This is a genomic window from Variovorax sp. CCNWLW186, from assembly GCF_037203865.1.
Classification (GTDB): domain Bacteria; phylum Pseudomonadota; class Gammaproteobacteria; order Burkholderiales; family Burkholderiaceae_C; genus Variovorax.
Map to the genome: position 1 here is coordinate 54,760 of NZ_JBBCBO010000014.1, position 54,715 is coordinate 109,474.

The 54,715-nt window shown below is 63.5% G+C and carries 56 protein-coding genes and 1 tRNA gene (1 of these 57 cut by a window edge); 28 read left to right on the plus strand and 29 right to left on the minus strand.

The window, feature by feature from the left end; all coding sequences use genetic code 11:
- Window positions 1–91: 91 nt before the first annotated feature.
- On the plus strand, window positions 92–592 hold the full coding sequence (locus tag V9K97_RS17555; protein WP_337319583.1) for a pyridoxamine 5'-phosphate oxidase family protein: 501 nt from the start codon (window positions 92–94) through the stop codon (window positions 590–592).
- Here the strand turns inward: V9K97_RS17555 and V9K97_RS17560 are convergent.
- From V9K97_RS17560 to V9K97_RS17570, 3 genes are all read right to left on the minus strand, one after another.
- Complete coding sequence (locus tag V9K97_RS17560; protein ID WP_337319585.1) at window positions 537–1,187, minus strand: sensor histidine kinase; 651 nt, start codon at window positions 1,185–1,187, stop codon at window positions 537–539. The two genes, V9K97_RS17555 and V9K97_RS17560, sit on opposite strands and share 56 nt — an antisense overlap.
- Window positions 1,188–1,199: 12 nt before the next feature.
- The gene (locus V9K97_RS17565; protein ID WP_337319587.1) at window positions 1,200–1,505 is read right to left on the minus strand and encodes a hypothetical protein; all 306 of its coding nucleotides are present in this window, start codon (window positions 1,503–1,505) and stop codon (window positions 1,200–1,202) included.
- Window positions 1,506–1,594: 89 nt separating this feature from the next.
- Window positions 1,595–2,752, minus strand: a complete 1,158-nt coding sequence (locus tag V9K97_RS17570; protein WP_337319589.1) for a porin — start codon at window positions 2,750–2,752, stop codon at window positions 1,595–1,597.
- Between the two features lie 202 nt (window positions 2,753–2,954).
- Between V9K97_RS17570 and V9K97_RS17575 the strand changes: the two genes are divergently transcribed.
- From V9K97_RS17575 to V9K97_RS17585, 3 genes are all read left to right on the plus strand, one after another.
- Window positions 2,955–3,632: a nuclease-related domain-containing protein gene (locus V9K97_RS17575; protein ID WP_337319591.1), complete on the plus strand. Its 678-nt coding sequence runs from the start codon at window positions 2,955–2,957 to the stop codon at window positions 3,630–3,632.
- Window positions 3,633–3,706: 74 nt separating this feature from the next.
- Entirely contained in the window at window positions 3,707–6,121 is a 2,415-nt protein-coding gene (gene bamA / locus V9K97_RS17580) for an outer membrane protein assembly factor BamA (RefSeq protein ID WP_337319593.1), read from the plus strand.
- A gap of 16 nt (window positions 6,122–6,137) precedes the next feature.
- On the plus strand, window positions 6,138–6,818 hold the full coding sequence (locus V9K97_RS17585; protein ID WP_337319595.1) for a response regulator: 681 nt from the start codon (window positions 6,138–6,140) through the stop codon (window positions 6,816–6,818).
- On the opposite strand, the gene V9K97_RS17590 is transcribed toward V9K97_RS17585, so the two are convergent.
- Window positions 6,779–7,036 (minus strand): hypothetical protein, encoded by a 258-nt coding sequence (locus V9K97_RS17590; protein ID WP_337319597.1) that lies wholly within the window; start codon window positions 7,034–7,036, stop codon window positions 6,779–6,781. The two genes, V9K97_RS17585 and V9K97_RS17590, sit on opposite strands and share 40 nt — an antisense overlap.
- Before the next feature lie 144 nt (window positions 7,037–7,180).
- On the opposite strand from V9K97_RS17590, the gene V9K97_RS17595 reads away from it, so the two are divergent.
- From V9K97_RS17595 to V9K97_RS17615, 5 genes are all read left to right on the plus strand, one after another.
- Window positions 7,181–8,755 (plus strand): ATP-binding protein, encoded by a 1,575-nt coding sequence (locus V9K97_RS17595; RefSeq protein ID WP_337319599.1) that lies wholly within the window; start codon window positions 7,181–7,183, stop codon window positions 8,753–8,755.
- Window positions 8,752–9,444, plus strand: a complete 693-nt coding sequence (locus tag V9K97_RS17600) for a response regulator (protein ID WP_337319601.1) — start codon at window positions 8,752–8,754, stop codon at window positions 9,442–9,444. The genes V9K97_RS17595 and V9K97_RS17600 overlap by 4 nt, the downstream gene beginning before the upstream one ends.
- Before the next feature lie 114 nt (window positions 9,445–9,558).
- Complete coding sequence (locus tag V9K97_RS17605; RefSeq protein WP_126747000.1) at window positions 9,559–10,005, plus strand: universal stress protein; 447 nt, start codon at window positions 9,559–9,561, stop codon at window positions 10,003–10,005.
- Between the two features lie 129 nt (window positions 10,006–10,134).
- Window positions 10,135–10,380, plus strand: coding sequence for a GlsB/YeaQ/YmgE family stress response membrane protein (locus V9K97_RS17610; protein ID WP_126747001.1), 246 nt, complete (start codon window positions 10,135–10,137; stop codon window positions 10,378–10,380).
- Between the two features lie 9 nt (window positions 10,381–10,389).
- Window positions 10,390–12,396: an AsmA family protein gene (locus V9K97_RS17615; protein ID WP_337319604.1), complete on the plus strand. Its 2,007-nt coding sequence runs from the start codon at window positions 10,390–10,392 to the stop codon at window positions 12,394–12,396.
- A 33-nt stretch (window positions 12,397–12,429) separates the two neighbouring features.
- Here the strand turns inward: V9K97_RS17615 and V9K97_RS17620 are convergent, their stop codons facing one another.
- Entirely contained in the window at window positions 12,430–12,687 is a 258-nt protein-coding gene (locus V9K97_RS17620; protein WP_337319606.1) for a hypothetical protein, read from the minus strand.
- A gap of 268 nt (window positions 12,688–12,955) precedes the next feature.
- On the opposite strand from V9K97_RS17620, the gene V9K97_RS17625 reads away from it, so the two are divergent.
- Entirely contained in the window at window positions 12,956–13,237 is a 282-nt protein-coding gene (locus V9K97_RS17625; protein ID WP_337319608.1) for an HU family DNA-binding protein, read from the plus strand.
- A 110-nt stretch (window positions 13,238–13,347) separates the two neighbouring features.
- On the opposite strand, the gene V9K97_RS17630 is transcribed toward V9K97_RS17625, so the two are convergent.
- The 5 genes from V9K97_RS17630 to V9K97_RS17650 all read right to left on the minus strand — a co-directional run bounded on the left by V9K97_RS17630 (window position 13,348) and on the right by V9K97_RS17650 (window position 20,611).
- Window positions 13,348–13,878 (minus strand): L,D-transpeptidase, encoded by a 531-nt coding sequence (locus V9K97_RS17630; RefSeq protein ID WP_337319610.1) that lies wholly within the window; start codon window positions 13,876–13,878, stop codon window positions 13,348–13,350.
- Window positions 13,879–14,076: 198 nt separating this feature from the next.
- Entirely contained in the window at window positions 14,077–14,436 is a 360-nt protein-coding gene (locus V9K97_RS17635; protein ID WP_258502177.1) for a hypothetical protein, read from the minus strand.
- 171 nt (window positions 14,437–14,607) lie between these two features.
- Window positions 14,608–18,006, minus strand: a complete 3,399-nt coding sequence (locus V9K97_RS17640) for an efflux transporter outer membrane subunit (protein WP_337319612.1) — start codon at window positions 18,004–18,006, stop codon at window positions 14,608–14,610.
- Window positions 17,994–19,313, minus strand: coding sequence for a hypothetical protein (locus V9K97_RS17645; RefSeq protein WP_337319614.1), 1,320 nt, complete (start codon window positions 19,311–19,313; stop codon window positions 17,994–17,996). The genes V9K97_RS17640 and V9K97_RS17645 overlap by 13 nt, the downstream gene beginning before the upstream one ends.
- A 41-nt stretch (window positions 19,314–19,354) precedes the next feature.
- Window positions 19,355–20,611: an HlyD family efflux transporter periplasmic adaptor subunit gene (locus tag V9K97_RS17650; RefSeq protein WP_337319616.1), complete on the minus strand. Its 1,257-nt coding sequence runs from the start codon at window positions 20,609–20,611 to the stop codon at window positions 19,355–19,357.
- A gap of 843 nt (window positions 20,612–21,454) precedes the next feature.
- On the opposite strand from V9K97_RS17650, the gene V9K97_RS17655 reads away from it, so the two are divergent.
- Complete coding sequence (locus V9K97_RS17655; RefSeq protein ID WP_337319618.1) at window positions 21,455–21,859, plus strand: hypothetical protein; 405 nt, start codon at window positions 21,455–21,457, stop codon at window positions 21,857–21,859.
- Window positions 21,860–21,889: 30 nt separating this feature from the next.
- On the opposite strand, the gene V9K97_RS17660 is transcribed toward V9K97_RS17655, so the two are convergent.
- From V9K97_RS17660 to V9K97_RS17680, 5 genes are all read right to left on the minus strand, one after another.
- Window positions 21,890–22,651 (minus strand): enoyl-CoA hydratase, encoded by a 762-nt coding sequence (locus V9K97_RS17660; RefSeq protein WP_337319620.1) that lies wholly within the window; start codon window positions 22,649–22,651, stop codon window positions 21,890–21,892.
- Window positions 22,648–23,829 carry a CaiB/BaiF CoA transferase family protein gene (locus V9K97_RS17665; RefSeq protein WP_337319622.1) on the minus strand — a complete coding sequence of 394 codons (1,182 nt, stop codon included), beginning with the start codon at window positions 23,827–23,829 and terminating at the stop codon, window positions 22,648–22,650. Before V9K97_RS17665 ends, V9K97_RS17660 begins: the two co-directional genes overlap by 4 nt.
- 4 nt (window positions 23,830–23,833) lie before the next feature.
- A complete protein-coding gene (locus V9K97_RS17670) occupies window positions 23,834–24,808 on the minus strand; it encodes a Bug family tripartite tricarboxylate transporter substrate binding protein (RefSeq protein WP_337319709.1) in 975 nt (324 codons plus the stop codon).
- Window positions 24,809–24,943: 135 nt separating this feature from the next.
- Window positions 24,944–25,837: a LysR family transcriptional regulator gene (locus tag V9K97_RS17675; RefSeq protein ID WP_337319624.1), complete on the minus strand. Its 894-nt coding sequence runs from the start codon at window positions 25,835–25,837 to the stop codon at window positions 24,944–24,946.
- Window positions 25,838–26,266: 429 nt separating this feature from the next.
- Window positions 26,267–26,614, minus strand: coding sequence for a DUF2958 domain-containing protein (locus V9K97_RS17680; RefSeq protein WP_337319626.1), 348 nt, complete (start codon window positions 26,612–26,614; stop codon window positions 26,267–26,269).
- 131 nt (window positions 26,615–26,745) lie between these two features.
- On the opposite strand from V9K97_RS17680, the gene V9K97_RS17685 reads away from it, so the two are divergent.
- The 4 genes from V9K97_RS17685 to V9K97_RS17700 all read left to right on the plus strand — a co-directional run bounded on the left by V9K97_RS17685 (window position 26,746) and on the right by V9K97_RS17700 (window position 29,348).
- Complete coding sequence (locus V9K97_RS17685) at window positions 26,746–27,120, plus strand: helix-turn-helix domain-containing protein (protein ID WP_337319628.1); 375 nt, start codon at window positions 26,746–26,748, stop codon at window positions 27,118–27,120.
- 294 nt (window positions 27,121–27,414) lie between these two features.
- Window positions 27,415–27,765 (plus strand): helix-turn-helix domain-containing protein, encoded by a 351-nt coding sequence (locus tag V9K97_RS17690; protein ID WP_337319629.1) that lies wholly within the window; start codon window positions 27,415–27,417, stop codon window positions 27,763–27,765.
- Window positions 27,766–27,768: 3 nt separating this feature from the next.
- Window positions 27,769–28,290 (plus strand): ImmA/IrrE family metallo-endopeptidase, encoded by a 522-nt coding sequence (locus V9K97_RS17695; RefSeq protein WP_337319631.1) that lies wholly within the window; start codon window positions 27,769–27,771, stop codon window positions 28,288–28,290.
- Window positions 28,291–29,030: 740 nt separating this feature from the next.
- Window positions 29,031–29,348 carry a hypothetical protein gene (locus tag V9K97_RS17700; protein ID WP_337319633.1) on the plus strand — a complete coding sequence of 106 codons (318 nt, stop codon included), beginning with the start codon at window positions 29,031–29,033 and terminating at the stop codon, window positions 29,346–29,348.
- 343 nt (window positions 29,349–29,691) lie between these two features.
- On the opposite strand, the gene V9K97_RS17705 is transcribed toward V9K97_RS17700, so the two are convergent.
- On the minus strand, window positions 29,692–30,060 hold the full coding sequence (locus V9K97_RS17705) for a DUF2513 domain-containing protein (RefSeq protein ID WP_337319635.1): 369 nt from the start codon (window positions 30,058–30,060) through the stop codon (window positions 29,692–29,694).
- A gap of 24 nt (window positions 30,061–30,084) precedes the next feature.
- Here V9K97_RS17705 and V9K97_RS17710 point away from each other — a divergent pair, with 24 nt between their 5' ends.
- On the plus strand, window positions 30,085–30,348 hold the full coding sequence (locus V9K97_RS17710) for a hypothetical protein (RefSeq protein ID WP_337319637.1): 264 nt from the start codon (window positions 30,085–30,087) through the stop codon (window positions 30,346–30,348).
- 642 nt (window positions 30,349–30,990) lie between these two features.
- Complete coding sequence (locus V9K97_RS17715; RefSeq protein ID WP_337319639.1) at window positions 30,991–31,575, plus strand: hypothetical protein; 585 nt, start codon at window positions 30,991–30,993, stop codon at window positions 31,573–31,575.
- A gap of 911 nt (window positions 31,576–32,486) precedes the next feature.
- Here V9K97_RS17715 and V9K97_RS17720 read toward each other — a convergent pair.
- From V9K97_RS17720 to V9K97_RS17730, 3 genes are all read right to left on the minus strand, one after another.
- The gene (locus V9K97_RS17720) at window positions 32,487–33,653 is read right to left on the minus strand and encodes a hypothetical protein (RefSeq protein ID WP_337319641.1); all 1,167 of its coding nucleotides are present in this window, start codon (window positions 33,651–33,653) and stop codon (window positions 32,487–32,489) included.
- Window positions 33,650–37,414, minus strand: coding sequence for a hypothetical protein (locus V9K97_RS17725; RefSeq protein WP_337319643.1), 3,765 nt, complete (start codon window positions 37,412–37,414; stop codon window positions 33,650–33,652). The genes V9K97_RS17720 and V9K97_RS17725 overlap by 4 nt, the downstream gene beginning before the upstream one ends.
- 429 nt (window positions 37,415–37,843) lie before the next feature.
- Window positions 37,844–38,152, minus strand: a complete 309-nt coding sequence (locus V9K97_RS17730) for a hypothetical protein (RefSeq protein WP_337319645.1) — start codon at window positions 38,150–38,152, stop codon at window positions 37,844–37,846.
- 374 nt (window positions 38,153–38,526) lie between these two features.
- Here V9K97_RS17730 and V9K97_RS17735 point away from each other — a divergent pair, with 374 nt between their 5' ends.
- The 3 genes from V9K97_RS17735 (at window position 38,527) to V9K97_RS17745 (ending at window position 41,499) form a co-directional block, all read left to right on the plus strand.
- Window positions 38,527–39,705, plus strand: a complete 1,179-nt coding sequence (locus tag V9K97_RS17735; RefSeq protein ID WP_337319647.1) for a tyrosine-type recombinase/integrase — start codon at window positions 38,527–38,529, stop codon at window positions 39,703–39,705.
- A gap of 134 nt (window positions 39,706–39,839) precedes the next feature.
- On the plus strand, window positions 39,840–40,613 hold the full coding sequence (locus tag V9K97_RS17740; protein ID WP_337319649.1) for a hypothetical protein: 774 nt from the start codon (window positions 39,840–39,842) through the stop codon (window positions 40,611–40,613).
- A 40-nt stretch (window positions 40,614–40,653) separates the two neighbouring features.
- Complete coding sequence (locus tag V9K97_RS17745; protein WP_337319651.1) at window positions 40,654–41,499, plus strand: hypothetical protein; 846 nt, start codon at window positions 40,654–40,656, stop codon at window positions 41,497–41,499.
- A gap of 78 nt (window positions 41,500–41,577) precedes the next feature.
- On the opposite strand, the gene V9K97_RS17750 is transcribed toward V9K97_RS17745, so the two are convergent.
- A complete protein-coding gene (locus tag V9K97_RS17750; protein ID WP_337319653.1) occupies window positions 41,578–42,369 on the minus strand; it encodes a hypothetical protein in 792 nt (263 codons plus the stop codon).
- A 179-nt stretch (window positions 42,370–42,548) separates the two neighbouring features.
- Here V9K97_RS17750 and V9K97_RS17755 point away from each other — a divergent pair, with 179 nt between their 5' ends.
- The 6 genes from V9K97_RS17755 to V9K97_RS17780 all read left to right on the plus strand — a co-directional run bounded on the left by V9K97_RS17755 (window position 42,549) and on the right by V9K97_RS17780 (window position 47,030).
- Window positions 42,549–43,187, plus strand: coding sequence for a hypothetical protein (locus tag V9K97_RS17755; RefSeq protein ID WP_337319655.1), 639 nt, complete (start codon window positions 42,549–42,551; stop codon window positions 43,185–43,187).
- A 740-nt stretch (window positions 43,188–43,927) separates the two neighbouring features.
- Window positions 43,928–44,146, plus strand: coding sequence for a helix-turn-helix transcriptional regulator (locus V9K97_RS17760; RefSeq protein WP_337319657.1), 219 nt, complete (start codon window positions 43,928–43,930; stop codon window positions 44,144–44,146).
- Window positions 44,143–44,733 (plus strand): hypothetical protein, encoded by a 591-nt coding sequence (locus tag V9K97_RS17765; protein WP_337319659.1) that lies wholly within the window; start codon window positions 44,143–44,145, stop codon window positions 44,731–44,733. Before V9K97_RS17760 ends, V9K97_RS17765 begins: the two co-directional genes overlap by 4 nt.
- On the plus strand, window positions 44,730–45,884 hold the full coding sequence (locus V9K97_RS17770) for an AAA family ATPase (RefSeq protein ID WP_337319662.1): 1,155 nt from the start codon (window positions 44,730–44,732) through the stop codon (window positions 45,882–45,884). Before V9K97_RS17765 ends, V9K97_RS17770 begins: the two co-directional genes overlap by 4 nt.
- A 167-nt stretch (window positions 45,885–46,051) precedes the next feature.
- A complete protein-coding gene (locus tag V9K97_RS17775; protein ID WP_337319663.1) occupies window positions 46,052–46,357 on the plus strand; it encodes a hypothetical protein in 306 nt (101 codons plus the stop codon).
- Window positions 46,358–46,586: 229 nt separating this feature from the next.
- Window positions 46,587–47,030, plus strand: coding sequence for a DUF4124 domain-containing protein (locus tag V9K97_RS17780; protein ID WP_337319665.1), 444 nt, complete (start codon window positions 46,587–46,589; stop codon window positions 47,028–47,030).
- Between the two features lie 193 nt (window positions 47,031–47,223).
- On the opposite strand, the gene V9K97_RS17785 is transcribed toward V9K97_RS17780, so the two are convergent.
- Together V9K97_RS17785 and V9K97_RS17790 are read right to left on the minus strand one after the other, a co-directional pair.
- Complete coding sequence (locus V9K97_RS17785; protein ID WP_337319667.1) at window positions 47,224–47,724, minus strand: DUF1643 domain-containing protein; 501 nt, start codon at window positions 47,722–47,724, stop codon at window positions 47,224–47,226.
- A gap of 15 nt (window positions 47,725–47,739) precedes the next feature.
- On the minus strand, window positions 47,740–48,642 hold the full coding sequence (locus tag V9K97_RS17790; RefSeq protein ID WP_337319668.1) for a lysozyme inhibitor LprI family protein: 903 nt from the start codon (window positions 48,640–48,642) through the stop codon (window positions 47,740–47,742).
- Window positions 48,643–48,724: 82 nt separating this feature from the next.
- On the opposite strand from V9K97_RS17790, the gene V9K97_RS17795 reads away from it, so the two are divergent.
- Complete coding sequence (locus V9K97_RS17795; protein WP_337319669.1) at window positions 48,725–48,955, plus strand: helix-turn-helix domain-containing protein; 231 nt, start codon at window positions 48,725–48,727, stop codon at window positions 48,953–48,955.
- Between the two features lie 93 nt (window positions 48,956–49,048).
- Window positions 49,049–50,083: a ParA family protein gene (locus V9K97_RS17800; protein ID WP_337319670.1), complete on the plus strand. Its 1,035-nt coding sequence runs from the start codon at window positions 49,049–49,051 to the stop codon at window positions 50,081–50,083.
- 50 nt (window positions 50,084–50,133) lie between these two features.
- On the opposite strand, the gene V9K97_RS17805 is transcribed toward V9K97_RS17800, so the two are convergent.
- The 7 genes from V9K97_RS17805 to V9K97_RS17835 all read right to left on the minus strand — a co-directional run.
- On the minus strand, window positions 50,134–50,436 hold the full coding sequence (locus V9K97_RS17805) for a hypothetical protein (RefSeq protein WP_337319671.1): 303 nt from the start codon (window positions 50,434–50,436) through the stop codon (window positions 50,134–50,136).
- 368 nt (window positions 50,437–50,804) lie between these two features.
- A tRNA-Ser gene (locus V9K97_RS17810) sits at window positions 50,805–50,892 on the minus strand.
- Window positions 50,893–50,924: 32 nt separating this feature from the next.
- Complete coding sequence (gene hemW / locus V9K97_RS17815) at window positions 50,925–52,184, minus strand: radical SAM family heme chaperone HemW (RefSeq protein ID WP_258502196.1); 1,260 nt, start codon at window positions 52,182–52,184, stop codon at window positions 50,925–50,927.
- A 21-nt stretch (window positions 52,185–52,205) separates the two neighbouring features.
- Window positions 52,206–52,805, minus strand: a complete 600-nt coding sequence (locus tag V9K97_RS17820) for a non-canonical purine NTP pyrophosphatase (protein WP_281151236.1) — start codon at window positions 52,803–52,805, stop codon at window positions 52,206–52,208.
- 12 nt (window positions 52,806–52,817) lie between these two features.
- The gene (gene rph, locus V9K97_RS17825) at window positions 52,818–53,549 is read right to left on the minus strand and encodes a ribonuclease PH (RefSeq protein WP_337319672.1); all 732 of its coding nucleotides are present in this window, start codon (window positions 53,547–53,549) and stop codon (window positions 52,818–52,820) included.
- A gap of 63 nt (window positions 53,550–53,612) precedes the next feature.
- Entirely contained in the window at window positions 53,613–54,518 is a 906-nt protein-coding gene (locus V9K97_RS17830) for a PP2C family protein-serine/threonine phosphatase (protein ID WP_337319674.1), read from the minus strand.
- Window positions 54,515–54,715, minus strand: partial view of a serine/threonine protein kinase gene (locus V9K97_RS17835; protein WP_126747017.1) — the final stretch only. Its footprint extends 807 nt past the window's final position; 201 of the gene's 1,008 nt are visible here — the last part of the coding sequence; its start codon lies beyond the right edge, outside the window; it ends in the stop codon at window positions 54,515–54,517. Before V9K97_RS17835 ends, V9K97_RS17830 begins: the two co-directional genes overlap by 4 nt.

Consider the following 54,715-nt stretch of genomic DNA (forward strand, 5'->3'; position numbering starts at 1 on the left):
CTCATGGCGCCGGCTTTCGGCCGCCTACGGTGGTGCTTTCTATTTTCGAACCACGCGAACCCGCGAACGAACAACGGAGAGCAACCAAGCCATGACCACCACCGACGAACACGCCAAGCTCTGGGACCTGATCAAGGACACCCGCTACGGCATGCTGACCCATCGCCACGCTGACGGCCAGCTGCACAGCCACCCGCTCACCACGCAGAGCAAGAACATCGAAGAAGGCTCGACGCTCTACTTCTTCGTGCCCAAGAATGGCGACATTGCGCGCCATGTGGCAAGCGACCCCAGCGTGAACATTGCCTACGCCAACACCGACGCCGACAGCTATGTGTCCGTGACCGGCCGCGCCACGCTGCGGGAAGACCAGGCCAAGAAGGAAGCTCTTTTCAACCCCGCGGCCAAGGCTTGGTTTCCCGGCGGTGCGACCGATCCGAACCTGGCATTGCTTGCAGTCGAAATCATCGGCGCCGAATACTGGGACGTGAAGGAAAGCAAGATGGTGCAGTTGCTGAAGATGGCCAAGGCGGCCATCACCGGCGATCAGCCGCCGTCGCTGGGCGAACACAAGAAGCTGGATCTCGGCTGAACAGCGGCAAGCGCAGCGTCAGGCCCAAGGCGCCCCCTGGATGCGGCGCCGCATAAAGACGGCCGCCGTGGCGGCTTGCTATGCGTTCGCACATTCGTGCGCTCGCCTGTACGGCCGCCTGCGTCGTATCGAGAAAGCGTGCCAGGGGCGGGCTCGGCTCGGCAGCGTCGACATCCCGCCAGTGGACGACGGCATGGCCGCTTTCCACACGCGCCGACACCTGCAGCGTTGCGCCCGGCGACATCACGTCGACCGCATAGCGGGCCACCTTGGAGAGCAGTTCTTCCAGTTCGGCCTCGATGCCGAACACCGGCACCACGTCTTGCGGAACGCGTATGTCGATGCGGATGGATCGCTCCGGCGCACTTCCGCAATTCGTGGAATGCTGCAATGAAGCGATGAGCGGCCGGAGATCCTGAGCGCGGCTCTCGCTTGTTTTTTGCCGCGCCTCCCGCTTTGCCTGGGCCGCCATCTCACGCGCCTGAGCGCCGGCCTTCATGTTGGAGACCAGCAGGGAAGCGATGAAGGCAAGCACCGCGGTCAATCCGATTGCGATGGCGACGGCAATGGCCAGGCCCAGATGGCTGGAATACATGTGAACGCGCCTTCAACGGCCCGGCGAAGGCCGGAGTTCCAGCACGCCGCCGGCGCCCCGCTCGCAACTGCCCGACAGCGCATCCGCATGCCGTCCGGGCACCACTGGGCGCCCACCCTCGGCCTGCCCTTCGCACACGTTCCAGCCGGCCATGGGCACGCCATGCGCTCCCGGCGGCAGCGGCGCCTCGCCGCGAAAACCCGGATAGGCGCCCCTGCCCGGCGGAGGTCCGAAGGGTGGAGGCGGCGGCAGCATGACGCAACCCGAAAGGCCGGCAACGGCGAGCACACCCGCCAGATGATGGATTCTTCTGATCATTTGATAACTCACGAACAGTCGGTGGAACGGCCGCGTGCGGCGGGGCGGCAAACCGCAACCTCGCCCCACGCGGTTCCGGGGCCTTCGCGTCAGAAGGCGTGGCGAATGCCGAAGTCGTAGCCGGTAGAGGAACGCGGCAGCCCCGTGTAGCCGACGCCGGCGCTGCCGTAACCGGTGGTGCTCGCGGAACTCAGGCTTCCGGTATAGGCCGCGTCGTTGCGGTTGTTCACGCGCGCAACGGTCGCGTACAGGGCCGTACGCTTCGAGAGGTTGTGCACATAGCCGATGGCCAGCTTCTGCGCGCGCGGATCTTCACCGGTGATTCCGGCAGCGCCTTCGTTGTAGCGCACCATGGAGTAAGACGCGCGGATTAGGCCCGCACCCACCGGCATGCTCGCGCCGATCAGGTAGCCGTTGTAGCTGTCGCGGCTGTTGCCGGCTGCGAGCTCGAACTTGTTCTTCACGTTCGAGAGTTCGCCGAACAGCTTGACCGGGCCGAAGTCGTAAGAAGCGCCGAGGTTGATGGTTTGCACCTTGCGGGTCAACGTGGTGGTGTCGGCCGCGACGTTCTCGCCCATCGCCAAAGCCACGTCGAGCGGCCCGTTGGCATAGCCGAACCGGCTTCCGACGTAGCGGCCTGCGCTGCTGCTGGACGCGGCCGTCAGGTCGGTGGCGCTGGTCTTGGTGTTCTCGTTCAGGCTGTATTGCACCTGCCCATAAAAGCCGCCAAGGTTGGGCGGAAGGAAGTAGCCCACCATGTTGCTCGCGCGCACATAGTTGGCGTTGTTCAGGCCGGTGCTTCCGTTCACCGTGCTGATCACGTTGGTGCCCGAACCGTTGGTGCCGAACGGATCGAAGACCGTGTCGTTCCAGAAGGTGGCGGTGTAGTCGCGGCCCAGCCGCAGTTCACCAAAGCCGCCCGAGAGGCTCACGGTGGAACGGCGGTTGAAGGTGGAAACGCCGCTGGCACCGTCGTCGTTGGTGATCGGCGCTTCGAGCCAGAAGCTCGCTGCCAGGCCGCCGCCCAGGTCTTCCGTGCCGCGGAAGCCGAGGCGGCTGGAGTTGTAGCCGGAGTTGGCGAGACTCCACTTGCTCTGCTTCGAGCTCAAGCCCGTGGTCGCGTCGCGCGAGGTGGCCGACTGGTAGGTCACGCCGGCATCGATGACGCCGAACAACGTGACGGACGATTGGGCAGAGGCCAGGCCGGTAACGGCCAGCGCGGCGATTGCCGTGAGGGATTTCTTCATTCAGGTTTCTCCGGTTTTCAGCAGCTCTTCATCGAGCAGCTGGACGGATGGTCCCGTTCAAATTTGGAGGAATCTGGTCGGTACGCCCTGCCCGGCACCCGACTGTTGTTTGTGCGCACGCCCAAGCCCTTCGACCGCGCAAGGCCTCGTACCAGAAATCTCCCAAATGGCACGCGATGCTCGGCAACCGAAGGAGCCCGATATGACCACTGCATTGCAGAACACCATCGCAGCCTCGCTGGGTGTGCAGCAGCTCGCCAGCGCATTCAGCCCGGCCTTTTCGCACCTGCGCATATTGCGCAACCTGATCATTCCCATGCCCGAGGGAAGCCCGGTTCGCACCGCCAAGATCGACGCGGTGCTGGTGTGCGAAACCGGCGTCTACCTGTTCGAGATCAAGGCCTGGCGCAACGCCTTTGTCTACCGCAAGAAATCGGACCAGGCGCCGCCGCGCTGGTTTCTGCGCCTGCAGGGCTGCACCAGGGCGCGCGAAGTGAAAGACCCCGCATGGCAGGGCGGCCGCAAGACGACGCAGCTGCGAAGCCTCTTGAGCGACGACCTGCGCCTGCAGTACTTCGTGCTGTTGCCCTGCGAGGGCGTCGAGCTCGAAGGCGTGATGCCGGCCGCGGTGATTACCCAGCAAGACCTGCCTTACATCGCGCGCCTGGTGCGCAACAACGGTCGCACCGCGCGCACCTACCCGTTGCTCGATGCCGACGCCATCGACCGCACCGCGCAGCGGCTGCTCGACATACAGGGAGGCCTTTCGATGGAAGACCACATGCATAACTGCCGCGAAAGGAGCGAGCAGGTTTCGGTGCGCTGGAATGCGGGCAGCGCCAGCGCGGCAATCCTCGCGAACGGCATCGGACTTCAGTAAACACTACGCACGGCGGCCCATGCGGGATGAAGGGTGTCCCAGATTTCTCCGACTTTGGTGCAGACCATGCGGCGATGAATCCATTCAAGCCTGCTGCGGCTCGCGCTGCGCTGTTTACCGCACTGTTCACTTCATTGGCCTGCGCCACCGCCTGGGCTGCCGATCCGTTCACCGTGAAGGACATCCGGCTCGAGGGCCTGCAACGCGTCGAGCCGGGAACGGTCTTCTCCACGCTCGGCATCAGGACCGGCGACACCTACAGCGACGACCGCGGCAGCGCGGCCATCCGATCGCTGTTCGAGCTTGGCCTTTTCAAGGACGTGCGCATCGACGTGACCGGCAGCGTGCTGGTGGTGATCGTCGAAGAGCGCCCTTCCATTGCCGACGTGGACTTCGTCGGCACCAAGGAGTTCGAAAAGGCGGCACTCCAGAAGGCGCTGCGGGAGGTGGGCCTGGCCGAAGGACGGCCCTACGACAAGGCATTGGCCGATCGCGCGGAACAGGAACTCAAGCGCCAGTACATCAGCCGCAGCCTGTACAACGCGCAGGTCATCACCACCGTGACGCCGCTCGAACGCAACCGCGTGAACCTGACCTTCACGGTCACAGAGGGGGAGCCCGCGCGCATCAAGCAAGTGCACGTGGCGGGCAACCAGGCCTTCAGCGAAGGCACCCTGCTCGACCTGTTCGACCAGGACAGCGGAGGCTGGCTGAGCTGGTACACCAAGTCGGACCAGTATTCACGCAGCAAGCTCAACGGCGACCTGGAAACGCTGCGCTCCTTCTACATCACTCGGGGCTATCTCGAGTTCCGCATCGACTCCACGCAGGTGGCGATCTCGCCGGACCGAGAGTCGATCACGCTCACGGTCAACATCACCGAGGGCAAGAAGTTCGGGGTGGCCGGCATCAGGCTCGAAGGCAACTACCTGGGTCGGGAGGTCGAGTTCAAGTCGCTCGTCACCATTCGCCCGGGCCAGCCCTACAACGGTGAAGACGTGGCGGCCACCACCAAGGCCTTTACCGACTATTTCGGCACCTTCGGCTATGCCTTTGCACGCGTCAAGGCCGAGCCGGAGATAGACCGCGACAACAACCGCGTGGTGATGGTGCTGCGCGCCGAGCCTTCGCGGCGTGCGTATGTGCGACGCCTGAACATCGGAGGCAATGCGCGCACGCGCGACGAGGTCATTCGCCGCGAGTTCCGCCAGTACGAGGGCGCCTGGTACGACGGCAACAAGATCAAGCTCTCGCGCGACCGCGTGGACCGCCTGGGATTTTTCACCGAAGTGAACATCGAAACCACCGAGGTACCGGGATCGCCCGACCTGGTCGACCTGACAGTGAACGTGACCGAGAAGCCGACCGGTTCACTGCAGCTGGGCGCGGGCTATTCGTCGACCGACAAGGTGTCGCTGAGCTTCGGCATCACGCAGGAAAACGTGTTCGGCTCGGGCAACTACCTGGGGCTGCAGGTCAACACGAGTTCGTACAACCGCACCGTCTCGCTGACCGCCACCGCCCCGTACTTCACGGCGAGCGGCATCTCGCGCACCTTCAATGTGTTTCACAACACCACCCGTCCCTACTACGAGGCGGACGGCAACTACAAGCTTGCGAGCGACGGCGGCTCGGTGCGCTTCGGGCTGCCGCTGGGCGAACTGGACACGGTGTACCTCGGCATCGGCGTGGAGCGCTACAGCTTCACACCGGGGTCGAACGGCGCCTACACGCTGGTCGATGGTTCCTATGTGTACACCGGCACGCCGCAGGCTTACCTCGACTACTTTCAATGCACGGGCACCGCGCCCAGCGTGGTGTGCGCATCGAAGAACATGGTGGGTATTCCCGCCACCATCGGCTGGGGACGCGACGACCGCGACAGCGCGCTCGTTCCGACTCGGGGTCGCCTGCAAAGCGCCAACCTCGAGATGGGTGTGGGCAGCGAGCTGCGGTACCTGAAGACCACCTACCAGTACCAACAGTACTTTCCGCTCTCCAAGCAATACACGCTCGCCATCAACGGCCAGCTCGGCTATGCCAGGGCGCTGGGCGGCACGGCGTATCCGATTTTCAAGAACTTCTATGCGGGCGGGCTCGGCTCCATTCGCGGGTTCGAGCAGAACTCGCTGGGGCCGACCGATGCGGTCACGGGCGGCGCACTCGGCGGCACGCGCAAGGCCATTTTCAACATGGAGTTCAGCACGCCGTTTCCGGGCGCCGGTAACGACAAGTCGCTTCGGCTCTACACCTTTCTTGATGCCGGCAACGTGTTCGCGGAGCGCACCGCGAGCATGACCGACGCCCAATGGAAGGCCCAGAACCGGTTGCGCGCATCCGCGGGCCTGGGCATCAGCTGGATCTCTCCGCTCGGCCCGCTGCGGCTGGCCTATGCGGTGCCGCTCAAGTACCAGAAGGCGGACGAAGCCAACGGCATTGCGGCCGACCGCACGCAGCGCTTCCAGTTCCAGATCGGCACTTCGTTCTGAACCGGAGCACCATTCCATGAGCCGGATCCTGCTGGTGGAAAAAGGCCGCGATATGGCGGCCATGCTGCTGGAGGGCCTGCAGCGCGCGGGCCACCAGGTCGAACACATTGGCGACGCTGCGCAGGCGGTCGACCGCATCCTCACTTCGCCGCCGGCGCTCACACTGCTCGACACCGCGCTGCCGCGCTACGACGGGCTGCGGGTGCTCGAAAAAGTGCGCCCGCACAGCGATCATCCCATCATCGTGCTGACGGCCCGCACCCGCGAGGCCGACCGGCTGCGCGGACTCGACCTGGGAGCCGACGACTACGTATGCAAGCCCTTCTCGCCGCGCGAGGTGGTGGCGCGGGTGAACATGGTCTTGCGCCGGCATGCGCAGCGCCATCGCACCGCGATGCCCTCGCCTTCGGTGGCGTTTGGCGACCTGTCCGGCGGCGTGAGGATCGAGGGCCGCCCGCTGGCGCTCACCGGCCGCGAACTGCGGCTGCTGCAGACGCTTTCGCGCGAACCGGGGCGCGTGTTCGCACGCTCTACGCTGCTGGAAGCCGCATTTCCGGAAGCGCTCGACGTGAACGAACGCGCGGTCGACGGGCACATCAAGAACCTGCGCAAGAAGCTCGCCGCCGTGTCGCCCTCGCACGACTGGATACGCTCGATCTACGGCGTCGGCTTTGCCTTCGAGGAACGCCCGGGCTGAGATGCCGCGCAGGCCGAAGGCGCTGGCCGCGCGGAGCCACTGCCGGCGGCCATGATCGGCGCCAGGGTGGAAAGACTCGAATTTGCCGCGCCGTCCTTGCCGGCCGCCACGCATCCGCCGCTCGCCGCCAGCAGTGCACCGGCCACCAGCCCGCAGAAGACCAGAATGCCCGCGAGGTGCTGCGTGTACATGGGCGTGAACGGGTTCATGCCCCGCATGGTGCGTTTTGATTCGGGAGAAATGTTGGAGAAGCGCTTCTCCCAATTTCCTCCTCGATTCGCGGTCACGATTGCCGGCTTGCCTATGCCGCCCCTTGCTTCCGAACGCATGCCGGAGAATGCGCCCATGCACCCCATGAGCCCATGCCGCGCCTGACCCTTTCCAGAAAGATCTTCCTTGCGCTTGCCGCGCTGCTGATCGTGTTGCTGCTCAGCTTTGCGGGTCTTTCCATCGTTGCGCTGCAGCGCGGCCTGGGCTCCTACGTGGCCGAGATCGAGATCCGGCGGATGGACTGGCTCTCGCAGCTCCTGCTGAAGCACTATGCAGCCAACGGCGACTGGAAGAAGCTGCGCGACAACGAAGACGCCTGGCACCGCCTGCAGATGGGCCGGCTCGCCGCCGTGCTCGATGGCGCCAACAACGCCGACGAAAGAAAGCTGCCGCCCTGGTACGAGAACCGGCCGCCGGGTGGCAACGGCGCCGAGGGCGGCTTGCGCCCGCCTCCTCCGCCCTCGCCTTCCCCGCAGCTCGAGCTGCTGCCCAGGCGCTTTTCGCCGATGCCGCCGCCCTGGTTCTTTCCGGACCCGCGCGAGGCCGCCGATTCCATCTACCAGCGCCTGGCGGTGGTAGATGCGCAAGGCGCGCACGTGGTCGGGGCGAAGGTCGACCAGGAAAACGCCGCGCGCCTGCCCATCCGGCACGGCCGGTCGGTCGTCGGCTACCTGGTGCTCGCACCGCTGCAGGGCCTGGAGAGCGAGGCGGACCGCGCCTTTCTTGCACGCCAGTCCGGCGTGATTGCCCTTACCGGGCTGTGCGGGCTGGTATTTGCCCTGCTGCTGTCGTGGCTCCTGGCGCGCCGCTGGTTCCGGCCCATCGACGAACTCACGCAGGCGGCGCAATACGTTGCGCGCGGCAGGCTGTCCACACGCGTGGCCGTGCATGGCTCGGACGAGCTCGCGCTGCTCGGCAAGACCTTCAACGACATGGCGCAGCGCTTGGACACCGTTGAAGCCTCCAGGCGTGCGTGGCTGGCCGACGCGGCGCATGAACTTCGCACGCCGCTGGCCGCCATGCGCGCGGAAATCGAGGCTGTGCAAGACGGCGTGCGCACCTTCGACGAACGCACCGCGCTGCGGCTGCACCGCCAGGTGATACGGCTTGGCCAGCTGGTGGACGACCTGCGCAGCAGCATGCGCGAGCCGCAGGGCGCGCTGCTCTCGACGGCGGTGTTTCCGCTTGCACTGCTGAAAGACGCGCTCGACCACACGCGCGACCGCTTCGCCACGCGCGGAATTGCCGTGGACCGCAGTGCGATCGACCTGGTTTCGGCCTGGGCACAGCCGATCATCGACGGCGATGCGCACCGGCTGCACCAGGTCTTCATGAACCTGCTCGAAAACACGCTCGCCTACACCGACCCCGGCGGCCAACTGCGCGTCGGCGTCTCGGTCGATGGCGGCTGGTCGGGCAACTCGCTGACCCTGCATTTCGACGACAGCGCGCCGGGTGTTCCCGAATCGGAAATGCCGCGGCTGTTCGACCGGCTGTTCCGCGGGGAATCGTCGCGCAACCGCGAACTTGGCGGCTCGGGCCTCGGGCTCTCGATCTGCCGCGCGGCCATCGAGGCGCATGGCGGCACGATCGACGCCGACGCTTCAGAGCTGGGAGGACTGCGCGTGACCATCAAGCTGCCGCTTTCGAAGGGGGTATCGCCATGACCCGCATCGTCATCGTCGAGGACGAGCTGGACATTGCATCGGTGGTGCAGGACTACCTGCGCCATGCAGGCTACGAAACCGAGCACTTCGCCGATGGCCAGAGCGCGCTCGACCACATCGTTGCAACGCCGCCCGACCTGACGCTGCTCGACATCATGCTGCCGCGGCTCGACGGCATCGAGGTGCTGCGCCGCGCGCGCGAACGCACCAGCCACCCCATCATCATGCTCACCGCGCGCATCGAAGAAGTCGACCGCCTGCTCGGCCTGGAGCTTGGCGCGGACGACTATGTGTGCAAGCCCTTTTCGCCGCGCGAACTGGTCGCGCGGGTGCGCGCCGTGCTGCGCCGCACCGCACCGCCCGGCGAGCGCAGCCAGGCCCGCCAGGGCGCGCCCGGCCTGCTGCTGGACGACGTGCACTGGCGCGCCTCGCTCGAGGGAACGCCGCTCAATCTCACACGCCGCGAGTTCGGGCTGCTGCAGGTGCTGTCGCGGCATCCGGGACGCATCTTCTCGCGCGCGCGGCTGCTCGAACTGGCCTATGACGACACCATGGACGTGACCGAACGCGCCATCGACAGCCACGTGAAGAACCTGCGCCGCAAGCTGGGCGCCGTGACGCCTTCGCATGACTGGATCCGCTCGGTCTACGGCGTGGGTTTTGCGTGGGAAGCGCCATCCCAGGGCTGAGCCGGCGCTTGCGATTAGAGGCAACCGCCCAGCTCCCTGGCTTGCAGGCCCTCGTGCCGGGTACTAGACTGGACTGTGAAGGCACCCGCAGTGCCGGGGGCCAAGGAGCAGGCCATGTACAAGCGCATCCTCGTCGCAACCGATGGCTCTTCACTCTCCGACAAAGCGGTCGATGCCGCCATCGACCTGGCCTTGCTGGCGCGGGCCGAACTGGTGAGCGTGACCGTTACGCACCTGCTGCCCTATGGCTACTTCGAAGGTTCGATGGTGATGAATCAGCGCGAAATCGAAGCCTCGCAGGAACAGGTGGACAACGACGCCCAGCGCCTCGTCGATACCGTGCGGACCACCGCGGCGGCCAAGGGCGTTCGCAGCGCGCAAGCCATTGTGATCAAGTCCAACCAGGTGGCCGAGGCCATCATCTCGACGGCCAAGAACCAGCAATGCGACCTGATCGTGATGGCCTCGCACGGCCGGCGCAGCCTTGCGCGCCTGCTGATGGGCAGCGAAACTCTGCATGTGCTGACGCATTCGCACATTCCGGTGCTTGTGCTGCGATAGAGGCGATTGCGATTTTTCGGCAACAAAGCACAAGTTCACAGTTCGACTTGATCGTTTCCGGGCCATTGCCTGCACCGCTGCTACCCTTGCCGCTCCAAGGCCAATCCTGGCCGATCAAGGGAGTAGGTAATGAGTCTTTTGTGGTTTCTGGTTGTGGGCCTGGTCGCCGGCTGGCTGGCCGGCATTCTGGTCAAGGGTGGCGGCTTCGGCTTGGTGGGCGATCTCATCGTGGGTGTGATCGGTGCTTTTCTTGGAGGCTTTTTGTTCAGCACGTTCGGCGTGTCGATGGGTGGCGGCCTTGTCGGCAGCCTGATCGTTGCCACCGTCGGTGCCGTGGTGCTCCTGTTCATCGTTCGCCTGATCAAGCGCGCATAGCGTTTTCTATTGAAATCAAAAATCCCACGCGTTGCCGCCTGGACCCTGCTTCTCCTTCTGGGCCTGGCGGCCATTGGCATCGCACTTGTCCTGAGCCTTGACTGGAATCGTGCGCGGCCATGGATCAACCAACGCGTGAGCGAAGCGACCGGGCGCCCGTTTGCCATACGCGGCGACCTGATCTTGCAGTGGAACAACCCCGAGACTGAAACAGGCTGGCGCCGCTGGGTGCCCTGGCCGAGGCTGAGCGCGCACGACATCACCCTGGGCAATGCAGACTGGAGCAAGACCGGCCCGCACCTGGCAGAAATCAAGCAGCTGACTTTCTCGCTGAACCCGCTCTCGCTGCTGGATCACACGATCCGCATCCCCACGCTGGAACTCGCGGGCCCCGTTCTTTCGCTGGAACGCACCGCGGACGGCAAGAACAACTGGACGCTGGCCTCCGACAACACGGCGCCATCGGCCTGGAAGCTCGACCTGCAGCGGCTGGTGCTGAACCACGGCACCGTGAAACTTGCCGATGCGCAGGCAAAGCTCAATCTCAAGATCGATGTCGAAAGCCTGCCGCGCGAAACCGCTGAAGGCTACGGCATCGGCTGGAAACTCGGCGGCACGTTTCGCCAGACTCCGCTGCACGGCAGCGGCCGGGCTGGCGCGGTGCTTTCGCTGCAGCAGGACAAGAAGCCCTACCCGCTGCAGGCAGGCGTGCAGATCGGCACCACGCGCATCGACATCGCAGGCACTTTGACCAAGCCCGATGCGCTCGCGGCGCTGGACCTGCGGCTGAAGCTTTCGGGCGCGAGCATGGCGCACCTGTACCCGATCACCGGCATTACCCTGCCCAACACGCCGCCCTTCAGCACCGAAGGCCACCTGGTCGGCAAACTCGACAAGGCCGGTGGACGATGGCTGTACGAACATTTCAAGGGCAGCGTGGGTGAAAGCGACATTGGCGGCACGCTCGAATACATCTCGCAGCAGCCGCGGCCTTTGCTGCGCGGGCAGGTGCAATCCAACCAGTTGCGGCTCGAAGACCTGGCACCGCTGATCGGCGCGGACTCCAACGCCAGCAAAGCCAAGCGGGGTGCCGCCGCCGTCCAGCCGACGGACAAGGTGCTGCCGGTGGAAAAGTTCGACACGGCAAGCTGGGGCAGCATCGACGCAGACGTGAAATTTGCCGGCCGCAAGATCATCCACGCCAAGGACCTGCCCATCGACAGCCTGGTGGCGGATTTGCATCTGAAAGACAGCGTGCTGTCGCTCACGCCGCTGAGCTTTGGCGTGGCGGGCGGCACCCTGGCCGCCACCGTCAAGCTCGACGGCAGGCAAAACCCGATTCGCGCGGAAGTGCGGTTTTCGGCGCGCCGCCTGAAGATCAAGGAGCTTTTTCCAACGCTGAACACCATGCAGGCCAGCCTGGGTGAAGTCGGCGGCGATGCGGCATTGTCCGCGGTCGGCAACTCGGTTGCGAGCTTGCTGGGCACGTCGAACGGAGAAGTGAAGGCGCTGGTCAGCAAGGGCACCATGAGCAAGTTCCTGCTCGAAGCCATGGGGCTGAACATCGGCAACGTGGTGGCAACCCAGATCTTCGGCGACAAGCAGGTTCAGCTGAACTGCCTGGCAAGCGACTTCAAGGTCACGCAGGGCGTGATGCAAACGCGATCGTTTGTGCTGGACACCGATGAATCGATCATCAATGTGACAGGGCAAATCAACTTGTCCAGCGAGCAGCTGGCATTGGAGATCCAGCCGCGGAACAAGGCGCTGCGCGTGCTCTCGCTGCGCTCGCCGCTCTATGTGAAAGGCACGTTCAAGAACCCGGATGTCGGCGTCGACAAGGGGGCGGTTGCGCTCAAGCTGGGTGCCGCAATTGCGCTGGGTGCCGTGGCTCCCGCCGCTGCATTGCTGCCGCTGCTGAACGTGGGGGCCGAGGAGTTTGCAGGCTGTGCGCCGCTGGAGGCCGCTGCAACGAAGAAGCCGCAGGCACCCTCTGCAAAGGCCCCGTCGCGCTGACAGCGCGAGAACGCGTTGGCAGCTCGTGTCTCGTTATTTCTGCGTATTGGCGCGTGCTGCGTGCGCCGCCCGGCACGCCTCCGTTGCGCGATACGAAGCCAATGCAAAGCAGCGCGCCTCTGCCTCGCGCGCCAGCGCCTCCAGCGAGCGGCGCTCTTCGGCCGCATCCACCTGAAATTCGACGAGCCACTTCATGATCATTGCCATGACGATGAGCAGGCCGACGAGGGCGGCCATCAATGTGCCGCGCCAGTTGCGGATGCGCAGGACCGAAGATTCCGAGTTATTCATTGCTGTGGGTGTGCAAGCCGGCAAGATCAAAAGTTGCCCTGTTTGGCTTGGCCACGAAGATACGTGGTGCGCCCGAATTCCCACAGGAAATGTTTCACGTTCGGGATTGGTTACGTGTAACACCGCAACTAGGGTACAACTCTGTCCAGTACGCCACACACCCTTCGGCGAAGTTCTCGCCGCGCGGGAATTCGGCGTTCGCATTCAGTCAAACTCGGGTGCTGTACCTATCTTTTTTCCAACCGTTCTATTGAAAGGAACTCCTGTTTTGAACAAGACCGACCTCATTACCGCAATCGCAGAAGACACCAACCTCAGCAAGGCCGACGCAGGCCGCGCATTCGACTCGGCACTCGAGCATCTGTCGCGCGCCCTGGTGCGTGGAGAAACCGTTCAGCTGATCGGCTTCGGCACCTTTACCGTGGCGAGCCGCGCCGAGCGCCAGGGCCGCAACCCATCGACCGGCGAAGCGATCACCATCAAGGCCAGCAAGAGCCCCAAGTTCGCCGCCGGCAAGGCGTTGAAGGACGCGATCAACCAGGTGGGCTGATCGATCGGGGTACCAGCCCCGATCCAACGTTGGCGATTCGCCGGCTCGAATACGTTTTCGGGCCAGCGCGCCAACCTGCAGCGCACCGCTGTACAAAGCCCGGCGCCGGGTCAACCGTCGCCTTCGGGCAAGAACCTGAAATACGCGCGTGCAGGCTGCTTCTCGGGCAAGACGTAGACCACGCCGCGCGCACTGCCGAACACCGGCTTCACATAGGTGTCGTAAAACGCCGCGGGCACATTGATGCAGCCATAGGAGATGCGGTGATCTTCCGCATTTGCCGACGCCAGCCGCTCCAGCCGCCGCTCCGACTTGTTGTTCGTTCGAACGCGATGCATGGACACGGCCGCGCCATAGTCCAACCAGACAATATCTTCGCCTTGCAGGTTGACGCCAGGCTCTGAGACAAAGCGCCCGGCGGGAGTGGTGCGTTCATCAGGGCGTATGTCGGAAAGCTTTCGCTCGCCGATGCCTGGCACCGACTCGTCTCCTTGCGCGAGCCCCAGCAGCACGGGCGATGCGCCTTGCAGGGTACCGTCAGCGCCAAAGATGAAAACGTGCGCTTTCTTCTTGTCGACGATTACGAAAGGAAGGCCTTGGTTGTCTTGCGCGCTGGTGGCTGCTTGCGCCAGCTGCCGCACTTCGACCGATGCTTGGGTGCTTGCGGAATTCTCGGCAGCACCGGTTGCCGCGTGAATGAAGGCTGCCCCGCATGCAAGCGCAAAAGACAGGAGCAGGGAGTTTTTCATAAGCGGCAAAACATGGCGCGAGAACCCGGCTCGGAGCGTGGCCGCAACTCAAAGTTGGCGGCCACGCCAAGGCGCCGGAGGCGCAGTCGATCAGCCGCGGTCAGCGCGGGCGCGGCGCACCGGCGGTGCGGGCGCCGGCTCAGGTGCGGGCATTGGCGCAGCAACGGGTGCCGGTGCCGGCGCCGCCACCATGCGCACCGGCTCGGGCGCCGGTGCCGGGGCAACCACGCGCACAGGTGCGGCGGGCATGGCGGCCTGCAGCGTGGTGCCGGTTTCGCCCATGGGGCCGCCGGTCTGGTTTTGTTGTCCGGCCGGCATGTACACGTTGCCCGAGATGGCTGGCATGTCGGTCTTTGCCGCTTGTGCAACGCCTTGCGCCATTGCCGGTGCGATTGCGAAGGCCATGGCCGAGGTCACCAGAACGTGAGCCACCGAGTGCTTGATTTTCATCTGTAATTTCCCTGAAGTCTTGATTGCGACTGGCAACCCGGGGGCGGATGCCCAGCGCGAGCGCAGTCTGCAATCAAGAACGCAGGGAGCGGCGCGGAGACGACAGCGCGCACTCCACGATCCGCACAAGTCGTGAAATTTGACGCGCTTGCATGCGCTGATGCGATGCCATTACGCGCCGCGCCAGCCGCCGCCGAGCGCCTTGTAAAGGTTGACCATGTTCACAGCCTGCTTCAGTTGCATCTCGATGAGCTGCTGTTGCTCTGAATAGAGCTCGCGCTGCGCGTCCTGGCTCGAAAAATAATCTTCCAGGCCGCCGCGGAACCGCGTGCGCGAAATGCTCGCCACTTTTTCGAGCGCCTGCACGCGGGCGTGCTGTGCCTCGAGTTGCGGGCGCATGTGGTCGTCGGCAATCAGTGCATTGGCGGTCTCGCGGAATGCGACTTGCGCCGCGTACTCGTAAGAGGCCATGGCGGCGGCCAACCGCTCTTCGTTGCCGGTGATATTGGCCGAGCGGCGGCCCCAATCGAAGATGGGCAGCGACACGCCCAGCACGCCGGCCCAGCTCCTGTTGCCGCTGCTCAGCAGCGTCGACAAATCTCCGCTGATGCCGCCCGCCAGCGCCGTGAGCGAAATGGTGGGCAGCATGGCTGCCTTGGCTGCTCCCACGCCTGCGTTGGCGGCTTCCACCCGCGAATAGGCCGCCAGAAGATCCGGACGCCGCTGAAGCAGGCTCGACGGCAGGCCCGCCGCAACCGTTGCCGTGGAGCTCTGGGGCCAGGGCCGTGCGCTGCCCGTATCGGGCGGCACCGGTTGGCCGACCAGTACGTTCAGCCATTGCAGGTCTTGCGCAACGCGCATGCGGAATTCTTCTTGCCGCACCCGTGCGTTCTGCAGCAGCGACTGCGCGCGGTACACGTCGAGCTGCGCCGCACCGCCGGCCGCCTTGGCGCGGCCGATCATGTCGGCGTTGGAGGCCAGGCCGCTTTCGTTGGCATTTGCCAGCGCCAGCAGTGCGCGGTCGGCGCGCAGGGTGAGATAGGCATTCGACACCTCCCCCACCAGGTTCATGCGGGCCGCGGCAAAGTCCTTGTCGCCTGCTTCCGCCAGCGCGCCGGCTTGCTGCGCGGTGCTCTGCTGGCGCCCGAAGAAGTCGAGCTCGTACGACGTGACGCCGGCCTGGATGTCGAAGCTGTTCGACACGCGCCCGTCAGAAGGCACGTTGCCCACTGGGCTGAGCGAGCCTTGCGGCGTGGTCTGCGCGCGCTGCGCATGGCCAGACAACCCGATTTGCGGGAACAGCGAGGCGCGGCTTCCCGCATACACGGCGCGCGCTTCGCGGGCCTTCGCGGCATAGGCGCGCAGGTCGCGGTTCTGGGTGAGCGCGGTGGCGATGAGCCCGCGCAGTTCATCGTCCTGAACAAAGTTGCGCCATTCGACCGGCTCGGCATTGGGCGCCGCGGTGCCCGCAGGGAATTGCGAAGGCAACGCCAGGTCGGGTTGCTTCATGGGTGGCGTCATGTTGCAGCCACTCACCACCAGCACCACGCACACCGCCAGCACCATCAAGATGAGCCGCAGAGAAAAGCGCACGAACCCCGCTTCGGGCGCGCCGAAGCCCGCGCTGGCGAGCAAGGCCGACGCGGCACGCCATGGCCGTACCTGAACCGCGACGTGGCTCGGGGGCACGTTGAACACATGGCTTACCAAACGTTCGCGCTGCGCCTCGGTGCCGGCAAATCGCAGTTCGGCCCCAGCCGAGCTTTTGCCGGCAAGCTTTGCAGGCAACCAGCCGACCGGCTCGACGTACACCTCCAGCGGCTGCCCCACGCGCATGCGCTTGAGAGCGCGCGATTCGAGCAGCGCGCCATCCGCAGCAATGTTGACGAAGCGCGAGTCGACTTCGCCGGTGGCCGTTCGCAGCCGGGTGCGCGCGCGCCAAGGAAAGCGCTCTTCCTGATCGGGCCGCGGCAGATCGACGCAGGCGATGAGCGCCGCCAGGCAAAGAACAAGCGCAATGCCGGTCCACACCAGATTCAGCTCGTCGCCGGGCGTGAGCTCCTCGCCGCTCAAGGCCACCGACGCTCCACCTAGTTGCAGCGCCACCAGCAGCCCGCCGAACACGGCCACCAGCTTCCAGTGCACCACCGTCTTGGAACGGTCGAGCCCCTTGTTCGTTACCTTGAAGGGGCGGCCGAAGGGCCGCAGCATTGCGCTGGCAAGCGTGCCCGTTACCGCCATGGCGGCCACGAGCTGGCTCACCTCGCTGAACACCGGCAGGCACCGCCGCTGGCTGATCCAGTAGCTGTAGGCCCAGAACATCATGAGCGGCGGCAACCCGAACGAAGCAAAGGCTTGCGGCGTGGCATGGAACACCGACACGCCCGCGTACCAATAAAGCGCAGGCGCCAGCATGATCATTGCCATGAACGGCTTGCCCAGCCAATGCAGCAGCCCGTGCAGGAAGTGCAGCCGCGCCGAGAAGCTGTAGCCCTTGCCGCGCAGCGGGCCGTTGGGCAGCAGCGCGAGTTGCACTGTGCCCAGGCACCAGCGGCTGCGCTGGTTGATGTAGTCGATGATGCTCTCGGCCGACAACCCGTTCGACAGCCGTTCGCCCAGCCAGCGCGTGACATGCCCGCGCCGCAGCAGCAGGTAGGTGGTGTGGATGTCTTCGCACACGCTGCCCACCGGAAAGCCGCCCGCGGCGGTGATCAGGTCGCGCCGCACGATGAACGAGGTGCCCACGCAAAAGGCCGAGTCCGCCGCGTCCTTTGCGGGTTGCAGCACGTCGAAGAACACGCGCTGCTCGTCGACCCAGCTGTCGGTGGCGCGCAGGTTGTGCTGGATGGGGTCGGCGTTGTAATAGAACTGCGGCGTTTGCACCAGCCCGACCTTGCGGTCCGCAAAGAGGCCGAGCATGCGGTAGATGATTTGCCGCTGCGGCGCAAAGTCGGCGTCGAGCACCAGGATGTACGGCGCGTTGGTTACGCCTGCGGAAATCTTCAGCCCGTTGTTCATGTTGCCCGCCTTGGCGTGGCTGTTGTCGGGCCGGCGCGCGTAGTGCACGCCCTTGCGCTCGCAGTAGTCGCGCAGCCAGTCGCGCCGGGTGTCGTCCAGCACCCAGACGTTCACTCGCGGATAGTCGATGGCCTGCGCGGCGATGATGGTTTTTTCGAGCACCGCCAGTTCTTCGTTGTAGGTGCAGATGAACACATCCACCGCAGGCACCTTGTCGCCGCGGCGGCGCAGCTCGGCCTCGCCGAGGTCGGCCAGCTTCGTGTTGTCGCGGCGGCCCACCAGCATGTGGATGGACATCAGCGTGTAGACGATGGCCGTGAGCTCGAAGGCCAGAAACACCCATGCAAACAGCGTTTCAAAGCCCAGGTCCGAAGGCGGCATGGTGGCCACCACGCGCCACACGGCATAGCGCATCAGCAGCAGCGCGGTAAGCGCGCCAAACACCATGCGATGGCTGGTGCGATCGACCCGCGCCAATGACATGAGGAGAAGCGCGAGGCCCGCAACAAGGGCGTTGAGCTGGAACTCCGGCGTAGCGATCAGGTTGGACATGATGGGATAGCTCCTGCGGCAATGGTCTTGCCGGTGAAGGGGTTGAAGCCGGTTGCGGCAAGCGCAATCCAGGCGGTAGCGCCCAAGTGGGGCCAGCGGTAGTAGTAGAAGTCGGCGCCCGTCGAGTCCGGCCCTATGGCCAGGCCGGTGGAAATGCGGGCGCTCGGGGTTGCGTAATACAGGCCGTTGTCGGCGCGTTGCGATGCAAGCAGCTGCCACAGCGCCTCGGGTGCCGTGCCCTTGCGCGCCACCAGCGTTGCGGCGGCCTGCGCGCTGCCCTCGGTCCAGATGCCGTCGGGGTTGCGCGAGAAGCCGTAGCCCTCGGCGAAGCGGTGGTTCTTGTCGACCCAGTCGAGCGCCCGGGTCCACGCGCATGAACCTTCAGGCGCCGCCAGCACAGGCCACAGTTGCGCATCGAGGCCAGAGGCTTCGGTGGAGATGGTGGCGCCGTCCTCCTTGGTGCCGATATTGAAGCGCTGCTCCTGCGCATTCCACATGCGGTTGACGAAGTCGAGCGCGGTGCGGGCCTGCTGGCGCTCGGCTTCATTGGGCCCGCCCGCGCGCGCGGCCCAGGCTGCAGCCATGGCAATGTCGATGTTGTGCTCGGTGGACTTCCAGGTCTGCGCGCGCTGCGCGTTGTCCCAGCCATACCAGCCGCCGTTGTAGCCGTCAGGCGCATTCTTGGCACGGGTGCGCTGTTCGATCCAGCCCAGCAGCTTGCGCGCGCTGGCCATGTAGGCCGGGGACCGCTCCGCCTCCGACAGGTTCAGCAGCAGCAACGCGGCCCACGCCACGTTGCCGGTGGCGGTGCTCACCTGGTAGGCATCGGCAATCCATTGCTTCTTGCCCGCATCCCAGCGGCCCGGCAGCGCGGCCTTGTCTTCGGTCATGGGGCCGGCGCGATAGGCGTTGCGCACGCGGCCGTCGGGCATGCCCGGGTCGCGCTCCATGGCGCGCACCACGGCATCGCCGATGCGCTTGGCCGAAGCCATGTCGCCGCAGGCCAGCAGCGCAATGCCGGCCAGTGCGTTGTCATAAGTAAAGGCTGCGCCGGCCAGCGCGGGCTCCAGCGGCGGGCCCTGCTTGTTGTCCCCAAGCCGGTAGCTCGCAAGGAACAACGGCCCCGAGGCTGCGCCCTTCTGGTCTTCAACCACCGCGCGGCGCAGCCCCTCGCAGCTTTGGCGCGCGAGCTGCTGCTGCGTGGCGCCAGGCTTTTGCGCATGGGCCGCGGGCATCAGCAACATCGACACCATCGATGCGAGAGCGCAATGCGCCAAGGTGCGCGGAATGGAGGAGAGAACCTGCATGGGCTTGTTCCGGCTGCTGGGCGGTGCATTTCTGCCTGTGCTCAGGATCTTTGAAGGGTGGCCGTCACCACCTTGCCGGGGGCGCACATGTTGCTGCCTCCATCCGCCGGAGCCGCTGGCGCCTCTTTGCTTTCGATGCGCGCCACGGCGTAGAGGGAGCCCTGCTCCGCGTAAGGGAACGGCACGCTGTAGGTGCTTTGCAGTTCTTCTGAAGCCACCGGCAGCAATTGCTCGACCCGCGCAGGCATCGACTTGGAGTTTTCGCCGATCTTCACGTCGAGCATGGAGCCGATGCCCAGGCGCTTGGCCACGCGCGCCGGAAACACCGCCACCACGCCAAGCCGGCTGCAGTCGGTCACGCGCACCAGCGAGGCACCGGCCGTGACGTAGGCGCCCTCCGGTGCGAGCACCGAATGAACCTGCCCCGCCTGCGTGGCCTTGATCTCGTAGGAAGACAGCTTTTCGACCCGGCGGCGCTCTTCGTCTTCGAGCTGAATGACTTGCTTGAGCTGCTGGAGAATGGCCGCGCCGTCTTGCTGGGCGCGGCCCACGCTGTTGCGCAGCGCCTCGCGGCGGCTTGCCAGCGTCTGGAAAAGGCTGTTGCCGCTGGTGCCCACAAAGGCGCCCTGCCCCGCGCTTGCCACCGTCTGGGCCTGGCCGGCAAACGCCTGCTCCGCCACAGCCGCAGTGGCTCGGGCTGTGTTCAGCTGCGCCACCGATGCGTTCATGACCTGCTCGCTGATGGCGCCTTCGGCCAGCAAGGCCTGGTTGGTCTTGACCTTGTTTTCTTGCTCTTCGACCATGCTGTGCGCCGCGTCGCGCTGCCGGCGAGCAACCTGCCAGGCCTCCCAGGCTTGCGCCACAGAGGCCTGGCGGTGAACGTTGGCCTCCTGGCCGACGGACCTCATCTCCTGGTTGTCGGCCTTGAACTGGTTGCCCAGCTGCGCCAACTGGCTTTGCAGCGCCAGGTGCTGCGAACGCAGCGTGGTCAGGATTTCCTGGTTGACGGTCGGGTTGCGCACCGTGGCCACGGTGGTGCCTGGCTCTACCGTGTCGCGGGCGTGCACGACCATTTGCGTGACCACGCCGTTGATGGGCGACGTGATCAACGCCACCGGCGCCTGCAGCACCGCCCGGGTGGCCTGCGACGACAAGAGCGGCTGCACCAGCGTTGAGACCATCAGCCACAGCACAAAAGCCAGCAGCACATAGCCCGCCAGCTTGGGAACAAAGGCGCCCGATTGCCGGCGCTGGCCGCTGGACAAGAAAACCAATGAAGGCAGTTTCGACACACGCATACCCCACCTCTTTGATGCGAAGGCGTGCGCCGAAGACCGGCGCAACATCCATTGAATGAAAGGAATTGCCCACAGCACAACGGAGCCGGCCGACCGTGATGGTCAGCGTGTCCGCAATGCTGCAGTGCAATAAGAAGGTACGGCGAAAGGCGATTTACCACTGCTTCGGTCCGCAACAAGATGTGCGAACTTCACATTGCCGCCGCTCGTCCGCTCGCGCAAAGGTCCTACACGGCTCGCGGCTTTGGCCGGGTTGACAACAAAAGACCTCATGCGGCATGCAGCCGCCGCGCCCCTTCCGGCCGCCCAGTGAACGGGCAGGCAAAGGCTAGGAAGTGCGAGGCGCGAAAGTTCAACCGCTCCACATCGCGAAACCGGCGCGCGGGTGCGGCGGAACATATCCGGTAACCAACCTGATCGAAGCTGACGGTTTTCGACAACGCCTGCAACGATTGACCGTGGCAAAGCCCCCACGCAGCCGCATTTACATCAGCGATACCTGCGACACAAGGCAATACATGCGGGATTGCGGCTGGCGCCATAGTGCTTTTCCGCGATTTGCAGCCCCCAGTGCCGGGCCGCCGCAAATTGCCACCCCCACGCTCTTCGGCTGTTTACCGAGGCGCTACCGGAGCACAGGTCGTGTCATTGCTGCCCACGAGCGCCGCCTTCGCCGAGCCGCCCTGTGGAAAAAGCACGCCTTCTTCGCGTGCGCGCGCCGCGCGCGAGGCCCTGACGAGTAGCGCTTTATGGTTAATGCGCTGTAACGCCATTGAATGCTATTTGCTTCATCAAGACGCCAAGAACGAATGACGTTTCCGGCAACGTCAGGAAGGGCATGCCATGTCCATCACCCGCTTCGCCATTCGCACGCTTGTTTGCGTTGCTGCCGTGCCCGCCATTTCAGACGAGCCCCCCGGACCGCACGACCGCGTGTACCTGAGCAAGGCCGAGATCGAGAGCACCTTGATCGGCAAGCCCATCGTCTCGAACAACCTGGCGAGCGGCATGGTGTCGCGCTGGCAGTTTTATGCCGACGGGCGCGTCGACTTTGTCAACCGAAGCGGCCCGGGTCGCGCCTCGGGCAAATGGTTTTTGAACCCCGATGGCGCCATGTGCGTGACCATGGTTGCCCGAACCGGCTGCCGCTACTGGTTCAAGACCGAGAAAGACGGCGCCCTTGCGAATGCCAACACCAGGGAGCCCAACGCGCCCACGGTGGCCGAGATACGGTTCGAGCAGCCGTGAAACCATCAGGGCACGACTGCCCTGCACTACTCAGGCACGCCCGATGAAAGCGGCCACCCCGTCGTGAAATGCCTGGCTGCCGTACACCTCCGCGATCAGGTCATCGTCGTCCAGCCGCTGCTCGACGACGATGCGGCGGATGCTCTCCTTCACGGCCTTGTGCGTGACCGGCGACAGCGCCATGAGCCGGTCCGCCAACGCAAGGGCCGCGGCATCCAGTTCGCCCGGCGCGCAGGCGGCGTGCACATAGCCGCAGGCCAGCGCTTCCTGCGCCGTCAGGTGGTCGGCCAGCAGCAGCATGCGCTTGACGCGCGGCACGCCCAGGGCGGCCTGCAGCCGCGCGATGTTGCGCGACGACAAGGTGTTGGACAGCGTCCTGGCAATCGGCGCACCAAAGCGCGATGCATCGCTGCAGACCCGGAAATCGCAGGCCGTCGCCAGCGCCAGGCCGCCGCCCACGGCCCAGCCGTCGACCACCGCCACCGTGGGTACGGCCACGCGCTCGACCGCATCGATGACGCGCTCCACAAAGGCCTCGTAGGCGATGCCGTCACGGCCGCCCTGGAAGTCCTTGAAATGGCCGATGTCCGTGCCCGAGATGAAGGACTTGCCACCCGCCCCCTTGAACAGCAGGCTGCGCACCGCCGGGTTGCGCACGCACGCGCCGATGTGCTCCAGCAGCGCCTCGTACATCTGCAGCGTCATCGCGTTGTGGCGCTCGGGGCGATGAATCACGATCTCGGCCACGCCCGATGCATGGACTTGCAGCCGCACGCATTCAGCTGAACTCACAGGGCCTCCGTTGCGCTGGCGGGCGTGTTGATCTCGGCCAGGATTTCCTCGTTGTGCTCGCCCAGCAATGGCGGGTGCCGGCGCACCTGCTGCGGCGTGCCCAGCAGCTTGACGGGAAAGCCGATGTTCTTGACCTTGCCTTCGATCGGATGGTCGATCTCCATGCACATGCGGCGGTGCGTGCCGTGCTCGCCCTCGAACGCTTCCGGATATGAAAGGATGGGCCCGGCCGGGATGCCGGCGGCCAGCATGGCGTCGATCCAGTCGGCGCTGTCCCGCTGGCCAAACTCCCGTTCGAGCGCCTCGATCAGCGCCTCGCGGTTTTTCAGGCGCAGCGACACGCTGGCGTAGTCCGCGTGCCCGACGAGGTCTGGCCGCTCCAGCAGTTCGCACAGCCGGGTCCAGAGCTTCTGGTTGGTCGCGCCCATCACGAAGTAGCCGTCGCGCGCCTTCACCGCCTGATAGGGCGCGCTCATCTTGTTGCTGGTGCCCAGCGGTGTCGGCTGCTTGCCCGTACCCCAGTACTCGGACATGTCCCAGACCGAGAAGGCCATGGCCGCGTCGAACAGCGAAGCGTCGATGTGCTGGCCCACGCCCGACTTCTGCGCGCCGATGTAGGCCGCGAGCAGCGCATAGGTGGCAAACAGCGCGCAGCCGATATCGGCCACCGGCACGCCGGCCTTGACCGGCTTCTCGCCGGGGTAGCCGGTCACGCTCATCACGCCCGACATGGCCTGCGCCATCAAGTCGAAGCCCGGCCGGTCGGCCCACGGGCCGCTCTGGCCAAAGCCGGAGATGCTGACGTAGACGATCTTCGGGTGGATCTTCTTGATCGACTCGTAGTCGATGCCCAGGCGCTGCACCGCGCCGGGGCGGTAGTTTTCGACGATCACGTCGGCGGTCTGGGCCAGCTTGTAGAACGATGCGCGGTCGTCCTCGCTCTTGAGGTCCAGCGTCAGCGAGCGCTTGTTGCGGTTCATGTTCAGGAAGCCCATGCTGTCCGGCCCCTTCATCTTGAAGCCCATGGCGCCGCGGGTCTGGTCGCCGCTCGGCGGCTCGACCTTGATCACATCGGCCCCCAGGTCGGCCAGCAGCATGCAGGCGAACGGCCCGGCCATGACCTGGCTCACGTCCAGCACCCGGATGCCCTGCAACGGCAGTTGTCGCGCGTGGTTCATTTTTTCAGCTCTCCTCGGTGACCTTGGCGGTGCGCACCACGTCGCCCCATTTCTTGAACTCGGCAGCCATGAAAGCCGCGAACTTGTCGACGGAACCGCCGCCGTCCTCCACGCCGTAGCCGTCGAAGCGCGCAACCACATCCGGCTGCGCCAGCACCTTGTTGATGTCGGCGTTGATCTGCAGGGCCAGGTCCCTGGACATGTCCTTGGGGCCGACCACGCCATACCAGCTGGACACGTCGAAGCCCTTGAAGCCCTGCTCGTCCATGGTCGGCATCTCCGGAAAGCCCTTGGCCCGCTGCAGCCGCGTCTGCACGATGCCCGTCATGCGCCTGGCCTTGACCTGGGCCGTGGCCGCCGTCATGGTGTCGAAGCTGTAGTCGATCTGGCCGCCGATCAGGTCCGTCTGCATCGGGCCCGACCCCTTGTAGGGCACGTGGATGCTCTTGACGTCGGCGGCCATGTTGAACATTGCGGCCGCCAGGTGCTGCACCGATCCCGTGCCGGAGGAGCCGAAGCTGATCTTCCCCGGGCTCTTTTTGCACTGCTCGACCACCTCCTTGATGGAGCCGGTGGAATTCTTCGCGCTGGTTACCAGGATGTGCGGCGTGGCGCCGACCATGGCAATGGGCGCGAAGTCTTTCAGCGGGTCGTAGGTGATGCTCTTGAAGATGTGCGGCGAGATGGCATGCGTGTTGACATGGGCCATCAGCAGGTTCACGCCCTCGGTAAACCGGGTACGCGCAAAGAAATCAGCGGCCAGTGCGCCGGTGGCGCCGGGCTTGTTCTCGACCACCACCGAGCGGCCCCACAGCTCCGAGAGCTTTTGCCCCACGATGCGGGCGAACACGTCGGTGCCGCCGCCGGGCGCCCAGCCCACGTAGATCTTGACGATGCCCTTGGGCAGCTCCGTGGCCGCGAGGGCCCAGGGCGCGGCCAGCGCGCCGGCGCTGGCCGCAATGAAGTCTCGGCGTTTCATCATGTCGTGCGTCCTTTGTCTCTGTCGTAGTAGTGCCGCTACTCTCCCGTAGCGCAGAGGACGTCGCAAGAATGTGAAAGGCATGCCTGGCTTCGCAATCCGCGAAGCCGCAGCCGCAAAAGGGCCGCTTTCTTCCTAAGCGCTGCCGCCGATCAACTGGGCCACCACGTTGCGCAGCGTCTGCTCCTGCGCATGGCCTTCCACGCAGGACAGCACATAGGCGCGCTGGTGCCAGTCGCCTTGTATTTCGGCCGAGCCCAGGTCGTCTTCGGGGTGAAAGCTGCGCAGCACCTCGGGCGGCATCAGGCCCACACCCAAGCCATGGCGCACCAACGCCAGCATGGTGTCGAAACCGCTGGTCGAAAAGTTGTTGGGAAACGATCGGCCGCGGCTGCGGTAGGCCCCCTGCAAGGCGGAGAGGATCGCCGAGCCCTTGCCGAGGCTCACGATCGGCAGGTCCAGAAAGTCGTCGATGCCCACGGGCCCTTCCGCCGCAAACTGGAAATGCCGGCGGCTGTAAACGAGCACCAGCCTGTCCTGCCGGTAGTCGAACTTCGGCAGGTCGAGAAACCCGCTCTTCTTCTCATAGATGCCGACGTCGATCACCTTGTCGCGCAGCAACTGCTGCACGATCTTGCTGTTCTCTTCCATGATCTTCAGCGTGATCTGCGGATAGGCATCGCGCAGGCGGGCGATGTCCTTCGCAAGAAACTGGATGATGGCAGCCTTCGGCGCGCCGATGAGGATGCGCCCATCCTGGCCGCGGCACAGCACCTGGGCATCGCCCTCGAGCCGGCCGATGAGGTTGTCGATCTGCCGGATGTGCGCCATCAGCCGGCTGCCGGCCTCGGTAATCAACACGCCGTGGGGCACCCGTTTGAACAGCTTGGCGCCCAGTTGCGCCTCCAGGTCCGTCACTCGCTTGGACGCGGCCGCTACCGCCAGGCTCAGCCTGTCGGCGGCCCGCGAGATGCTGCCTTCCTCGGCAATGCAAAGAACGAGTTGGACGGTGGTGGAGTCGAGCTTCATGGGGAGTCTTATTGCACCGTTAGTTATGAGCGATATGTAATACCAAATGTGTACAACTTTGCGCCGCTCTACCGTCCAAACCGCCCATCACAGAGGGGGCGTTCTCCACCATTGCGGTGGATAAGACGGTGGAAAAGCCTCTGCGCGGCTAGGCGCCCCGCGCACCCCGCAACAGTACGCGTACTCTGGCTGGACCCGAAGTGGCCCATGGCAAGACGGCGGGTATCGCTTCACAGAACTCTCGCACGCACTTCACGTTGACTTCGCCCGCAGCACGCACACTGCCTTCCGACAGCGGCCGGCGTTGGTAGAGGCAAGGGAACAAAGATCCGCTCAGGGAAAAAACGCCTCGATGCCGCCCGCTGTCACCCTTCAAGATTCGGGCAAGTTCAGTGACCGCGCGGCGCCACATGCGGAGGGCACAAAGGCTCAGTCGACGATGCGCCCTGCGCGCCGCGCCAGCCGCGCGTATTCGCTCAACGGCTTGTTTGCCTTCCAATACAGGTCGCGCTCGATGCCCAGCGTGCCGCCCAGCAGCCGGATCGACATCAGCCCGCGCGCGGACACATGGCCCGGCGCGGGCGTGCCCATGCCAAGGTCGCACAAGCCGTAGGCCGTGTCTGCGTCGTCGGGGTTCAGTTCAGTGATGAGCCACCTGGCAGCGCCGCGCGGGTTGAGCCACTTGACCACCGGATGCGGATCGAAGCGAGGGTTGCCTCGCGATGCCTTGCCGTTGGCGAGCAATAGCTGGCGCAACTCGGGGGTGATGAGTTCCAAAAAGGCCTCCAAGGTCACTGTCCGACGAACTCAGACAGCGATCTTCAAAGCATGTCTTAAAGAACACATCGATGCTTGTGTGTCGTTTAAGACGTTTCCTTGAGATGCACATTTCTTCACGCTCGACAGCGATGAAAAATGCCAACCGAAGAGCCGCACCCCCGCCCGCACCCGTAGCCGGGACCTTGCCCAACGAGGTAACGCTGGCGCTAGGGAAGAACCTGAAGAAGCTGAGACTTGCCGCTGGCAAGACCCAAGTGGCCTTGGCCTACGACGCTGAGGTCGAGCGGTCTCGGATCTCCAAACTTGAAGGCGGTCACATCAATCCCTCTGTGATGACGCTGGCAACTCTCTGCTACAGCTTAGGGACGACGCTGCCTGTGCTTTTCGAGGGGATCGTGGCTACTAACGCGCCGACTTCTGAGGGGGGGTTGCTGCGGAGAAAGAATCAAGCGGTTTTGAACAAGTCAGCGCGGGCTGCGCGAAGACCTTCGAGCAGGAGTTGAGGTCCAAGCCCGAGTCTTTTTCGAGGACTCTAGAAGTCGGTGCTCTCCAGTAAATGCCAGATCACCCGCGCCTATCAACTCGCTCTGATCGTCCAGCATCCATCTCAGATTTCGCTTCGCCCATTCTCCTGTCTTCGCAGTGTCCGTCTCAATCTTGCAGGGGCTAGTCAGTGAGCCGGAGTAGGCTACCCCGCAATATTTCACCCGCCGTTGACGGAAATTTACCTTCGTGGTAAATTTCGATCACATCTCCGAAAAACTCACATTTAATTCCCTCAACCAACCGGAGCAACCATGACCAATCTTGGAAAGGAACTGCGCAAGATCCGCCTCGACCTCGGCATCACCCTCTACGAAATGGCCGCGCAGATCGGCATTTCTTCAGGAATGCTTTCGTCCATTGAGACCGGCAAGAAGCCGGCCCCGGCGAACTTCGTTGAGCGCCTTGCGAGCGAATATGAACAAGTTGCCAAACAGGTAGCAACCTTCCACAGGTTGGCTGACCTGACCAAGTCGGAAGTCCGCGTCTCGCTGGACGGACGACAAAACGCCAATGAGCTGGCCGTCGCGTTTGCTCGCAACTTCGACAAATTGTCGGACAGCGAGATCAACCGTCTGATGGCCGTCTTCGAGAAAAAGGAATGAACCATGTCCGGACCGGGATTCATCGTTTCGCCTCGCCGAAAACAGGACATCTATGACATCGCGGCAAGCGTCAGGAACGCGTTCATGCGTTTTTTCGGGAACGCACCTTATGTCCCAATAGACAAGCTCTACGAACTGCTGCCGGAGCTACTACCGGGGTTTCAACTTGAGGTGTGTGAGCACGCAGAAATGGGCCCAGACCACGGCCGTTGTTATCCGGCGCAGCGCTTGATCAAGCTGCGCGTAGATGTGTACGACGGAATGTGTGAGGGTCAAGGCCGTGACCGATTCACTGGTGCTCACGAACTCGGCCATTTATTTCTTCACGCAAACGTGTCGTTCGCGAGGGTTATCGAGCCGAGTTCTCGGATCGAAATCTTCAGAGACAGCGAGTGGCAAGCGAACACATTCGCGAGCGGCCTTCTGATAAATCAGGCAGCGCTCGCACGCTGCGCCTCGCTCTCAGAAGTGGTGAGAACTTTCGGCGTGTCTGAAGACGCGGCTCGCGTGAGGTTTAAAAAGTGAAGGGAACGATCAAAGCGCCAACTTTGATCGCCCCTCTCGTGGCGAGATGGTCGCAACGAGCGCCAACATGGTTTCCCTTGTCGACTCCAGCACGGGCGAGGATACCAGAGGCGTCTCCGAATCACCATCGGAAAGGAGGAGACCCTGATGACAACATCAACCAATCGCCCGGCACCGCCCGGATTCCGTTGGGTCTGTTGCCGCTACCGGCGCGTCAAGAATTCCCAGCGAATGCTCGACGCTCACGCGTACGGTTACGACGCCTGGTGCTTTTTAGTCCCATCGCGTTGACGAAGCAGGCAAGCTAAACGACGAGGCGTTGGAGCGCCTTCGTCTCTTCACACCCCAAAATTTTGGGGTGTGCTTCAACATTCGTTTATGCGAGGCGACAAACCCATGTCTACTATTCCGACTCAGACTCAACATCGCAGTGATCACCTCGGTGACATTGGCTTTGGTGCATTTCTAATAATCACTGGATCGTTATGGCTATTGGAGCGGCTCGGCTTCATTCCCGTCTTCCCCTGGTTCTTACCAGTGGCAGTGATTACCTTTGGCGCGGTCATGATTGCCAGAGCTTGCGACGCAAGGCGCCGCACGTGTACTAACAACCAAGTTAGCCGGTGACACCAAGCCCGCTGCCCGCGGGCTTTTTTACTTTTTGCAAGATCGAAGAAGATCGATCAGTTTTTGGAAAACAGCAACTTCACCCCTCCTAGATGACCCACAAGAGAAGATCAATGACGCTCTTTGAAACTTTGACGCTCGTGGTCGCCGTGGTTACCGCGGCTTTGGCTCTGATCGTGAATATGGCGTTACTCGATTCCGAAAAGCGACTGTGGCTGCGGCGAACAGCGTGGCGAATCGTCGCTACAGTCATGTATTTGTTCATGGTGCTGTTCGCCGTTAGGGTGGTGTGGAGCTTTGCGGTCACGCCAGAACCACCAACGCGCAAAGACATATTGACCCTGCTTCTATGGTTATTCAACGGAACGATGGGCTTGATTTTCTTGGCCCATGATTCAGGCGAGAGACGACGGGCTAATCTATCCAAGTAGATCGAACCGCCGCTGTTCGGCAGTTGCAATCTTGAGGTCAGCTTGTAAGCTTTCTCGGTGGCCAGACAGTGCCAACAACTGAACGGTGGGCATTAACCTTGCCGACTAGAAAATGTCACGTTGGTGCCGAGCCAAGATCAGTCGGCTGCAGACTTGCCGGACTCCAAAGGGAACATCTCTGATCAAAAAGTTCCGTCGCATGGGCTGCGCGAGACTTCTTGAACCAGCCTAAATTGACTCTGGCGGAGAAGTGTGGGAGCGAAAAATCTTTATTTTTCAGCAACTTAGAAATTGGATACCACGAGCGGTGCCATGAAAGCATCTCTGCTCGCCCTGCTCCGGATCATCCTTTGATGGTCTCGTCGAGCGCGTACTTCGCGAGAACCTTCACCGCATCAAAGGTTAGCTCGATGCCCTTCGTCTTTGCTGCAGCCTTGACCTTGCTCCAGATAGTGCTCGAACGGATTGTGTCTAACAGATCATGGCCGTCCCAAGTCAGCTCCAGCGCCATCAGCATGGTTCCCGAAAGGTCTTCACTCCAAATGCCTTTGAGGTATCCACCTCGGGCGAGCAAGAAAACATGCTCCACTTTCGCACGATCATCCGGAGACTGATCGGCTTGGATGACATAGACCGCGTTCTCGCGCTCTTCGGCCGTTTGAGCTTCGATATCCTCCAAAACACTTCGAATGATGTCCCAATCCCGCTTCATCAGTAGCTCCTTGGAGAAGGGCCGATGAGCGAACTCACCGGCCCTTACGCAATTGCCGCGGGTTATTTACCGCTTTTTTTGGGCGGGCTAGGAGCCTTCGCCGGCGGCTGTTTGATGGTTTCCACCACATGCGTGGTTGGTTTAGCACGCGCGGTGCTAACAGGAGTGAAGCGGCCGGTTCCGGCGTTGCGACCAATTTTGCTCATAGGGATCTCCTTTTTTGAGCGCAGACACGCTGTCCGTCCGACCTGTATTCATGGCAAGATTCGCTTGTGGAACGTCTCTTGATGGACACACCCCTGACAGCAATTGTTGGGCTTGAGCGCCGGGTCTGAACCACCCGGCGCCCTCGTATCGGGCGAAACACACTATATCTAGGGCCAGCTCGTCTGTGACACACTAGATATAGCGCCTACATCATTTGCAGTAAGTTTTGGATGAAACTTCGGCGCTTTGTTACAAAGCGGCTTCTTACCTCATTGGGCGCGCGATCTGGACGTCGGAAGTTGTTTCCAACGAAACCAATTGAAACCATACTGCATGTACCATCGGTCATGATCTGTATTTATTTACAGTAAGTAGAAATTGTTAGTCATGGCGGCAATTAGTCGCAGACGAGACTGAGGCTGCGCACCTTCTTGCAGCGGCACGACCCAGCTTCTCCGGTGGGACTTCCTGCCGACTCCGTGCCATGATTCGTGTATGACCAAACCCCATGTGACAAACGAACCCAAGACCGGGGTCTTTGTTTCTTATCGAGCGGTTCGCTCGGCCAATGACGCCCTCAAGGGAGGTCGCTCGGCCGTGACAAGAGACGCCAAAACGGGTCAGTTCACGCCAACATCCGCTCCGCGAGATCCGGTACGCGTTAAAACCAGCTCAGTTCTCAGCGCGAGCAAGGTTGCTGTTTCTCGCAAGCGATAGTCAGCTGTGACCGATCAAATTCAAGTCGAGGCAGCAGAAGCAGAGCGAGCAATCGCCTCTCCGCTCGCAGCTTCGGATTCCGTTGACCCGTATCAGCGTTTTGCGGATATCGCATCCGACGATATAGACCTTATCGACAACGTCGCTTACGCGCTCTACAAGCGCCGCAAGCTTGAATTTGTTCGCGCATTTGTCGCAGCAAAAGGACTGCCTCCCAACCCAGCCGAAGTTAACAACTTCATCTTGGCAGCGACCCTTCCAACTAGCGTGGACTCCCTTCGAGCAGAGGCGACCGAAACGCTTCGAACCTTTTCTGAGCAAGTTTTAAGAGAAGCAGAGGCCGAAACCGAGGACCGCTATCGGCGTCAACTCATGAGCGAGCTGAAGAAGGCCCGACCATTCCTAAAAACGTTGATGGAAAACATACTCGCCAACATCGGTGCGTTGGCAGTAACGGCACTGATTCTGCTGGTTATCTATGGCTCGCGACTCGGCGCAGTGAACCTGTTCGGGGAGGTCTTCGGCTATGAGATCAAGGATAAAACCTCAGGGGCGCAGCCCGTCGCTCCATCGAGCCAAGTGCGCCCCTAGCTGAACAGCCGAAGGCACTTCCTCAAACCCGGCAACTACCGCGATTGTGCTCGCCTTGAACCAGTCACGCGCGACGGTTTCAAAGGTCGGCGCGGCTTCCGCGAGGGCAACACTTCACGAGCCGCCGCATGCTCTTTTCGAGCGCCAGCGAGGATGAGTGTGGGATAGAGGCCATAGGTCCTCGTCTTTTATTTTCCCCCGGAGGTGTAGTTAGCCCGCAACTCTTCGCGCCAGTCGGCGAGATGAAAAAATACAGGCCATGCGCATCGACCAGCTTGTAGGCTTTCTCGCGCGGTTTGGCAGAGTCAACAGCTTTAACGGTGAGGGTCATGGTATCGGGCTGAAGATACCGTGACGGATACCACGTTGAGAGCTTGGCTAAAGGCAGTCTTCGGCAGCCTCAATCAGATCCCTAAGGATGTCTCTCCCAATGAAAAAGTTCCGTCGCATGGACTGCGCGGGACTTAAAGAAACTGCCAAGGATCAATTCTGGCGGAGAGTGTGACCACTAGGCGTATACCAGCAGAACGTGCCACACAGGCTCATGGCGAGCCGCTTGCAGATGGCCCTCAAGGGCAGCGAACCATCACGACATCTCACGCGGACGCCCGAGGTCGCACAGCAGCGGATGGGGCGAGGGATGGGGAAGGCAGCAAGCGCCCTGAGGCGGCATTTGTCGACCCAATCTCGGGGCCGCAACGCTGCCGGTTCTGCACGAACACAGCCACCTATAGGATGACCACAGCGGGGGCACACGGGATGGGTAGTCCTCGAAGCGATCGAGGCGAGGAGCACGGTTTAAGCCCGTGCGGGTTCACCCTTTCGGTAGCCCACTGTGTATGCCACTGGTCAGCGCCCCAGCATAGGCGGGACGGCACGTCGCTCCTAACACGCCTTAAATCTTGCCGTTTTCACCTCAGCAGGTCGGGCAGATCGTAGAGAAGCCTGATCGCGTCGGTCCATCCGACCTCCGAGAACAGCTGGAGGATCTCCACGAGCTTCGCGCGTCTCTCAGGGTCCTCGAAGATGCCGCGATGGTCGGCGATGTAGCGCCTCACCACCTTCACGACCGCAGTGCTACCGAGGCTCTCGAACTGGTAGCCCTCCTCGGCGCCGGGACCGGTCAGGATCGCGTGGATTGCCGTGAAGACGGCGACGGGATCGCCGGGGATCAGGTGCTCGTAGAGTTCGATCAGGTGGTGCTGCGTCGCCGGTTCTCGCGATCGCCGCAGAAGCGCCAGCATGTCGGCGTAGTCGGCGAGGAAGCGCGCCTTCGCCCCGGCATTGTTGAGGCCGGGCCCATCCTCCTTGTCCTCCGCACGCACCCCCGCGCCGAAGTAGAGCTGGTTCATGGCGTGATAGATGACGCGTTCGGCCGCGCTGTACTCTCGGCCGGCGGCAAGCTTCTCCTCGCCCGGCACGTTGGAACTCAGTACCGCGTGCGTCTTGGCCGAGATGTCGAGTGCCGGAGCGAGGATCTTCGCGAGCCCCTCCTGCGCGCGGTCGTTCATGTCCTTGTCGCCCTGCTCGGCATCTGCGGCATAGCGGCCGAAGAACGCTCCCCGCAGCGATGAGGTGTACGCGTTGAGCGCGTTCTGGAACCGTTCGGGATCAGCCGCCCACTCGTCGATCCAGGCGCTAGCGAACTGCCGTCCCTGCCCCGCCTGGAGTTGCGCCACCCATCCGCCCAGGCATTCCTGGATGTGGTCGCGTCCGCTTGCATCGTCAGCGAAGTCGTCGAGCCGCCTTTTGGCGATCGCGAGGATGTGCTCGCAGCGCTCGGGCTCGGCATGGCTGAACCTGCGAAGCGACCGGGCGAGGTAGGCGGTCAGCACCCGGGGATCCGTCTCGGCTGCGGCGATCCGCTCTCCCATCTCCCACATCCGATCCGGGGCGGCCGCGGAGATGACTTGGAGATTCTGCGCTGCCTGGAGGCGCACCGCTGGCTGATGATCCGCGAGGATCTCGCCGATACGGTCGACGATCTCGGGACGTTCGGCCGCAAACCTCGGCGCGAGCGAAAGCCAGGCCTCGGCCGCGTAGACCCTGACCGCCCAGTTCCCCCAGCTGATGCTCATGCCCCGTCACCCCCGGGCTCGGGATACTTGCTCGCGGACAGGCGCGCGAGCAGGGCGAGCACCGTGTCTAGGTCCGGGAGCCCGTCCGCGCCCGGCGCGAAGGTTGGGCTGGAGGCGACGCGCTCGACCGCGTTCGAGACGTGGCCCCAGGCGGAGTGGTCGACCTGGCCATGGAGTCCGGGATTCGCGTCGATCAGCGCGAGCAGCGCAGTGGCCTCCGACCACAGGGTCGCGAGTTTGGCCGCGTCGCTGGCGGCCGGCGTCGCGTTCACTCTTGCGTGAAGCGCGTCCGAGGCGTCGAGGACGACCCGGTTGGGGCCACCGTCCATGTCGACGCCTTCCCGCCGCAGTCGTTCCCGAACGTAGTCCTCATTTCCGCCCCAGCTTGAGGCGAAGCTGCGGATCGGTCGGTTGTCCCGCAGCTCGCCGTCAGCCTGCATCTGCCGTCGGAGGTCGCGGGTAGGTTCCAGAACGAAGGCCTCCTCCGGGATCAGCGCGAGCAACCTTCCGAGTATGCACCGCCATCTTCCCCTGGCGTCGTCGTCGGCATGCCGCGTGTCGTCCAGCACCATCTCCTCGAAGCCGCGTCGCTCCTCATGTGACCGGGATGGCCACGCCGCCGCGACGAACCGGATGGCGTCACGCAGCGTGTCGCCGTTCTCCAGGAGGTCGGGCTTCGTCATCATCGGCCAGATCCGGCCGCCGACCTCTGCAACGCGCTCGCTCGCCACGCCGAGAATCCGCGTCCACACGGATGCCGTCGCATATTCGCGCGAGGCGGCCGCGATGCTCGAACCAAATGAGGCCACATCGCAAGACCGCAGAAAGGCGACGTAGCGTGCGAGCACGTCGTCCTCGCGAGAAGGCGCGTCATCGTCCTTCTCGTCCCACGCGTTGAACTCGACGTCGCTCCCCCGGAACTCGATCTCCGCGGCGCCGAGGTCGACGAGGTCGAGTTCTCCTGGTTCGCCGTAGCCCTGCGTTCTCGCCTTCCCGATGACGGCGTCGATGACTGCACGCGTACCGTGCTCGGGCGAGATCGCCAGGAACTCGCCGATCGACTTCCCGAGATACCAGCGCGAATGCTCGTAGTCCTGCCGACGGTTGGACGAGAGCGGCATGATTCGGCTCCGATGGCCCCCGAAGGCCGACGTCGCGGTGTCGGTGATCATCTGTCCGTAGAGGCCCGCATAGACCTCGGCGGCGAACGGCGGGTCTGCCCGCACGATCGGCAGGATTTGCTCCGCCAGCCAGTGGGCCTCGCGGTCGGCGTTCTGGGAGAAGTGGGGCTCTCGCAGGATCCGGTCGAGCAGCGCCCGGGAGGCGGCGGGATCGGACGCGAACGACCTTCCGACGAACCTGATCGCGCTGCCGGCCGTCGCGTGCAGGGGCGGCGACTTCGACCACGCGAATTCGAGCATCGCTCGGGCCGCACGGCCGAAGATCGGCGCCAGCGCTGGGTCGGTCAGGTCTGCATGGTCGAATAGCGCGTGGAGCAGCACACGCGCCGGATCTACGAGCGACAGGCGACCGCTTCCCGCCAGTCGCTCGGCGAGACTCGCCCAGGCGATCGCACGCTCGGGCGTGAGGCCCCGGCCAGCCTCGATGTCCATCACCACGAATCGGCTCAAGCGCCCGAGCAGGCTCGCGATCGACGGGTCGTCCGGCTCCGTCTCGAGCCTGGCTACCAAGCCGGCGAGATCCTCGACGTCGCCCACGTTCTCGCTGACGATGCGGAGCGCGACGTTGCCGAGGACCGCGTCGACCTTGGTTGCGGAGAAGATGCCGCAGACGAGCCGCCAGCTCTGAGGCTTGCCATCGGTGTCAACGCGCCAGATGCGCTCGACTGCGAACCGGAGCGCGGGAGCGAGTAGGAGCGCGGCGGAGGTATCGCCCTCCAACTGCGCTACTAGTCGATCTGGGTCATGCCAGGCAAGGAGGTATCTCCCCGCGACGTGGTCGAACAGGACGTGGTGGGCGAAGCTGACGAGGTCGCCCGCGGCAGTAAGGACCCCGGACTTGATCACCTCGTCGAGGTCTGGATGCCTGACGTCCACCTTCCGGATTGCGAGTCGGCGGCTGCCGGCCATCGCGGCCGCCGCGTCCGCTGCCGCCAGCGTCATGCCGGTCGTCGGCATGCGGACGTCCTCGTACGTGTCGATGAGCCCGGACTGCGTCTTGATGCCGGCGAACTCCACAGGGTCGGCGCCACCCGCCATCAGCTCCGAGGCCAGCGACAGGTTGAACACGTTGCGTAGCAGCTCGGCAAGCGGCGGCGTGGCCGAGGCGAGGAGGCCCGCGATCTCGGGGGACGAGGTCCCGGCGGTGGCGAGGTCGACGTCGGTTAGCCGGGGGACGACGAAGTGACGGACAGTTCGCAGCGTCGCATCGGCGTATACGGCGTCAGCCGGTGCGCCGGCGAACGACAGCCGGTATCGCCGGCCATTACGCAAGTCGAAGGTCCGGATTGACGCGATGACCACCCATTCGTCGGCGAGTTCGCTTCTTACCTGCTCGATCAGGGAGGCGAACACGCCATCCGCCAGCCCCCCGCGCGCTGCGTCGAGTGCATCGATGAGGAGGTATTTCGGTCCAGGGCCCGGCACGGCCGCCAAGACCTCGATGAGCGCGTGACCGAGCCGCAGTTCAGAGGTCAGGTCCGCTGCTATCGCAACGCCAGGGAACCGGTCGACGGACAGGAACACGACGAAGGCGCCGCCCAGCGCGAGCGCGGTCGCAGCGTGAACAAGCGCGCCGGTCTTGCCGGCGCCCGGTTCACCGACGACCAGCAGGGAGCCGGAGGCGATCGCAGCCGCCATGGGCGCGTCGCTCTCCCGGGTGATCGTGACACCGCTGCCCACCGGCAGCTTGCCGTGCGAGGCCAACCGTCCCAGTTCAGCGCCCGTCGCGGCCCGGAGCCGGGCTACGTCGTCCTCGAAGCGCGGCGCCCCGATGTCGACGTGACCCCGGCGTCGGAGCGCGTTGAGCAGGCCGTTCCGGTCGGCTGGGGCGCCGCTGCCGATCAGGTCGCGCATGATGCCGCGAAGGTCGCGAAGCGGGGCGTCTCCCGCCGCGTCACCGCCGTAGAGATGCCGGCCGAGCAGCCTCGACGCCTCGCGCCAGTCGGCGCCGCCCTCGTCCATCGAGAACCGCGCCACGTGGAAGCTGCGGGCCATGTCGGCGAGATCAGCATCGGTAGGCTGCGCCCCACGATGTGTAGTCCAAGCCGCGTTCACGATTGCCTCCAGCGCGCCGAGCGCGGAGCGTTGCGCTGCGTTGCGCTTATTTTTGGTAACCGCCCAGCCGCCACCCAAATCGAACGCGCGGCACCCCGCCTCAAGGTCGTCAAGTGTGCGGGCGGCGTCCGATCTGACCGCGAGAATCGCCGCACTTCGAGTCGGGTCCGGAGCATCGCCCGCAGCCTTTGCGTCTGACATCCAGATGGCAAGCTGCCCGCCCGTCTTGGCGAGTGGCGCCTGCTCTCCCGTCGCGAGGCTCGCGGACGTTTTGCTCTGGATGTGCAGCGCCCCAACGTCCGATTGCGTCACTTCGATGTCATCGAGCGCCGTGCCGGTCTCGAGGCGGAGTGCCGTTGGCAGGGCTACGTTGTTGAGGCCGAAGCGCGCGCCGACCGGGAGCCGCACGAGGATGTGGACCGCAAACCACGTCGCGACGGCTGCTTGGAACCCCATGCCCGCCTCGGTGGCCCGCCCACCCGCACGCATCGGCTTCGTCTTTGTGGCTGGGGTCGCGGTGGTCATGCCGACATCCTGCCGGATTTGCGGCTCCACTCCAATGCCGCCGACTAGTTGCCTCCCCTTGCTACCGGCCACGTGCTTCTCGTCAGTCGCGCGGACGCAACGGATCGTCGTGATCGCTCGAAGTGGTCAGCATCCGCTGCTCCCCCGATGTGAGGAGGTCGGAGCCGCAGTGGAGAACGGCGCCGTGCTTGGTCCGCCGGACTTGGTGCTAGGTGCTACCGCGTACCAGTCACTGGCCAACGATGGGTTGTGGCCGACTCCTGCAGTTCGCGCATGTCGGTCTTTGCCCCGCGGGGGTCTACACATGGGGCCGCCGCCAACGCGCGATCGACGACAAGCCCCTGGATAAGCCAGAGTGCTCTCATCCAATTCGTTGCCCATCTTCGGCGCGGCCGGCGCCTCCGGCCAAACTCCCACTCTAGAAATGACTCAACCTTTCGGCAGCGGAGCGACGTGGCGACAAATGTCCTTAGCGTCGCGCTCCGAGAAACCGGTGGCACGCAGTTCTGCTTCGAGTGCGGCCACCGACTCGGCTTCAATGTCGATCCGATCGCCATCTGAATAAACGAGCGGCACAACAATCTGTCCTGGTGAGGCAGGAACGTCCATCATCTCGGTGCCACGTTGAACCGTCTCCACCCGCAGAGAGCCATCCTCATATGTCAAGAGCCTCACAGGGCGCTTGTCGTCCTCCGTGGTTCCCTCATACACCAGCCTCCATTGGTACGCGTGCTTCATCCTAGTCCATCCATCTATGAACAATCTAGATGCGGGCGCGCCGCACGAAATCAAGGGCGAAACCACCGACCACTCGGTCGGCGGCCAGGGCTAAGTAGGCATCTCCAAATGCCGCACATAACTGCCGCTATCTAGAAGCACGCTAGAGGGCGCTAGGTGCGGTCTTGCTGGTGTGGGACCACCAGCACGCGGCACTCGGCCAACATCCCTGTGTTGGGCGGGTACCACATCGTTGCATCGGCGGAGACTCTCACCTCGTCTCACCTCAAGTCACGTACGTGACTTCGTCTATACACGCCCGGGAAACCTCGTGAAACTCGCTGGATCGAATCCGGTTTTCACTGATGGGGATATAGATGGGTAAGGCTAAGGAGATGGGTGCGCTGGAGGTGTCTCGGATCACCCGGCGTGGCATGAACTTCGTGGGCGGCGTGGCCGGCCTCGGCATGAACGTGAACGCGGGCGGCTCGCGCAGCTGGGTTCTGCGGGCGCGTGTTGGCGGTGTGCGCCGCGACATGGGACTGGGTGGCTACCCCGACGTGACGCTGGCGCAGGCCCGCGAGTCGGCCCGGGCGGCGCGCCAGCAGATGCGCCTCGGACTCGACCCGATCGAGGAAGGCAAGGCCATGCGCAGTGCGCTCATCGCCTCTCGGGCGACGGCCATCACCTTCACCAAGGCGGCGACCCTCTACATCGAGGCCCACGAAGATTCGTGGAAGAACGAGAAGCACCGCCAGCAGTGGAACAACACGCTGGAGACCTACGCCAAGCCCAAGATCGGCACCCTGCAAGTGCGGGACGTAGGGGTGGCCCAGGTACTGGACGTGCTGGAGCCGATCTGGAAGACAAAGACCGAGACGGCCTCGCGTCTGCGCGGTCGGATCGAGTCGGTGCTGGACTGGGCCATCGCCCGTGGGTACAGGGAGGGTCCGAACCCTGCACGCTGGAGGGGGCACCTCGACACCATGCTGGCGGCGCCGGGCAAGATCGCCAAGACCGACCACCACCGCGCCCTGCCCTACGCGAAGGTCGGCGAGTTCATGGCGGAGCTTCGGCAGCAGGAAGGCGTGGGCGCACGAGCGCTGGAGTTCGCCATCCTCACGGCCGCACGGTCGGGCGAAGTGCGCGGAGCCACGTGGGCGGAGTTCGATCTCGACAGCGCCCTGTGGGTGGTGCCAGCCGAACGCATGAAGGCGAAGAAGGAACACCGGGTGCCGCTGTCGGATTGGGTGGTGGAACTGCTGAAGGCCCAACTGAAGATCAGCCACAGTGACTTCGCATTCCCGGCGCCCAAGGGCGGGATGCTCAGCGACATGACCCTCACTGCAGTCTTGCGCAGGATGAAGGTGGACGCCGTGCCGCACGGGTTCCGCTCCACGTTCCGCGACTGGGCGGCCGAGCAGACCGAGTACCCGAACGAAGTAGCGGAGATGGCTCTTGCGCACGCGATCTCCAGCAAAGTCGAGGCGGCCTACCGGCGCGGGGACCTGCTGGAGAAGCGGGTGCAATTGATGAGGGACTGGGCGGCATTCGCGACGACGACGGCAGGTTAGAGCAGACGACTGGAGCGAACGCCCCGGGGACGATACAAAGCATTCGTGGCGTGGACACGGTCGCCTGCTGCCGGTGCGCCCGGAGAAGAGATCGAGTTCGTTGCAAACTCAGACGATAGAAACTAGGAGAGAACGTGAAGACAGAAATGATCGACCGTAAGCCGATCACCACGATTCGGCAGGAAACCAAGCACAAACTCCTCCACGTCATTGGGAAGCTGGCATCTCACACGAAAACGCCTGCACTCGGTCGTTGGAAAAAGCTTTCGGACGAAGATCTCTGGAACCACATCGTCTCGCAAGTCTGTGTAATGGGCTCGGCTGTACCGATGGAGAAGCTTCACCGCACGGGCAATCGCCTCGCGTTCGAGTCGGCTCTTTCCCTCGGGACGCTCTCGACCAAGCGAAACAAGAGCGCCTACATCGAGAGTCAACTCACGAAGTTCAAAGCGACCCGGTTCAAGAACAAGGCTGCACGACGCCTGGCAGCCGCGCTCGTCAACCCAAGCATCGTTCAAGGTACTCGTGTTGTGCTCCTGGCGGATCTTCCGCGTGGCGGCTCTGATGCAGTGCGTGAAGAGATCCTCAAGCGCTCGAAGTCCCTCTTCAAGCGCAAGAGCGTCTCCGACCTCATGATTACCGTGGGACTTTCACACGACGTCGTCGCGCTCGACCAGCGAGTGGTCGGCCTACTGAACACTCACTTCGGGTACAACCGCCAGTTCTCAAGTCTGCAAGCGAGCCGCTCGATTTACCTGTCCGTCGAGGACTGCCTCAGGGACGTCTGCAAAGAGGCCAACGTCACGCTGGGGAGGCTCGACCGAATGCTGTTCGGCTTCGCTGGATTGACCGCCATCGAGTACCTCATGGACTATGACCTTCCAAGATCAACAGCCGGGGCGTCCTGACTGAGTCCGATCCGGGTCAACATTGCAGCAAACGCTAACTATGGACTTCGAAGGCTTTATGTACCTCGACGTAGAAAACCCGCTCGTCGCGTGGAATGCCTACAGAGGGGTTTTGGTCAGTCAGAAGATCGTTCAGAAAAGCATCAATGACGCACTCGTTCCTGCGCTTTCAATGACAGCGGCAAGAATGTTCATGGATCGGGATTGGGGTCGTCTCGCGTTTGAGTACGAGTTAGAAGAAGTGCGGACACGCAATTTTCCAACGAAGGTCTCACGCCTGAACTGCCTCTTTGTCTTCGACGAGCCCGAAAGTGCTCTGGCCGCTGCCAGCGATGAGAACTGGGGCGGCCACATATGTACCGACAACCTCACGGATGTGGGTGTAAGTGCCTCGCCCAATTGCACGAGAGTTGATGCCAACTGGATTAGCTGGATGTTGCAGGCCCATCAAGGCGAAGCGGAATGGCGATCGGGCATTCAGCCTTATTGGACGGGCAACCCCTGTCCCCATTTTCGGCAGCCGACGTGGGAAGTGTTGCTCGACGGCGCCGTGACAATCTGGGGAACCGCCCTCCGGCAGCGTGCCTATGAAATCACCAGAGAACGGTCACCGTCCGCCGTCGCGCTGCTAGAACAATCTCGTCTTGCAGCAAGCTTCGGCTCAGATCTCGGTCATGTTAGCGCACTAGTAACTTCGGAAGCCGGGCGGTCGCTGATGTCTTTTTATATAGATATGCGAGACGCAGAGAACAAAGATTACACGGACCGTCTGCAGGCCTACATTGCGGCAAATCCAGCTTGCGTGAATTTTCGTGATCTTGCCGTTGGTGGCGACAAATTCGGTACACCAAACTTCATCCTCTACTCGTATTTGTTCGGAACCTGATGGGCCCCAGTCGCCTCGATCCCTTCCCTTAATCTCTTGCTCGACGGTACGACAGTCAAACTCGGCGTTGCCCCGGCATCAACCTAAGCCTTGGAGTCCTGCGTCGCCGTCCCTCGGGGCATCGGGTGATTCCTCCGGCAGTGCACGGACGATGCTCGGCACTGTTGCCAGATAGGCGTCCACAGCATGCCATGTAATCGTTAGCACCCGAGCTGAGTCCGCCCCTACGGGGAAGGTGTCTCCGTGCCGCAGCGGGTCGGCAGCCGCTTTGACTTCTCTCAACACCTCTTCGCTAACTCCGGAAATTTCTCGGAATCTCGCCCACTGCTCGGCCTTGCCGGCATCGGTCATACCGTGGACGGCAGCGCAGTGATGCCGAAGCGTCTCAATGGCGCGATAGCAGTAGAAGCCCGTATCGTCGGCGTTCTTCAATGCCGAAACGAGATCGGCAAGACACCGTTGGATGAACACCCCCTCTCGACCGAGAGTCTTGCCCCGAAGCTCAAGGATGGCAGTCTCAAGAACCGTAGCTCCGCGTGGACCCGAAATGCATGGAACATCGATGCCAAAGACATAGTCGATCTCACGCCGTTGGTTCATGACGCGAGTTACCGCGAAGTCATAGGCATAGCCCTTGAGGTACCCGACCAGCGAGAGCTGCGCCTGGATGATGGTCTTTACGACGTTCCGAAGATCGAAGATGTCCCAATCATGGGCACTGTCGATTCGCACCGAAATTTGATTCAGCACGATGCTCACCGTCGCCTCGGCGGCAACACCCGACACGAGATGGGAAAACCTCATCACAAATGTCGGGAGAGAAAACGTGGCTCGCTCCGGCAGAACCACCCCGGTGAACAAGTACGGCATCGGTCAACTCCGCTGGTCTACCTTACGACAAGGCGAAGCAATGGTACTTGGATACTTCGAGAAAGCTGCCGCGACCAAGGCGCGAACCGAGGGGCCCGACTCCGCTACGCTCGCGGGTAGTTCACCCATCCTATGCGACCATGGCAACCTTGTCCGGCACGATCCTAGCCCCAATAACGATGGCAGCCACGATGAGGACCCGAGTCAATTTTGGCGTTCCCCACCTCATCTCGGCCGCGCTGTTTTCTCGTCAAACGAAAGCCCTTGAGCAGTTCCACCATGGCGAGGTCTTCGGGCCATTCTGGAACGACATCCTGGCCAACGCTACAGCAACGGTCTTCACTTCAGTGGCGGGCCTCGAGTCGTATGCAAACGAACTGTTCGCCGACCGCGCCTCAGTGTTTCCCGGTATCCCCGACGAAACGCTGAGGGCCGAATGGCGCAAGGTGGAGCGCGGGGGCTTACTCGAGAAATTCAATCTCGCACTCCGCTCGCGGTCGGCCCCAGAGCTTTCGGAGCAAGATGCGGCTTGGTCAGACGTTGTAACCTTGATCCGCCTTCGGAATGCCTTGGTTCACTTCAAACCAGAATGGGCAGACGCGCAGGTCGTGCACGCGGACCTCTCCGCTAAGTTGGCGCAGCACTTCGCTCCCAGTCCGTTCACTCCAGCGGAACCGTTGTTCCCCATGGCATGGGCGAGCCACGCGTGCACGGCATGGGCGGTGCAAACTGTCTTGAAGTTCATTGTGCATTTTGAGGGGTGTGCGGGGCTCACAAATCGAATTGGGCCATTCCTATCTAGGCTGTCCGATTCCTGACAGACCGCACCCCGCCTAGCATGGCGGACGGGCCCGCCGCCATCTGGCGATGACCGACAAGGTGCCTCTGCGTGCCGGTTCGCTCGCCCCATCCGTTTACCCAACATCGCTTCCCCGATCTGCAGCAGCAGGGCTTCGGTGGCGAGAGGCGAGAGCAGCGCAGAAGTTTTGCCCGGCTGCGCAGCAACCGGCGCATTGCTTGGTGATGGGGTAAGGACTCGTCCTCGGCGGCCTAAGTCCGCGACTAACCCGGTGCCTGCGAGGTCTAGGTACGTGCTCGATTGCTGAGCGAGCACGCAGCATTTCGATCAGGGTGCTCGAAGTGAGCCGCCGTAGTGCGGCCAACGCGATCAGGGCGCACCGCGTTCCCACACTCAACGCATCGGTAGTCGGGATCGGTCTGCCGGACTCGCCGAGCCTCGTCTCGCAACATCACCGCCTGGTCAACATCGACGGCTGAGCCATTCAGGTTGCAAACAATCGTCATCGGCATCGGAGTCGACTCGCGGAGGAAGAATGCCCCGCATTCTGCACGAAGCGTATGGGCACGGGCCGCCTCCCACCAGAAGGCCGACTGGCTGTGACTTTCTAGGGAGTTTCCCTGGGTTTTCGCGAAATTTCGTGATTCTCAATGTGGGGATTTCCTTGCTGCTGCGTTAGTAAGACCGGCCTCAAAAGAACCTCGCAGGGGAAACCCAGACACATTCATCCTCAACCCCGGGCCGGTTGAAAGATGACCTATGAACAGCGAAAAGCGCGCCGCCCAAATGGCACAGGCGCAACCCAAGGGCTACATGCGCCAGTATGAGCTCCTGATGATCCTTCCCTTCAGCGCCGCAACCCTGTGGCGCAAGGTCCGTGCGGGAACCTTCGTGCAACCGGTGAAGTTCTCGGAACGCGTGACGGCGTGGAACCGGGCCAAGGTGCAAGAGTGGCTCGACGCGCAGGAGGCAGCATGAAGCGCGAGCAGAAGCAAACGTCGTTCCAGATCCTGCGCATGGGTCCTGGCCTCAGCGTGGGAGACATGCCCACGATGCCTCGCCGGGACGTCTCGCACATCGAGTTGGCCCGGTACGAGCGCGAACACGAAGATCCCTGCGCGCCTGATCCCTTCTTCGATGACATGGCTGAACATTGCGCCGAGATTGTGTACGTGCACAACCTCAAGCTCTCCAGCGTGCGCGGCTCTCCCGAACACAAAGAACTCCAGCGCCGCATGGGCCGTTCCGTGCACAAGATTGTTGGCGAGGCGACCTTCGACTTCTTCGACCAAAGCCGTGGCTCGCTTGGACCGCGGGGTTACATGCTCGAACCCGGCATTGCGCCGGGCATCGACGGCGAGGCAATCTGGGCCTGCTATTGGACTGTGCACGCCTTCAAGATGCTCGCGCAAGAAGCCGGCGACGACGCAATCGAGTTGGTCGGCCGGTATATCCAAGCGCTCTACGGCTGGTGGAGCCTGGTGCGTGAGCACGGGCTTGCGGAAGTTAACGCTGTGTTATGCGAATGCTCGCAGGTCGCCGCGAGCGCACGGGACGCTGCATGAACACGAACCACAACTTGTCCCCTGGACTCAACCTGCAGGCCGATGAGGGCAACGATGCGCCCGTACTCCTGATGGTCGAGCGCGACGACACCAATGTCGGCCCGACGGCACTACCCCTGCACCGCCCCCGCTTCGCGCCCTACACCACGACCGAGTTCGGCCTCTTTCCTGAGGCTGAATGCGCCATCGAGGGCGTGCTCCCGGCGCAGGGGATCGCGTGCGCCTTCGGCCCCGCAGGCGTCGGCAAGAGCGTGCTGATGGCGTCGATGATCCACTCGCTCGGCACCGGGCAGCCTTGGTTCGGTCGCGAGGTCACCCCCTGCGTCGTCTGGAGCGTCGTGCTGGAAGGCCACGCCGGCCAACGCAACCGGATGCTCGCCATCGAGAAGCACGTCGGCCAGCGCCTGCCCAAGACGACCAAGTTCGTCTTCAACGACCTGCGCCTGACCCAGCCGGAAGACGTGGCCGAACTGGCGGACCGGATCAGGAAGAACGGTGGCGCCGACGTGATCTTCATCGACACGCTGGCCTGCGCCATGGCCGGCGGTGACGAGAACTCGTCGCGCGACATGGGGCTGGCGATCGCGGGGGCGAAGGAACTCCAGCGCGCGACCGAGGGGCTGGTGGTGCTGGTCCATCACACCGGCAAGGACGCTTCGCGCGGCCTGCGCGGGCACTCCTCCCTGAACGCTGCCCTCGACGCCTGCATCGAGGTCAAGCGCCACGAGGACTACCGCTCCTGGAAGCTGGTGAAGTCGCGTGACAGCGAGGACGGGGTGCAGGGCGCCTTCCTGCTGGAGCCGGTGGAGGTACGGATCGACAGCAAGGGGCGCCCGGTGAACTCGATCGTGGTGGTGCCGACCGACCTGCCCGAAGAGCCCGAGCGCGCCAACGCGCCGGCCCACAAGAACCAGAGCATCGCGCTGACCTGCCTGCAGGCCCACTTCGAGATGCAGGAGGTCGCCGAGGACTCCGACATGGTCAGCATCGACCGTACCGTGGCCATCGAGGTGGTCAAGGAGGTCATGGACGCCGGCCCCCGCCACCGCAAGCAGCGCGCTGCCGAAGCCATCGACGGCTTGGTGAAAGGCGGCTTCTTGGTCGAGATCGGCGGGCAGCTCAGTCTGCCCGCCGACGCCGAGGACGACTGACCCCACCTCCCGCCCGGCCTGCACCCCCACGGCGCGGACCGGGAACGGGATTCGGGAATCGACCTGCACCGGTACCAGCGGCGCACCCCGGCTCCCCCTCCTGGTTCCGCCCTTGGGGGCGCTCCGGGCGGGATGTTCTACCTACCCACCGAACACATGGAACTGCAATGAACACCAATCACGAACACACCGAAGAACGCACGCGCAAGGAAGCGCGCTACGCCGTGGAACACCACCTCCCGGGTGGGCGCATCGAGGTCGCCAGTGCGCGCTCGCGCCGCAAGCTGCTGATCGAGCCCGGCTCTGCCGTCTCCCTGCAAGGTGCCCTCCTTCACCTCGTCGGGCTGCCTCGGGCCATGAACGCCACGATCAACCGGATGTTCTGCGGGCGCTGGGACCCGGCCACGCGCACTTGGACGGTCCCGAAGTCCAAGGGGGTTGCGCTGCGCGCCTACCTGGCCGAGCACTTCTGATCGCGCCATCCCGCCTCGGATGATCTGAACTGGGCGGCACGGGTGTCTCCAGCCCATTCCCGCCCGGTTCGCTCCCCTAGGACGTGGACCAGGAACGGGAGCCGGAAAGCACTCGACGCCATCCTCGGCAGCACCCCTCCCGCTTCCCGCTCCCGGTCCTCGCTCTGGCAGGCCGGTCTGGGCGGGAATCCAGTGAGGTACAACTCGGGCCAGCACAGAACCCACTGCCATGAACCTTCTGCTCTCGATTCCCCTCCTGCTGCTCGTCACCCACGCGTGGGCCGCTCCACCCGTCTACCGCTGCGAGAACGCCGGCAAGGTCAGCTACTCCGACTCGCCGTGCGTCGGCGCCAAGGTCATTGACGCGACGCCGAACGAAGGTGTCGACAAGATGTCGGGCAAGTCACGCAAGAGCACGGAGCTGCAGCGCACCGAGCTGAACCGCTCGATCGACGACGCACTGAAGCCACTGACCGGCAAGTCGCGCGAAGAGATGGACGTGTTGCGACGCAGGGTCAAGCTGCAGCCCCGCGAGCAGGGCGAGTGCCGCCAACTGGATAGTCACTTGCCTGAGCTGGAGTTAGCTACGCAGCGCTACACCGGCAACGCGAAGGCCCAAGCTGACGTGGCGCTGTACCAAGCACGCAAGCGGTACTTCGACCTCGGGTGCTGAGTGGCGGCAACGTCCCCCGGCACCTCGAAGCGCACTTACGCAAGGACGTGCGCGCAGGCGGCACGAGCCCGAGCTCTCGGAGGCTCTGCCGGCGCAAGCTGGAGTCGCCAAGTCGAATCGGAGCGCTGCGCCGTGACGACGCGTCGCGCGGGAACATGGGGTACCTCCCCCACCCTGCGCGTTCCCGGCCCGCTCAGGCGGTGATGTCAAATGGCTCCAGCGACCAGCGGTAGTCCAGCCGGCTCGCGTGGCGCGGGTGGCCGGTCGCCGTGAGCTCACCGAACCGCCGCCAACTGGGCGCGTACTTCGCGAGTCGCTCGTAGAGCTGGTCTCGCGACCGCAGGAAGAAGGCGTGGTAGACCACAGGCTGGCCCCACGCCGCCCAGATGACAGGCTCGGCCTGCTCAGCGACAACAGCCTCGATCTGATTGAGGTTAGCGTCGAAGGCGGCCTTGTCGATCTTGGCCGGCAGGGTGCGGTAGTCGGTGGCGCGAACCGGGCACAAATTCAGCATCAGGAAACCGTCAAACCCGGCGAGCTTCGCGACCTTCTCCACCCGCGTGACGGTGGGGTCAAGGCGCTCCTGCGTCGCCGTGCTCGGATTCAGACCGATGGTGAATAAGGGACGCCGGCCGCTCTTGCCGAGGGTGTAGCGCCACTGGTCGCCGTGGTCGCTGCTGTAGATGTCGTACATGGGCGCTCCGCTCGATCAGGACTTCGCTGCGAGCTGCTTCGTGCGCGCCTCGGTCAGTCGGGCCTTGCAGCCGGCGACCTCCAAGGCCATGGCGGAGCCGCCGGCGATGTCGCCCTTGCTGTCCGCGCTGATCTTGGCCTCGCTGCAGGCGGAGTCGCGGGTCTTGATCCACGCTCGCTGCTCATCGCGAAGGGCGTTCTTGCCAGCCTCCGTCGTCGCAGAACGGGCGTTCTGGTACGCCGCGTTAAGGGCCTTGTCTGCAGTCTGCAGGTCCGCCTCGGCGTCACCCCGCGGATCGGACGCGCTGGCGCTCGGCGGCGGTGGCTCCGCCGTGGTAACTGCAGGAGCCACCGGCTGCGCGACGACCGGGCTGCCTGAGCTGTCCTTACCGGCCTCCGCGAGCCTGGCTTGCTTCGCCTCGTTCATAAAGGCGACCCCCAGACCTGCGAGGCCCGCCGAGTAGGCGTCGGTGCCCCGCGCGGAGACGCGGAAGCCCTTACCGTCGTCGGTGGGCTGGACGGTGTACTTGACCGAGCCACGCAGTTCCTTGCCGCTGACCTTGAGATTCGGGTCGCGATCCATGGCGGCGCGCAGGGACATGCTGCCGGTGTCGATGTCCTGGGTGGCGGTGCCAACGAGGCTGGCCTCGCAGGTCGGGCGACCGCCCTTCTCGGCCGGCACGGTGGCGATCTCGCTGACGTCCAGGCTGAGTCGTGGCTTCACGAGGGCGATGATCTCCCTGCCGTCCTGGACGGACCACTTCCGCGCGATGGCTGCCTCGGCGCCCTCCCACACGAGTTGTTCGAGGGTCGTCTTCACCTCAGGGGCCGAGCAGCTGATCTCGCTGCCGGAGGAACAGGCGCTGAGCGCCAGAAGTACCGTGGTGGCGCCGCACCATGTCACACGTCGAACCATCATCCCAACTCCTTTCGATTAAGCAAGACTGTTGCCTTGACATCCTGAGTTGGGATATTCTAAAACGGGATGTACGTTCGCCCGCGTGTCACGCGGCCTGCAATCCCCACCGTACAAGAAGCTCCGCCGGCTTCTTGCACAGGCACGCACCGACTCGGGACTGACCCAGGCTCAGGTCGCTGATCGTATGAAGCGTCCTCAATCGTTCGTATCGAAGTACGAAAACGGGGAACGTCAGTTGGACGTGATCGAGTTCGTGGCAGTGTGCAAGGCGATAGGCGTGTCTGCCCCAGAGTTACTGACGCAACTTACCTAAAAGGGAACAAGAATGCCGAGCACTAAATGTTGAGTGAAATGTCCGCCTCCACTGGAACGACCAACTGCGACCATCACCAACAGTGAAAGAACAATGAATTCATACTCGTTCTGGAATAACAAGGGCGGCGTCGGCAAGAGCTTTCTATGCTTCATCGCAGCGTGCGAATATGCATACCGTCATCCCGACACTGACATCTACGTCATCGATCTGTGCCCGCAAGCAAACGTCTCCGAGACCCTGCTTGGTGGTCTTCGAACCAGCCCACGCCCCATGAGCAGGCTACTTGCAGACACGCCGCGGCGCACCATTGCAGGATACTTGGAAGAGCGACTCAGCTCTCCCTTCAGGATGATCGACGATATCGAAAGATTCGTGTCACAGCCCAGCAAGTTCAATGGTTATATTCCAAAGAACTTGTTCCTGATCTGTGGGGACAATCTCCTTGAGCTTCTGTCAGAGCCGATTCGCCAGGCGTCACAGCTAGCGCTGCCTAACGACGCCTGGGCGCGGACTCAAAATTGGATTCGCGATCTTTGCACTTCGCTCGAAGATCGATCCGCCCCTCGAAACGCAACTTTCGTCATCGACTGCAACCCTAGCTTCGCGATCTACACGCAGCAGGCGCTGGTCGCTTCCGACGCTCTCGTCATTCCATACACTGCCGACGATAGTTCACGCAGGGGAATCGAGAACGTCATCGCATTGTTGTATGGCGTGGCCGATGCCCGGATGTCGGGGTACGCAAAGCTGAGCTTCGCGCAGAAAGCGCGTGACGAGAATGTGAGCACACCGAAGGTCCACACTTTGGTTAGCAACAGGCAAACGCTCTACGACGGGAAGCCGAGCAAAGCCTTTGAAGCTCTGAGCAAGACCATCAAGTCGACAATTGACGGCATCCACAAGAAGAATCGATCCCTTTTCTCGTTTCCGACGAAGCTCCCAAGCGGCGAAGTAGTGAATATTCCTGACTATCACGGCGCCTCCATCGTCGCCGCAGCCAACGGAGTGCCAATACATCGCTTGAAGGCGGGCCCGCACGACGTTGCAGGCGATCGAGTGCAAATCAATCCTGAACCGCTTCATCGGTATACCCAGGCTCTGCGGACGTTTGTCGCGAGACTCTGATGACATCGAAGGCGCAGGCGGAGTTCTTGCGAGCTCGCGAGGCGGCACGCCTACTTATCAGCGCCGCGTCGGCGAAACCAAATAATCGCGTCACGATGGAGGCGCACCGCGCGACGTGCCTTCATGCTGCTCTCGCCATGCTTGTTGCGTCGTGGGAAGCGTACTTGGAGCGACTTGTCAAAGAGGCACAGGCGGCTCTTGTCGATCCGGCTCATGTTCGAGCCTCGGCAGTGCTGTCTTTGCTCACTTCGATAAGCAACGCCGAGATAGGCAGGTTCAATACGCCCAACGCCGAGAACTCGCGGCGGCTGCTGATGACTCATCTCGGCTATGACCCGATAAATGATTGGCATTGGCCGGGAGGCGGGTTAAGCGGCCCTCAGACTCGTGATCGGCTCGATGAAATTCTGAGAATCCGTCATAGCTTTGCACACGGTTTCTCTATCCCCACGAATATCCTGTGGGCGAGACATAGAAATGCGCCGGGTCGGCTGAGCATAGGGGCACTCAGATCGGTCGACCGATTTCTCTCACATATGGTGCGCACTACTGATAGCTGCACATATATCCACCTAACGACTGCGTTCGCGCTCGCAAATCCGTGGTAGGAATTCTCTTCGATTGGGCCACACCGTCTCACACAGTCGCACCGCCGGCGGATGGGTGAAAAGATGGGTAAGGATATCGAACCGGCCGAGCGTCGATGAGGGACATCGACAACTGGCGGAGAGTGTGAGATTCGAACTCACGGACGCTTTCACGTCGGCAGTTTTCAAGACTGCTGGTTTAAACCACTCACCCAACTCTCCGGAACCGTCGATTTTATGCTGACGCTGGCCCTTCAATCCTCGGGCAAGAAAAGCGTCTGAAGGTCGCTCAAAAAATCCAGCCCGCGTTCGGTGGGCCACACGCGGTGCAGATCGCGGGCGATGAGGCCCTTGCGCTCGGCTTCTTCCAGGCCTTTTTGAATGCTGGTCATGGCAAGGCCGGTGCGCTCGCTGAACTGGGGCAGCGTAAAGCCTTCTTTCAGGCGCAGCGCGTTGAGCATGAACTCGAACGGCAGGTCGGCCAGCGCAACCTCATCGCTTTGCGACACGGCCATGCCGGCACTGGCGTTTTGCATGTACAGGCGCGGCTCCCTGTAACGCACCTGGCGCACGATGCGGTGCGCAAAGCTCAGCTTGCTGTGGGCGCCGGCGCCAATGCCAAGGTAGTCGCCAAACTGCCAGTAGTTGAGGTTGTGCGCGCAGGTGTGGCCGCTGCGCGCATAGGCAGAAACCTCGTAGCGGGCCATGCCGCTGGCAGCGGTTCGCTCGGTAATGCGGTCGAGCATGGCGTAGGCCAGATCATCTTCAGGCAGTGCGGGCGGAAACTTGGCGAACCAGGTGTTGGGCTCAATGGTGAGGTGGTACACCGATATGTGCGGCGGCGCGAGGGCCAGCGCTTGGCTCAGGTCGGCGTCCAGGCCCTCGATGGTCTGGCCCGGCAGGGCGTACATCAGGTCGAGGTTGAAGGTGTCGAACGCGCTGGCGGCCTCTTCCACTGCGGCAATGGCCTGGGCGCGGTCGTGCACGCGGCCGAGGGCTTTCAGGTGCTCGTCGTTAAAGCTTTGCACGCCCACTGAAAGGCGGGTTACGCCGGCGCTGCGGTAGGCGCGAAAGCGGTTGCGCTCGAAGGTGCCGGGGTTGGCTTCAAGCGTTATTTCGCACTCGGGCGCGAGCTTGAGGCGGGCGCGCACATCGCCCAGCAGGCGGTCGATGGCCTGGGGCGAAAAGAGGCTGGGCGTTCCGCCGCCGATGAATATGGTGTGAACGGTGCGGCCCCAGATAAGGGGCAGCGCGGCGTCCAGGTCGGCAATGAGCGCATCGAGGTACGCCGCTTCAGGAATGCCTTCGGCCTCGGCCTCGCTGGTGGCGCGCCACTCGTGCGAGTTGAAGTCGCAGTAAGGGCACTTGCGCAGGCACCACGGCAAATGAATGTAGAGCGACAAGGGCGGCAGCGCGGCCAGTTGCAGCGGGCCGGGCCGCATCCAGTGCAGCACGTCGTTGGCCTGCGGGGCGCCCGCGGCCTGCGCCGGCTGAATGGGAAACACGGTGGCCATTGAATTCAGTCAGTCAGCCAGTCAGAACCAGCGTTCGCGCATCAGCGCGAGCATGGCCTTTGCCGCCTGGCCCCTGTGGCTGTTCGCGTTTTTTACCTCGGGCGGCAGTTGGGCAAAGGTTTTGCCAAAGCTGGGCAGGTACATGACGGGGTCGAACCCGAAGCCGTTGTCGCCAATGGGGGCCTGGGTAATTTCGCCGACCACGCGGCCTACGGCGATGAGCGGCTCGGGGTCGTCGTGGCCGCGCAGCGCAACCAGGGTGCTGACGAGCGCGGCGCGGCGGTTGGCCACGCCGTTCAGCTGCTCGAGCAGGGCCTTCACGTTGTTGGCATCGCCCTTGGCGTAGCCGAACTGAGTGGCATAAAACGCGGTGTCGACGCCGGGCAGGCCGCCGAATGCATCAACGCACAGGCCGGCGTCGTCTGCAATGGCGGGCAGGCCGGTGGCGGCGCTGGCATGGCGCGCCTTGGCCAAGGCGTTTTCTACAAAGGTGCGAAACGGCTCTTCGGCCTCGCCCACGCCCAGTGCCGATTGGGGCACGAGCGTGACCGACAGCTCTGCAAACAGCTGCTGAAGCTCGGCCAGCTTGCCGGCGTTGTTTGATGCCAAGACCAGTTGCATTGCCGCCATTGCTTATTTAGCGAGCAACGCCTGCTGCTGCATGACGATGAGTTCGCCAATGCCCTTTTCGGCCAGGCCGAGCAGGATGTTCATCTCGTCGCGCGAAAACGCCGCGCCTTCGGCGGTGCCCTGCACTTCGACAAAATGGCCGGCGCCGGTCATCACCACGTTCATGTCGGTGTCGCAGGCGGAGTCTTCGGTGTATTCCAGGTCGAGCAGCGGAGTGCCGCCGACGATGCCGACAGAAATGGCGGCCACGTGGCCCCGGATGGGCGTTGCGGGAATGGTGCCTGCGGCCAGCAGCTTGTTGACGGCGTCTTGCGCGGCAACAAAGGCGCCGGTAATGGCGGCAGTGCGGGTGCCGCCGTCGGCCTGCAGCACGTCGCAGTCGAGGTGAATGGTGCGCTCGCCCAGGGCGGCCAGGTCGAACACGGCGCGCATCGAGCGGCCGATAAGGCGCTGGATTTCTTGCGTGCGGCCGGTCTGCTTGCCCTTGGCGGCTTCGCGGCTGCTGCGGGTGTGGGTGGCGCGCGGCAGCATGCCGTATTCGGCGGTTACCCAGCCTTCGCCGCTGCCCTTTTTGTGCGGGGGCACGCGCTCTTCAACGGAGGCGGTGCACAGCACGCGGGTCTGGCCGAATTCGATGAGCACCGAGCCTTCAGCGTGAATGGTGAAACCGCGGGTCATGCGAACGGGGCGCAGCTGGTCGGCGGCACGGCCGCCGCTTCGTGTGAAAGCAGTCATTTTTTTAGAGGTATGTAAGAAACAAAAGCGGAGGCAGCTCCGCGAGCCGAAGCAGCCGTGGAATCAGATTTTCTTGGCTGCAGAACGGCGAATGGCTTCGTTGATTTCGGCAATAGAGCGCTCGATGGCGTCTTCGTCCATGTCGTCGATCTCGCCGTCGGAGGGCATGCCGGCCTGAATGGTGGAGGCAAACACGCCGTCGTCGATGGTTTCGGTCGAAACGCCGCGGTCTTCGCGCTTTGAATCGGACATTTCCCATTCGAGCGCAATGAGCGTGACGTTGTCGCTGTGGGCGCCGCCCTTGCGAAGCGCCATTTCGGCCAGGTCTGGCGCGGCGTCGGACACGGGCTTGTCGGAAGACAGGGTGTGCACGATGACGGCGTCGTCGAGCACGCCCCACACACCGTCGGAGCACAGCATGATGCGGTCGCCGCGCTGCAGTTGCAGCGGGGCAGAAATATCGAACAGCGGCGTGGTCGGCGAACCCAGGCAGGTGAGCAGCAGGTTGCGGTTGACGGGCATGTCGGAGCCGTGGGGGCGCGGGCGCTCGGCATGCGAATGGTCGCGCGTGCGGGTGAGCAGGCGGCCATCGCGCACCACGTAAAGGCGCGAGTCGCCGCAATGCATCCAGGTGGCCGTGGTGCCCTGCAGCAAGGCTGCAACCACGGTGGTGCGGGGCGTGTCGAGCATGGCCTTGTTGCTGGCGTACCGCATGATCTGCTGGTGCGCCGCCATGGCCGATTCCGCCAAGAAGGCCTTCACGTCCTTGACGGTTGGGCGGGCTTCGCGCTGATACAGCGCGGCAATGGTCTGCAACGCAAGCTGGGCCGCAACCTCGCCCTCGGGGTGGCCGCCCATGCCGTCGGCCAGCACAAAAAGGCCGGACTCCCGCGTGTAGCAATAGCCCATGCGGTCTTCGTTCTTGAGGCGGCCGCCTTTGCGGCTGACCTGGAATACCGAGAATTTCATGCCGGACGGGTGGTAGGTGCCGCGGCCCTGGGCAGGGCCTTCTTGTCGAAGGAGCGGATGTTGTCGAATGAAAGCCGCACCTTCTCGCCCACGGTGAGCTTGGTGTAGCGCCGCTCGCCTTCGCGGCTGAGTTCTTTTTGAAGCGCAAAGACCGATTGCGGACGGGAAAGCGGGTCGAGCGACATGCACCATTCAAC

What these genes read in the sequence shown, in the direction of transcription:
- V9K97_RS17565 (WP_337319587.1), bottom strand. Translation starts at nt 1,505, where the DNA reads ATGATCAGAAGAATCCATCATCTGGCGGGTGTGCTCGCCGTTGCCGGC.
- V9K97_RS17665 (WP_337319622.1), bottom strand. Translation starts at nt 23,829, where the DNA reads ATGAACCACGCGCGACAACTGCCGTTGCAGGGCATCCGGGTGCTGGAC.
- V9K97_RS17690 (WP_337319629.1), top strand. Translation starts at nt 27,415, where the DNA reads ATGACCAATCTTGGAAAGGAACTGCGCAAGATCCGCCTCGACCTCGGC.
- bamA (WP_337319593.1), top strand. Translation starts at nt 3,707, where the DNA reads ATGAATCCATTCAAGCCTGCTGCGGCTCGCGCTGCGCTGTTTACCGCA.
- V9K97_RS17720 (WP_337319641.1), bottom strand. Translation starts at nt 33,653, where the DNA reads ATGAGCATCAGCTGGGGGAACTGGGCGGTCAGGGTCTACGCGGCCGAG.
- V9K97_RS17600 (WP_337319601.1), top strand. Translation starts at nt 8,752, where the DNA reads ATGACCCGCATCGTCATCGTCGAGGACGAGCTGGACATTGCATCGGTG.
- V9K97_RS17655 (WP_337319618.1), top strand. Translation starts at nt 21,455, where the DNA reads ATGTCCATCACCCGCTTCGCCATTCGCACGCTTGTTTGCGTTGCTGCC.
- V9K97_RS17670 (WP_337319709.1), bottom strand. Translation starts at nt 24,808, where the DNA reads ATGAAACGCCGAGACTTCATTGCGGCCAGCGCCGGCGCGCTGGCCGCG.
- V9K97_RS17790 (WP_337319668.1), bottom strand. Translation starts at nt 48,642, where the DNA reads ATGATGGTTCGACGTGTGACATGGTGCGGCGCCACCACGGTACTTCTG.
- V9K97_RS17750 (WP_337319653.1), bottom strand. Translation starts at nt 42,369, where the DNA reads ATGCCGTACTTGTTCACCGGGGTGGTTCTGCCGGAGCGAGCCACGTTT.
- V9K97_RS17585 (WP_337319595.1), top strand. Translation starts at nt 6,138, where the DNA reads ATGAGCCGGATCCTGCTGGTGGAAAAAGGCCGCGATATGGCGGCCATG.
- V9K97_RS17610 (WP_126747001.1), top strand. Translation starts at nt 10,135, where the DNA reads ATGAGTCTTTTGTGGTTTCTGGTTGTGGGCCTGGTCGCCGGCTGGCTG.
- V9K97_RS17650 (WP_337319616.1), bottom strand. Translation starts at nt 20,611, where the DNA reads ATGCGTGTGTCGAAACTGCCTTCATTGGTTTTCTTGTCCAGCGGCCAG.
- V9K97_RS17555 (WP_337319583.1), top strand. Translation starts at nt 92, where the DNA reads ATGACCACCACCGACGAACACGCCAAGCTCTGGGACCTGATCAAGGAC.
- V9K97_RS17820 (WP_281151236.1), bottom strand. Translation starts at nt 52,805, where the DNA reads ATGCAACTGGTCTTGGCATCAAACAACGCCGGCAAGCTGGCCGAGCTT.
- V9K97_RS17635 (WP_258502177.1), bottom strand. Translation starts at nt 14,436, where the DNA reads ATGAAAATCAAGCACTCGGTGGCTCACGTTCTGGTGACCTCGGCCATG.
- V9K97_RS17560 (WP_337319585.1), bottom strand. Translation starts at nt 1,187, where the DNA reads ATGTATTCCAGCCATCTGGGCCTGGCCATTGCCGTCGCCATCGCAATC.
- V9K97_RS17570 (WP_337319589.1), bottom strand. Translation starts at nt 2,752, where the DNA reads ATGAAGAAATCCCTCACGGCAATCGCCGCGCTGGCCGTTACCGGCCTG.
- V9K97_RS17645 (WP_337319614.1), bottom strand. Translation starts at nt 19,313, where the DNA reads ATGCAGGTTCTCTCCTCCATTCCGCGCACCTTGGCGCATTGCGCTCTC.
- V9K97_RS17770 (WP_337319662.1), top strand. Translation starts at nt 44,730, where the DNA reads ATGAACACGAACCACAACTTGTCCCCTGGACTCAACCTGCAGGCCGAT.
- V9K97_RS17730 (WP_337319645.1), bottom strand. Translation starts at nt 38,152, where the DNA reads ATGAAGCACGCGTACCAATGGAGGCTGGTGTATGAGGGAACCACGGAG.
- V9K97_RS17785 (WP_337319667.1), bottom strand. Translation starts at nt 47,724, where the DNA reads ATGTACGACATCTACAGCAGCGACCACGGCGACCAGTGGCGCTACACC.
- V9K97_RS17695 (WP_337319631.1), top strand. Translation starts at nt 27,769, where the DNA reads ATGTCCGGACCGGGATTCATCGTTTCGCCTCGCCGAAAACAGGACATC.
- V9K97_RS17735 (WP_337319647.1), top strand. Translation starts at nt 38,527, where the DNA reads ATGGGTGCGCTGGAGGTGTCTCGGATCACCCGGCGTGGCATGAACTTC.
- V9K97_RS17775 (WP_337319663.1), top strand. Translation starts at nt 46,052, where the DNA reads ATGAACACCAATCACGAACACACCGAAGAACGCACGCGCAAGGAAGCG.
- V9K97_RS17745 (WP_337319651.1), top strand. Translation starts at nt 40,654, where the DNA reads ATGGACTTCGAAGGCTTTATGTACCTCGACGTAGAAAACCCGCTCGTC.
- V9K97_RS17755 (WP_337319655.1), top strand. Translation starts at nt 42,549, where the DNA reads ATGGCAGCCACGATGAGGACCCGAGTCAATTTTGGCGTTCCCCACCTC.
- V9K97_RS17710 (WP_337319637.1), top strand. Translation starts at nt 30,085, where the DNA reads ATGAGCGAACTCACCGGCCCTTACGCAATTGCCGCGGGTTATTTACCG.
- V9K97_RS17595 (WP_337319599.1), top strand. Translation starts at nt 7,181, where the DNA reads ATGCCGCGCCTGACCCTTTCCAGAAAGATCTTCCTTGCGCTTGCCGCG.
- V9K97_RS17575 (WP_337319591.1), top strand. Translation starts at nt 2,955, where the DNA reads ATGACCACTGCATTGCAGAACACCATCGCAGCCTCGCTGGGTGTGCAG.
- V9K97_RS17700 (WP_337319633.1), top strand. Translation starts at nt 29,031, where the DNA reads ATGACGCTCTTTGAAACTTTGACGCTCGTGGTCGCCGTGGTTACCGCG.
- V9K97_RS17760 (WP_337319657.1), top strand. Translation starts at nt 43,928, where the DNA reads ATGAACAGCGAAAAGCGCGCCGCCCAAATGGCACAGGCGCAACCCAAG.
- V9K97_RS17675 (WP_337319624.1), bottom strand. Translation starts at nt 25,837, where the DNA reads ATGAAGCTCGACTCCACCACCGTCCAACTCGTTCTTTGCATTGCCGAG.
- V9K97_RS17830 (WP_337319674.1), bottom strand. Translation starts at nt 54,518, where the DNA reads ATGAAATTCTCGGTATTCCAGGTCAGCCGCAAAGGCGGCCGCCTCAAG.
- V9K97_RS17780 (WP_337319665.1), top strand. Translation starts at nt 46,587, where the DNA reads ATGAACCTTCTGCTCTCGATTCCCCTCCTGCTGCTCGTCACCCACGCG.
- V9K97_RS17640 (WP_337319612.1), bottom strand. Translation starts at nt 18,006, where the DNA reads ATGTCCAACCTGATCGCTACGCCGGAGTTCCAGCTCAACGCCCTTGTT.
- rph (WP_337319672.1), bottom strand. Translation starts at nt 53,549, where the DNA reads ATGACTGCTTTCACACGAAGCGGCGGCCGTGCCGCCGACCAGCTGCGC.
- V9K97_RS17765 (WP_337319659.1), top strand. Translation starts at nt 44,143, where the DNA reads ATGAAGCGCGAGCAGAAGCAAACGTCGTTCCAGATCCTGCGCATGGGT.
- V9K97_RS17590 (WP_337319597.1), bottom strand. Translation starts at nt 7,036, where the DNA reads ATGCGGGGCATGAACCCGTTCACGCCCATGTACACGCAGCACCTCGCG.
- V9K97_RS17605 (WP_126747000.1), top strand. Translation starts at nt 9,559, where the DNA reads ATGTACAAGCGCATCCTCGTCGCAACCGATGGCTCTTCACTCTCCGAC.
- V9K97_RS17800 (WP_337319670.1), top strand. Translation starts at nt 49,049, where the DNA reads ATGAATTCATACTCGTTCTGGAATAACAAGGGCGGCGTCGGCAAGAGC.
- V9K97_RS17705 (WP_337319635.1), bottom strand. Translation starts at nt 30,060, where the DNA reads ATGAAGCGGGATTGGGACATCATTCGAAGTGTTTTGGAGGATATCGAA.
- hemW (WP_258502196.1), bottom strand. Translation starts at nt 52,184, where the DNA reads ATGGCCACCGTGTTTCCCATTCAGCCGGCGCAGGCCGCGGGCGCCCCG.
- V9K97_RS17685 (WP_337319628.1), top strand. Translation starts at nt 26,746, where the DNA reads ATGAAAAATGCCAACCGAAGAGCCGCACCCCCGCCCGCACCCGTAGCC.
- V9K97_RS17805 (WP_337319671.1), bottom strand. Translation starts at nt 50,436, where the DNA reads ATGCCAATCATTTATCGGGTCATAGCCGAGATGAGTCATCAGCAGCCG.
- V9K97_RS17725 (WP_337319643.1), bottom strand. Translation starts at nt 37,414, where the DNA reads ATGACCACCGCGACCCCAGCCACAAAGACGAAGCCGATGCGTGCGGGT.
- V9K97_RS17620 (WP_337319606.1), bottom strand. Translation starts at nt 12,687, where the DNA reads ATGAATAACTCGGAATCTTCGGTCCTGCGCATCCGCAACTGGCGCGGC.